The following is a 45,386-nucleotide window of genomic DNA, read 5'->3' as shown; positions in this document are numbered from 1 at the left end:
CGGTCAGGTCGACGGCCTCCCCCTGCTTCGAGAGGAGGTCCGCCATCGCCTGCCCCACGTAGGAGAGCCGGGCCGAATCCCGCCCCAGCGCGCTCCAGTCCACGTGGATGTCGTGCGGGCCGCCGGCCGGCTCGACGTCCGGCTCGGCGGCGGGGGCGGCACCGTTGCGCTCGGCGAGCCAGCTCGCGGTCTCCCGGGAGACGTTCAGCTCGTCCGCGATCTCCCCCCGCGAGAAGCCGCGCTCGGCGAGGGCCTGTGCGCTCTCGATGAGGTCGTCGACGTTCTTCATAGCGTATCGAACTCCACGGCGGTCTTGGATCTCGCGTCCGGGTCGAAGGCGGCCTCGAACCGGTCCAGCGGGGCGACCTCCGTAACGTAGTCCTCCAGGAAGCCGTCGGGGAACCGGCCGAGCCGGTCGATCGCCGCGCCGAAGTGGGACGGCCCGGAGTTGACGCTCCCGACGATGGCCTTGTTGTTCATCACGAGGTCCCGATGGAAGGCGCCGCCGTCGACCGTGAACTCCCAGTCCTCGGGGACGCCCAGCAGCGCCGCGACCCCGCCGGGGGCCAGCGGCGTGACGGCCTCGACGGCGTGTCTGGCGTGGCCCGTCGCCTCGTAGACGAGGTCGACCGGCTCGTGGACCTCGCCGACGGATCCGACCGGGGTCTCCCGGCTGTCGACGTAGGTCGCACCCAGCGACTCGATGAGGTCGACGCTCGGGTCCGACCGGTCACAGCGCCCCAGGCAGTAGACCTCCGTATCGGGGGCGAGCATCGCGACGGTCACCAGCCCGAGCGAGCCGTTGCCCAGCACCAGGGCCGTCCCCGGCTCCCAGGCGAAACTGGACCGCGAGGCGTGGGCCAGCTCCAGAGCCTTCTCCGAGACGCTGATGGGCTCGGCCAGGAAGCCCCACTCGGCCCGGGCCTCGGGGACGGACACCAGGTACTCCGCGGCGCTGGTGAAGTACTCGCTCATGAAGCCGTGGGCGCCGTCGATGCCGCGCTCGACGGTCGCCTCCGGCGGGGCCATGTCGGCCTCGCCGCGCTCGAAGTACTGGTTCGGGCCCGACGGCGGCGGCCGACGGACCGTCGGGGCCACCACGTCGCCGTGTTCGAGGCCCGTGGTGGTCGGGTCCACGACGACGCCGACCGCCTCGTGGCCCAGAATCAGGTAGTCGCCGCCCGCGGGTGCGCCGCCGTGGGCGCCCGCGATGACCTCGTGGTCGGTCCCGTCGACGCCGACGCGGAGCGTCCGGACCAGGGCCTCCCCGGGTTCGGGCTCGGGACGTGGCACGTCCAGTAGCCGCGGCGCGCCCGCCCCGGGTTCGATACCGATGGCCTTCATACGAGTCGTATCGTCCCCGCTCGAAAAGAATTTACCGATTACCGAGTAAACTTCTCCGGTCGGTGCGCTCCCCGAACGCCGGGGACGGGGTTCGTCGCCCGGCGGTCGTCCCATCGTTCGTCGCCGTGACGCGTGACACCTGTCCCGAACGGATTGACTCGGCCTCGAATGAATAACCAGCCTTTTGTTCGCGGACCGGGGAGGGAGGTGCATGACAGGGTCCGCACCGAGCCCGGGCGCGGCCGACCCGCTCGGGCTGTCCGGCGTCGTGCCACCGACGGTGACCGCCTTCGACGCGGCCGGCGACGTCGACCACGCGGCCACCGCCGCGCACGCCCGGTTCGTCGCCGAGGGGGGCGCGAGCGCCGTCTTCCCGCTGGGGACCAACGGCGAGGCCCCGCTACTGACCGCACCGGAGCGCCGCGCGGTCGTAGAGACGGTCGTCGATGCGGTCGACGTGCCCGTCATCGCGGGTGTCGGTGCGCCGAGCACGCGAGAGACGGTCGCACACGCCGAACACGCCGCCGCCACCGGCGCCGACGGGGTCGTCGTCGTCACGCCGTACTACTACCCCCTCGACGGGGACGGGGCGGTCGCGCACTACCGCGCGGTCGCCGACGCCGTCGACGTCCCGGTCTACGCCTACCACATCCCGGGCAAGACGGGCAACGAGCTCTCGCTGGCGACGCTGGACCGGCTGGCCGACATCGACGGGCTCGCCGGGGTGAAGGACTCCTCGAAGGACGTCCCCTGGCTCGCACAGGCGGCCGACGCGCACCCGGAACTGAGCTTCCTGGCCGGCTCGGACTCGCTGCTGGTGCCCGGGCTGGACGCCGGCTGTGCGGGGCTGGTCAGCGCCGTCGCGAACGCCTTCCCCGAACTCGTCGTCGACCTGTACGGGGCGTACGACGCGGGCGACCGCGAGCGGGCCCGCCGGCTCCAGTCCACGGTGTTCGACGTCCGGGGGGCGCTGAAGCGGGGACCCTACATGGCCGGCGTCAAGACCGCGCTCTCGCTGCGGGACCTCCCGTTCGACGTGGGTGGGCTACGGCCCCCGCTCCGGCCGATGGACGGGGACGACCGGGCGGCGCTGGCCGCGGACCTCGAGGCGCTCGACCTGCTGTGACGAGCGGGTACTCGGAACCGAATTAATAATCAACCCTTTTGTCGCCGCGGCCGGAGTGGCTGGCATGACCAGGAACTACGGGTCGCTGCGCGACCCGAACGCCGAGTACACCATGCGGGACCTCTCGGCGGAGTCGATGGGCGTCCGGGCCAAGCGCGGCGGCGGTCGCGACGTCGCCATCACGGACGTCCAGTGCACGATGGTCGACGGGAACTTCCCGTGGACCCTGGTGCGGGTGTACACCGACGCGGGCATCGTCGGCACGGGCGAGGCCTACTGGGGGGCGGGCGTGCCCGAGTTGATCGAGCGGATGCGCCCGTTCCTCGTCGGCGAGAACCCGCTCGACATCGACCGTCTCTACGAGCATCTGGTCCAGAAGACCTCCGGCGAGGGCTCCATCGAGGGCGTGACGGTGACGGCCATCTCAGGCATCGAGGTGGCGCTGCACGACCTCGCGGGGAAGATCCTGGAGCTACCGGCCTACCAGCTGCTGGGCGGGAAGTACCGGGACGAGACCCGCGTCTACTGTGACTGCCACACCGCGGCCGAGGCCGACCCCGCGGCGTGTGCCGACGAGGCCGAGCGCGTGGTCGCGGAGCTGGGCTACGACGCGCTGAAGTTCGACCTCGACGTGCCCTCCGGCCACGGGAAGGACCGCGCCAACCGCCACCTCCGCCCGGCGGAGATCCGGCACAAGGCCGAGGTCGTCGAGCGGGTGACCGAACGGGTCGGCGACCGCGCCGACGTCGCCTTCGACTGTCACTGGACGTTCTCGGCGAACTCCGCCGAGCGGCTGGCCGACGCGCTCAAGCCGTACGACGTCTGGTGGCTGGAGGACCCCGTCCCGCCGGAGAACCTCGACGTACAGAGGCGGGTGACGCGGTCGACGCTGACCCCCATCGCGGCCGGGGAGAACCGCTACCGCGTCTCCGAACACCGCCGGCTCGTCGAGGACGGCACGGTCGACATCGTGGCCCCGGACCTGCCGAAGGTGGGCGGGATGCGCGAGACCCGGAAGATCGCCGACCTCGCGCACCAGCACTACGTCCCGGTCGCGATGCACAACGTCGCCTCGCCGGTCGCGACGATGGCGAGCGCGCAGGTCGCGGCGACCATCCCCAACGCGCTGGCCGTCGAGTACCACTCCTACGAACTCGGCTGGTGGGGGGACCTCGTCGAGGAGCCCGTCATCGAGGAGGGGTCCATCCGGGTCCCGGAGGAGCCGGGGCTGGGCGTGACACTCGACATGGACGTCGTCGCCGACAACATGGTCGAGGGCGAGACGCTGTTCGACGAGGCATGAGCCGGCGCGGCGAGCCGGCACCCAGCCGGCCGACCCCCCACCGGCCGGCGGCGGCTTCATGCCGATGGCCCGCCTCGGCCCGGCCATGAGCGCCCTCGTCACGTTCGGGGAGACGATGCTTCGGCTGTCGCCGCCGCCCGGCCAGCGGCTCGCGCGGATGGGGTCGCTCTCCGTCCACGTCGGCGGGGCCGAGAGCAACGTCGCGGTCGCGGCGTCGGCGCTTGGCACCGACGCGGCGTGGCTCTCGGCGCTCCCCGACACCGACCTCGGCGAGCGGGTCGTGCACGCGCTCCAGGGGGAGGGTGTCGACCCGCTCGTGCACTGGACCGACGACGGCCGTGTCGGCACGTACTACTTCGAGCGGGGTAGCGACCCCCGCCGCCCGTCCGTGGTCTACGACCGCGGAGGCACCCCCATCCGCGAAGCGACGCCGGTGGACCTCTCGCTCGACGCGGTCCGGGGCGCTGACTGCGTCTTCACCTCCGGCATCACGCCGGCGCTCTCGGACCGGGCGGCGGCGACCGCGGCCGACCTCCTCGCGACCGCGCGCGAGGCCGGCGTCACGACCGCGTTCGACGTCAACTACCGGTCGAAGCTCTGGTCGCCGGCCGCGGCCCGCGAGACGCTGGTCGACCTGTTCCCGGCCGTCGACCGGCTGTTCGTCGCCGAGCGCGACGCCCGCGACGTGCTCGACTGCGAGGGGGACTCAGAGGCCATCGCCCGCGGTCTCGCCGACCGCCACGGTTTCGGGACGGTCGTCGTGACCCGGGGGGAACACGGTGCGCTCGCTGTCCATGAGGGGACCTGCCACGAGCGGGCGGCCTTCGAGACGGAGACGGTCGACCCCGTCGGCTCCGGCGACGCCTTCGTCGGCGGCTTCCTCGCCAGTCGGCTCGACGGCGCCGATGTCCCGACTGCGCTCGACCGCGGCACGGCGACCGCCGCGCTCGCCCGGACCACCGACGGCGATACCGTCCAGCTCGACGCCGCCGACGTCGACGCCCTGGTCGTCGAGGGCGAGGACGGCGACATCGGGCGTTGAGACGGGGCGGGCGGGCGCGACCACACGTCGTACACCGCCCGCTCACTCGGACGGCTCCTCGTCGGTCGTGCCACAGACGTTGCAGACCGATACCCCCTCCTCCTCGTCGTAGACGAACGACCCCTCGCCGCAGTTCGAGCACGCCACGTACCCGACGGAACTCCCGTACCGGGGTTCCACGCCGGTGTCGGCGTCCGGCTCGTCGCGCAACCACAGTCGGAGTCGGCTCGTGATCAGACTGAGGAGTCGTCGCATTACCCGTTCATGGCCGGCCAGGTCAAAGAATAGACCGTTCGGCGACGGTGGAGTCACTCCCGCTGGACCGCGAGCACCGGCGTGTTGCTGTCCTGGATCACCCGTTCGGTGACGCTACCGAACAGGAACCGGCCGGCCCCGCTCCTGGCGTGGGTGCTCATCACCGCGAGGTCGGCCCCGATGCGGGCCGCGTAGTCGGTGATGACCCGTGCCGGACTCCCGACCTCGACGGTTATCTCGACGTCGGCCGTGCCGTCGTTCGCCCCCTCGACCAGCTCCTCCGCGGCACCCGCCCGCTCGGCTCGCAACTGCTCGACCTTCTCGCTATCACGGTCGGCCAGGCCGAGTCCGCTGGACAGCTCGACGACCGAGAGCACGTGCACCGTGGCGTCGTACCGCCGTGCGTGGCTGAAGGCGTGTACGGCGGCGTCGGCGGCCGCCTCGCTCCCGTCCGTCGGCAGGAGAATGGTGTCGTACATTGTGTCGTGTGGCTACCGCACCGGAGTCAGACTGTGGTGGGCCCCGTACATCCGTCTACCGGTCACTGTCTGCGGGCGATCAGCACGGCGTCGGCGACGACATCGTGGCCGATCGGAACCAGCTGGATCGCGCCGCCGATGAGGAACACGTTCGCCAGCACCAGCGACGTGACGCCGAGGACGGAGACGGCGAGCAGCAGGAGCGTCGCCGCCCCGCTGAGCGCGTACACGATCCGCTCCTGCCTGCGGAGCTGTGGGCTCTCCCAGTTGTCGAACGCGGTCACGAGGTAGCCGAGCCCGATGACCAGGAACCACGGGTGCCAGTAGCCGTACACCGTCCAGCTCGGCGGCAGGACGCCCGCGACGGTGACGACGTTGATCAGCGTGGCTCCCAGGTTCAACACGCCCCAGACCACCCACACGCGGTTCCGACGTACGGTCGGCGCCGTGTACGCGACGCCGATGAACACGATGCCAGCGGTGAGGACGGTCCACAGCGCGACGATCGACAGCACCGGTCCGACGGGGGCCAGTGCCGGATAGTTGATGAACGCCCAGCTGAGCCCCCAGCCGATGACCCCCTCGAGGAAGCCGACGAGCAGGAGCCCGTCGCCCGGGAGCGGGGGCGTCATGAGCCGGCGGAAGTACGCGGTCAGGACGGCTCCGGAGTCCCGGAACCTGTCGATTCGTGCGCTGAGAGTACGTTCGGACATCCGTGGTATCGTGTGTGGACCGGTCGACGGCGAGCGTCGGCTACCGCGAACGATGCACTATACATGAGGAATCGCGGACGTATCAATCCATCCCCGCTGTTCGACCCCGCACACGGTCGCAGGCGCGCACCGGGGGCCGCCGGATACCCGCGACCGCCTACGTGTGCCGGTCGACGAGCCCGTCGGCGGCCCGCTCCCAGTCGGCGTCGTCGTCGAAGTAGCGTTCGGCGAGGGGGTCCTCGGGGAGGTCGCCCTGGGCGCGTTTCTCGGCGCCGTAGGAGGGCCGGTCGGGGGCGTGGGCGGTCTGTCGGGTGTCAGCGCGGCCGTCGAGCTCCGCCCGGATGCGGTCGAGCTTGGCGAGTTGGCGGTCCATCTGGGCCCGCCGGTTGCCGGGGTCCTCGGAGATATCCCCGGTCGGCTCGGACTCGTTGCCCGTCGCGAGGTAGCGCCTGCCGGCCTGCCCCGGGATGGGCCGCGGGTTGACGCCGCCCTCGGGGTCGCGGGCGAACCGCTGGAACGTCCCGGCGGCGTGGTCCCCACGGATGCGGGAGGGGTAGTGCCGATGGGTGAAGACGTGCAGTCCCGAGCGCATCAGTGCCTTCGTGAAGTTCTGGCTGGTCGAGTCGATCCCGTCACCGGAACCGCCGGCGATGCGCCAGGCGAGCGTGGTGTCTGTCATCGTGGAGTGGACCGTCCGGTCCCTCCCTATCGGCACTCCTGGCGTCGGCTGGAAGTTCGTTACGATAGTAATAATTACACACGCCGGTCGACGGACCGCTTTCGGCCTATTCGCGCCCCCGGACGTGGTCGCTGGTCCGGGTGTCGATACGGAGCTTGTCGGTCGTCCGAATCCAGCCGAGATACGCCTGCAGGCGGTCGGCGTCCCGGAGTGCCGCGACGGTGTCGAACGACTCGCGGAGCTCCTCGTTCGTGAACAGCGCGTGGACCTGGTCGTGGCAGGGGCGACAGAGCGTCGCCGTCGGACTGGTCTTTCGCTCCTCCGGGCGGAGATGGTGGGTCTGGATGGCCTGTGGGTCCCGGACCCCCTCGATGCGCCGGCGGCAGAGTTCGCAGATCGGCACAGGTCCCGTACGGGCGCGGTGAGTAAGAGTCGTGCGGCGACGCGGTCGCGTTCCCGACGACGGGCGGGGTCGGGAGACCGTGCCACACTGCGTGTTCGTGGCGCCCGCCTCCCGCGTGCGCGAGGCGCCTGTCCGACGACTATGGGAGTCGGAAGGACTTTCCCGCTCGCACACCCCGTTATCGTATGAGCGAGTACACGGTCAGCGGGCGCTTCCAGGCCCGCGACGGCTGGCAGGAGTTCACCACGAGCGTCGAGGCCCCCAACGAGGACGTGGCCCGCGAGCGGACCTACGCCAACATCGGCTCCCGACACGGGAAGAAGCGTACGCAGGTCGACCTCGGGGAGGTGACCGCCGAATGAGCCTCGGTGGTGGCGGCGGCGGCGGGATGGACCAGCTCCAGCAGCAACTCGAGGCCCTCGAACAGGAGAAGGAGGCCGTCGAGGCCGAGATCGAGGACGTGCAGGGCGATAAGACCGACATCGACGAGGCCATCGACGCCCTCGAGATGCTCGACACGGACGACACCGTGCAGGTGCCCCTGGGCGGCGGCGCGTACGTCCGCGCCGAGCTGGAGAGCATCGAGGAGATCGTCGTCTCCATCGGCGGCGGCTACGCCGCCGAGCGCGACCGCGACGGCGCCATCGACACGCTCGAATCGAAGAAGGACACGCTGGACACGCGCATCGAGGAACTGCGTTCGGAGGTCGCCGAGATCGAGTCCGAGACCGAGCAGCTGGAGCAGAAGGCCCAGCAGATGCAGCAGCAGCAGATGCAGCAGATGATGCAGCAACAACAGCAGATGGAGGGCGAGGGCGACGAGGAGTGACGCGATGTTCGATGGACTGAAGGACAAGCTCGGAACGTTCCGCGAGGACGCGGCCGAGGAGGCCGTCGAGGTCGAGGAATCCGACGAGGAGGCAGCCCACGAGGACGGCGACCCGGCCGAGGACGCGGCGACCACCGACACCACCCCCGAGTCCGACGAGTCGGTGGCCGCCGAGCCGACGACCGACACCGAGCCGGAGCCACAGCCCGACGCGGATGCCGAGGGCGAGGGTACCGAGCGCGAGAGCGACGTGCCCAACGCCCTCTCGCGCCGGACGGAGGAGGTGACCGCGGGCTCCGCGGAGGAGACGGGCGGGAGCGGGATGCTCGGCTCAGTGAAGCGCGCGGCGACCGGGAAGGCGCTCATCCAGCGCGAGGAGCTCCAGCGGCCGCTGGAGGAGCTGGAGCTGGCGCTCATCCAGGGCGACGTGGAGATGAGCGTCGCCGAGGCCATCACCGACCGCATCGAGGAGCAGCTGGTCGGCCAGACCCGCGCCCAGGTCCAGACCGGCGAGGTCGTCGTCCAGCGCGCTATCGGCGACGCGCTTCGGGACGTCATCAGCGTCGGCCAGTTCGACTTCGACCGGCGGGTCCAGACGGCCGAGAAGCCCGTCACCATCATCTTCACCGGCGTCAACGGCGTCGGCAAGACGACCACCATCGCCAAGCTCGCCCGCCGCTTCCAGACGCAGGGGCTCACGCCCGTCATCGCCAACGGCGACACCTACCGGGCGGGCGCGAACGAGCAGATCGAGGAGCACGCCGAGGCGCTGGACACCAAGATCATCACCCACGAGCAGGGCGGCGACCCGGCGGCGGTCATCTACGACGCCGTCGAGTACGCCGAGGCCAACGACGCCGACGTGGTGCTGGGCGACACCGCCGGCCGGCTCCACACCTCCAACGACCTGATGGCCCAGCTGGAGAAGATCGACCGCGTCGTCGACCCGGACATGACGGTGTTCGTCGACGAGGCGGTCGCCGGGCAGGACGCCACCCAGCGCGCCGAGCAGTTCAACGACGCCGCCGAGATCGACGGCGTCGTGCTGACGAAGGCCGATGCCGACTCCCAGGGCGGCGCCGCCGTCTCCATCGCCCACGTCACGGGCAAGCCCATCCTCTTCCTCGGGGTCGGCCAGGGCTACGACGACCTCGACCGGTTCGACCCGGACGAGATCGTCGACCGTATCGTCGACGAGTAGCGGGTTATCCCCCTGTATCGCGATTCCGTCGGATAGTATCGGAGTTCGTCCAGAACCCCTCGACTACTGGCTATACTGGCCCAACTATCGAGGAATTCCTTGGACGATTCGCTCGAGAACACCGACCCGGCTCGCGACCCCGCCGCCCGGCTACAGCCCGTGTTCCTCGCGGACCTCGTCCAGCGTCTCGCGGGCGCGGTCGTTCACCTCGCCGCCGGGTTCGACGGGGTCCCGGCCGTGCATCGTCTCGTGGACCATCGCCACGCTGTCGGCGAGCGCGTCCAGCCCGTAGCCGCCCTCCAGCACGAACGCTATGGCGGCGTCGAGGTCGTCGCAGAGATCGTCCAGCCGGCGGGCCATCGCGCCGTAGCCCTCCGTGGAGACGCGCATCCGGGAGATGGGGTCGTGCTCGTGGGCGTCGAACCCGGCGCTCACGATCAGCAGGTCGGGGTCGTGCCGTTCGAGTCCGGGCCGGAGGACGTCGTCGATGGCGGCCAGGTACTCGCGGTCGCCACAGCCGCCCTGGTACGGGATGTTGAGCGTCGTGCCCTGGCCCGCCCCGCGGCCGGGCTCGTCGACGTGGCCGGTGCCCGGGAACAGGCCGCGCTCGTGGATGGAGGAGTAGTGGACGTCGCCGCGCTCGTAGAACATCTTCTGGGTGCCGTTACCGTGATGGACGTCCCAGTCGAAGACCGCGACCCGGTCGACGTCGTCGCGCGCCAGCGCGTCGGCGGCGGCGACGCCGGCGTTGCCGAGGAAGCAGAAGCCCATCGCCTCGTCGGGTTCGGCGTGGTGACCCGGCGGCCGGCCGATGGCGAAGGGGGTGTCGCCCCCCTGGGCGCCGTCGAGCGCGGCGTTGGCGGCCCAGACGGAGAGCCCGGCGCTGGCGCGGGCGGCCTCCCAGGTCGCCTCGACGCCGACGGTGTCGGCGTCCCACGTCCCGCCGCCGTCGGCGCAGAAGGACTCGACCTCATCGAGGTAGGCGCTGTTGTGGACCCGTTCCATCGCCTCGCGGGTCGCGAGCTCGCCCGCCTCGTACTCGACCTCGTGGAGCCGGGAGAGGCGCCGCCGGATGGCCCGGAGCCGGTCCGACGACTCGGGATGCCGCGTGCCGGTTTCGTGCCGCAGACAAGCGTCCCGGTAGCCAAAGCGCATCAGAAGTAGTCCGCCAGCTCGAAGTAGACGGCTACGTCCTCGGCCTTGACGGTGCGACGGTCGGCGTGCCGGGCGAGGGTGGCGGCCGCGGCCGCCACCCGGTCGGCGAAGCGTTCGAGGATGGCCGCCAGGGCGACGCGGGCGTCCATCGATACCCGGTAGGAGTCGTCGATGTCGAGCCGGGCGATCCGGTCGACCGGCGCGACGGGGAGCTCCAGCCCCTCCGGGTCGGCGGTCGGGGGCACGTCCTCGGCGACCACGTCGTCGAAGTCCTCGGCCATCAGGGTCTTCCGGCCGTCCGCGGTGGCGCGCTCGGCGGCGTGCGTCGCCAGCGCGGCGCCGCGCTCCTGGATGCGCCGGGCCAGCTCCTCGGCCGCCTCCGCGCTCACGCGGAGGTCACCCGCGTTCCGACGGATGACCGTGTCCACGGGGGCGAACGGTAGCTCCACACTCATACCGCGTAACCGGTCCGTTCGCCACTTCAACCCGTCGGTCCGTGGGGTGTCGACGGGTCACGCGGGTGCCGACGCCACACGAGCCGCGGCCGGCCTCAGAAGTCGCTGAGCGCCGTCTGGTTCGCCCGGAGCGCCCGCGCCTCGTAGCCACGCCCCGTCAGGTGGTCCGCCAGCGCCGCCGCCGAGCCGTGCTGGGTGTACACCCGCTCCGGGTCGACGGCCTCGACCAGCCCCACCAGCTCCCCGAAGTCGCAGTGGTCCGACAGCGGGAACGCCGCGTCGAGGTCGTTGGCGAACCGGTAGGAGCGGTCGACGGCCCACCCGGAGAAGCCCGCCGTCGGGGCGTCGTACTCCTCGGCCAGCCGCTTGACGAAGTCGAGCCCGTTCAGCTGCGCCGGGAGCACGACCGCGTCGCCGGGCTCCAGCCCCGCCTCGGCGTCGTACGTCCCGGCCGGGAACGACACGTCGTAGTGGTCGGCGACGACCGTGTTCAGCCGCTGGACGGCGTCCGTGGTGAGGACCCGGTCGCGGTCCGACCGCCGGAGCAGCGCCTGGAGCTTCTGGGCCCGCCCCAGCGCGTAGCCGAACAGCAGCACCGGCCGGTCCAACCGCTCGGGGTCGTCCAGCCAGTCGAGGATGACCCGCTCCAGTTCGGCCTGCGGCGGGAACTCGTAGTCGGGCTCCCCGTAGGTCGCCTCGACGACGAGTACGTCCGCCTCCGGCGGCTCGAACCCGTCGAGGTAGCACCGGTCGCGCGTGGAGACGTCCCCCGTGTACAGCACCCGCTGCTCGCCGTCGTCGGCCAACAGCGCTGTGGAGCCGGCGACGTGACCCGACGGGAGCCGCTCGACGCGCGGGTGGTCGGTCGGCACCGGTCGGGGCTCCTCGCGCCGACGGGCCGCGGCCAGGCCCGCCGTGCACGACGAACAGACCAGTTCCCCGCCCGCCGGAAGCCGGTCATACAGGTGGTCCCCGTGGGCGTGGGTCAGCGCGTTCACGTCGCCCGCCGGCTCGGCGGCGTCGGCCACGACCGTCTCCCCGGTCGCGAGGTCGAAGACGACACCGTCCCGGAGCCGGACGTTCGGGTCGTGCGCGGTCACGAACCCCCGTACGGGCGGGCAGCGTATGTCGGTTTCCCGCGCCGGCGGCCGGGCGGCTCGTGCGAGTCCGGGCCGGGAGTGTTAACCACGGGCGTCGCGTCCGCCCCGACATGTTCCCCGTTCTCCAGTCGGAGCTGCCGTTCGCCCTCGTGGCTGGCGGCGGCGTGCTCGTCCTGCTGGTACTGTTCGCCGGCCGGGTCGTCCTCGGCGGCGACGTGAAGTACGACGACCCCGAGGCCCAGGCCGCCCACGAGGCCGCACAGGGTCGGGACGAGGGCGAGGCCGCCCCCATCGGCTCCGTCCACGACGCGGTCGTCACCGAGATCGACGACACCAGTCAGGGCCGCGAGGCCGTCGTGACGGTCGAGGGGCTCGTCGTCTTCGTCGACCGGGACGTCCCGGGGACGGTCGGGACGGGCGATACCATCCGGCTGAAGATCACCTCCCACAGCGAGAACGCCGCCCACGCGATGTTCGTCACGAGGCTGGACTGAGCTACTGCGCCTCGTACAGCCGTTCGACGCGGTCGACCGTGTCGGCGTCCGTCGGTCCGAGGTCCTCGCGCACCCCCAGGAAGCGGGGGAACCGGAGCGCGTACCCGGAGCCGTACTCCGGACTCGTCTGCAGCTCCTCGTACTCGACCTCCAGCACGAGTTCGGGCCGGACGGTCACGTCGCGGCCGTCACGGTCGACCACCAGGGCCTCCAGCCGGTCGGTCAGCTCGGACAGCTCGGCGTCCGTATAGCCCGTCGAGAGCCGGCCGACCTCACGGAAGGCGTCGGCGTCGGGGCCGTACGCCCCGAGGTAGAGGCGGCCCAGCAGCGAGGAGCGGCGGCCCTCGCTGTACTGTGCCCGCGTGACCACGAGGTCCAGCGGCTCCATCACCGGCTTGTGTTTCAGCATCCGGCCGACCCGGCGGCCGGGCTGGTAGCCGGCGTCGAGGTTTTTCAGCATGACGCCCTCGTGGCCCGCGTCGACGGCCTCGCGGTAGCACGCCCGAGCCGCGGCGACGTCGTCCGGGACAGTGGCGGCCGCCCGCTCCAGCCCGTCGACGGGGTCGAAGGCCGTCTCCAGGGCGTCCAGCCGGGCGTCCAGCGGCTCGTCCAGCAGCGTCCGACCGTCGACGTGGAGACAGTCGAAGCAGTGGAGCGTGGCGGGCAGTTCGGCGGCCAGCGCCTCGACGTCGTCCTCGCGCTTCACCCGGCGGGAGAGCTCCTGGAACACGGCGGGTTCGCCCGTCGCGGCGTCGTAGCCGACGAGTTCGCCGTCCAGCAGCGCCCGCTCGGCCCCGACGCCCGTCCGGAGCGCGTCGACGACCTCCGGGAACCCCTCCGTCACGTCCACGAGCCGGCGGGTGAACAGCCGGACGTCGTCGCCGTCGACGTGGGCCTGGACCCTGATGCCGTCGTACTTCGTCTCGACGAGGACGTGCCCGCGCCAGCCCGGCGCGTCGGCGTCGCCGGCCCCGTCACGGCGGGCGACGTCGGTCAGCCCGGCCTCCAGCCCCTCGGCCTTCCGGGCCAGCATCAGCTCGACGGGGCGGCCGAGCTCCAGGTCCAGGTCCCGCAGCCCCGCGATACCCTCGTCACGGGCGGTGCGGGCGACGACGCGGTAGTCGTTGGTGAGCTGTGCGGCGCGTTCGACGGCCTTGACCCCGGAGACGGTCGCCGCCGGCGTGCCCGGGGCGTCGTCGTCGCCCGCCTCGGGGTCGTCGGTCAGGAACGCCTCCGCGACGGCGTCCCGCACCGTCCCGTCGCCGACGCCGATGCGCATGTAGCCGAGCGCCGTCCGGACGAGATAGCGGGCCTCCGTCGGGTCGGCGTCCGCGACCAGTCCGGCCAGCGCCTCCACCTTCCGGTCGCGGCTGCCGTGCCCCTCGTAGCTCGCCAGCTCGCGGAGCGTCTCGCGGACGCCGATGACGGTCAGCGTCCCCGAGACGAGCGTCCGCTGTCGGTTGTTCTCGACGGCCCACTCGGCGGCGGCGCCGAGATCGCCGCGGTCGCGCCACTCGACCTCCAGCGCGTCGGGGTCGACCCCGGTCGCCCGGAGGACCGCGTCGGTCGTCAGCGAGGAGGAGACGCCGAGCTCCAGCCCCTCCCAGCGCGGCGCCACCTTGCCGCGGACCATCGTCACGACGGCCGGGAGGTGGTCCGCGTCGGCCGTGCGGAACAGGTCGGCCAGCGTCGCGACGAGCTCCACGTCCGCGTCCGCCGTCTCCAGCCGCCGGCAGTAGTCCGCCAGCGTCGCGTACTCCATCACCGACCCGTAGGGTCCGACGGCACTTACCCGGCCCGCCCGGGTCGCGGTCGGCAGGCTTTCGACGGGCCCGCCCCAAGCGGAGGTATGTTCACCGGCATCGTCGCGGAGACCGGCGAGATACTGTCGCGCGAGGAAACGGCCGACGGGCTCCGGCTGCGTGTCGGCGCCCCGTTCGCCGCGGAGCTCGAACACGGCGAGTCCATCGCCGTCTCCGGCGCCTGCCTCACGGTCGAGGCCCACGACGCGGAGTCGTTCGAGCTGTTCTGTTCGGAGGAGACGGTCGAGCGGACCTACCTCGGCTCGCTCGACGTGGGTGACGTGGTCAACCTAGAGCGGGCGCTGCCCGCGGACGGCCGCTTCGACGGCCACTTCGTCCAGGGTCACGTCGACGGGACCGCCCGCGTGACCGGGGTCGAGCAGATCGGGGACGACTGGACGTTCAGCTTCTCGCTCCCCCGGCCGCTGGCGAAGTACGTCGTCGAGAAGGGGTCAATCGCGGTGGACGGCATCTCGCTGACGGTCGCCGACCTGACCGAGCCGGGGACGGGCTACGAGGGCGGCGCCGAGGGTGCGTTCGACGTGGCCGTCATCCCGGCGACCTACGACATCACGAACCTCCACGACAAGGCGGTCGGCGACCCGGTCCACCTGGAGGTCGACGTGGTCGCGAAGTACGTCGAGTCGCTGACCGAGGGGTACCTCGGCGACTGACCCGCGATGCCCGGGCAGTCCGAGACCGACCCGGACGAGGGGCGTGCCTGGTACGAGCTCGGCAACCGCCAGGTGTTCGACGGACGGACCCTGTCGGACCTGTTCGTCAATCTCGTTCCGGTGGGCATCATCGCGGCGTTCGTCGTCCTGTTCAGCGCCCTCCCGCTGTACGGGGAGGGCGCCGAGCCGTTGCTCGGCTTCCACGCCGCCATCGTCGCTGGCGTGGCGCTGGTGAGCTACGTCGCCGCCCGCGCCATCGCCGGCGACGAGCGGCTGCTGGAGACCGACGGCGACCCGGCCCGCGGCGGCGTCCGGGGGGCTACCGACGAGACGACGGAGGCGGACGGGACCGACGCCGCCGACGCGGAGTGACGGCGGAGCCGCGTCGTTTTTGCCGTTCCGGCCCCCAGTAGCGGGTATGGACACCGGCGAGTTCGAGGTGAGCCGGACGACCGCGGCCCTCTACGTCCTCCCGTTCGTCGCGCTGGGGGTCGCGGACGTACTACTGCTCCTGTTCTGGGGACTGGACCCGCTGTGGGGGTTCATGATCCTCCCCCCGATCCTCGCCATCAGCATCCTGGGCTGGCTGGCGGTCCGCGGCGGGTTCGCCCGCGACCGCGTCGAGGACGACCCCGCCTCGGGCACCCGCCCGGCCGATGACCGCGACCCGGGGTACTAGTTCGCGCCCACGTCGTCGAACCCCTCGAGCCGGTAGGGGCGGGAGTCCGTGCAATCCTCGAGTTCGGCACAGGCGTCGCCGACCGCCCAGTTCCACTGCCGGTCAAGCGACTCGTAGGGCGCCTCGTGGACGCGGTCGATGAAGTCCTGGGCGTCGAAGCCGGCGTCCTCGTAATCGGTCCGCATGGTGTCGGCCTTCGCGGCGATCTCGCCGGCGACCTCGTCCGAGCAGTCCAGCTCCGTCTCCAGTCGGTGCGCCAGCGTGTCGATGAAGTCGGCCGTCATGACTCCGGGTTCCCGGCGACGGGTAATCACGTTTCTGCTCCGCCGCGACCGGTCGCTGCCGACGTCCGGCTCACACCCCGGCCCGGGCCGTCGCTGGTCGGGGAGACGTACGCGGTATCGCAGTTCCGTGCCGGAGGGAGGGACGCCGAGGAGGAGATTTGAACTCCTGTGTCCGTATGGACAGTTGCTCTCGAAGCAACCGCCTTGGCCAGGCTAGGCTACCTCGGCTCACCGTTGACTCCGGCGGTTTCGCTGTTAGGGGTTTCGGTTCCCGGGTTCGCTCCGGGCTCCTCGACGGGTACGTTGTGCTGCTGACAGGTGTCGGGGAGCGGTCCGCGAGGCGTCCGTCGACCACCCCACATCGGACGGGTACGAGCGGTGGTCCGGGTTCGGAGGCTTGACAAAAGGACTAAACGATTCATCCGGATAACATGCGACCACATGTCGGGCTCGGCCCCGGATACGACGTTGGTCGTCGGCGGTTCGGCCGCCGAGCGGGAGCGCTGGACCGGGATGCTGGCCGATGTCGACGGGGCTGTCGCCGACGGAGCGGCGGCGCTGGACCGGTTCGCGCCCGACATCGAGGCGCTGCTGGTCCACCGCGGACTCCCCGAGCGGACGGCCCCGGCGCTCGTGTCGGCGGCCCGCGAGCGGGGGTTCGCCTTCCGCGCGGCGCTGCTGACGCCGGAGGCGCCGACGGCCGATATCGTCGCGTTGGGGTTCGATGCCTGGCTACTGACGCCGGTCGACTCGGAGCTGCTGGCCCGGACGGCCGAGGGGCTGCTGGCCTGCCGGGACTACGACCGGGCCATCTCCGCCCTGTACGAGGTCGCGTCGGAGGGGGCGGACGGGGGGACCGACGCCGCACGGGAGCAGGTCGAGGCGGCCCGCGAGCGGGCCGACGCGGCGCTCCAGGCCATCGAGACCATCGACCGGCGGGCGCTCCTGGCGAACAACCACAGCGTGGTCGGTGGTGAGTGAGACCGATGCGACGGACCGTGCAAACGCTTTTATTCAGCGTGGACGAGGAACCTGCAATAATGGTGCCTGAGGACCGAACTGAACGCGCCGGCGAGTTCGCCGACGCACTGGGGCGGTTACGACGTGACGGCGGGGCCCTCCTGGTCGTCGGCGCGACGCCGGGCGAGACGCACCGTCGGGCGTGCGACCGGATGCTCGGCAGCAGCGAACAGCGTCGCGTCGTCTGCCGGACCGACCGCACCTGCACGGCCGGCCCTCGGGCGGACGGGACGGACGAGCGGGTCGTCGACCTGGCCGTCCCGTCGCGGTCGGCGGCCGCGGCGGACGCCACCGGGGAGCCCGCAGGCGAGGCGCCCGACGGCCCCGCCGCCGGAGCGACGTCCACCACGCCCCCGGCCGAGACGGTCCCGGCGTTCGGCGAGCGGGTCGCCAACGCCGTGGCCGCCGCGACCGCGGACGCGTCCGACCCCCGCGTCTGCGTGGACTCGCTGCTCCCGGTCGTCGATATGGCGGGCGCGGAGGCGGCGTCCCAGTGGTGCCACGCGGTCGCCAGTGACGTGCGGGCCGCGGGCGGGGTCTGTCACATCCATCTCCCCGTCCCCCGGGAGCACGACCTCGTCGGGCGGCTGGAGTCGCTGGTCGACGCGACTGTCGAACTCCGGCTGGCCGACGGGGCGCCCGAGCAACGCTGGTTCGTCCACGGTTCGGTCACCTCGGACTGGCTTCCACTACAGGAGTAGTACCGGCGCAGGTCGGCCCAGTTCGAACGGCCGCTCGGTGAACCGCGGTACCGCCGTCCGGCCGTGCCCGGTCAGCAGGACGCCGCCGACGGCTATCGCCCCGGCGACCGGGAGCTCCACAGCAGGAAGGCCTCGACGGGCTCCATGACCTGCGGGACCCGACGCCGGAGACCGGCCGGCGCGCGGCCGCCGGGCAGGAAGCGGCGGTCGAACGTCTCCGGAGCCATCCCCGGTTCGGCCGTCTCGACGGGGAAGCCGCCACCGTACTCGTAGCCGTGTGTCCCCGCCACCGGCCCCCGTGTGGCGTGGCGATGCGAACCCCGTACCCGGCCTCGGTGAGCCGATAGTGGCCACAGCCCGACTCCGCGTCCTCGAACCGTTCGGCCGTGACGACGAGTGCAGTTCGTGCCACCGTGTCCGTCCGCAGCACCCGGATGAGGGGTATCCGCTGGCGAACGCGTTCACGGGGTGATCGATATTGCGGGCCACGCCAACGGGGGCACTCGGGGTCGGATTCAAGTTCGAGCGGGCCCCCTGTTCGCCGTGGCAGTCTCGTTCGACCTGTTCGGCACACTGGTGCGGGCCGACCGGCCCGCGGACCCTGGGCGGGCGGTCGCCGCGGCGCTCCGCGAGCGCGGCGTGGCGGTCCCGGCAGACTGGGGAGAGGCGTTCCGGGAGCCCCACATCGACGCACCGGCGGGCGCGGAGGTGCCGCTCCCGGCGCACGTAGCCGCGGCGCTCGCGAGTCGGGGGGTGGAGGCCCCGGAGAACGCCGCCCGCCGGGCGGTGGTCGCGGCGTTCGACCCGGACGTGGAGCGGCGCGAGGGGGCCGAAACGGCCATCGCGGCGGCCCGGGAGCGGGGTCCCGTCGGCGTCTGCTCGAACACGAGCGCGCCCGAACTCGCCCGGCGGACGCTCATCCGGGCGGACCTCGCCGACGCCTTCGACGCGGTCGTGACGAGCGTGGGCTGTGGCTGGCGGAAGCCGGACGAGCGGGCGTTCGCGGCGCTCGCCCGCCGGCTCGACGTCGCGGTCGCCGACCTGGTCCACGTCGGCGACGACCCGGAGACGGACGGGGGTATCGAGGCCGTGGGCGGCCGGTTCGTCGACGTCACCGAGACGCCGCTCCCGGCGGTCCCGGCGTGGCTCGACGCGCACGGCGATGGGGCCGACGACCCCGACGGGGTGGGGCCGTGAGCCGCCGGACGGCGGTGGCGGTGCTGCTCGCGGCCCTGCTGGACCGGCTGGTCGAGGAGCCGCCGGACCCGCATCCCGTCGCACTGTTCGGTCGGCTGGTCGCGCCGTTCGACCGGGTGTGGTCGCGGCCACTGGCCGCGGGGGCGGCGGTCGCGGCGCTGCTGCCCGCGCTGGCGGCGACGGTCGTCGGCGGCCTCGTGGCGCTCGCGGACGGCCGGGACCGCCGGCTCGGCGTCCTCGCCGCGGCGCTGGCGCTGTTCACGGCGACCAGCCACCGGCTGCTCGTCGGGACGGCCGACGCGGTCGTGACGACGAGCGAGCGCGACCTCGAGGCCGCCCGCGATGGCCTCCTCGCACTGGCCGGGCGCGACGCGGCTGCCCTGTCCGCGGGCGAGGTGCGGAGCGCGGCCGTCGAGTCCGCCGCCGAGAACCTGGCCGACGGGCTGGTCGCGCCGCTGGCCGGCTTCTGCGTGGGGGCGCTCGTCTCGCTGCCCGCGGCCGCCGCGGGCGCCGCCTGGGTGAAGGCGGTGAACACGCTCGACTCGATGCTGGGCTACCCTGACAAGCGCCACGGCACCGCCAGCGCCCGGCTGGACGACGCCGTCGCCTGGCTGCCCGCCCGCGCCAGCGCCGGCCTGCTCGCGCTCGCCGCGGGCGACGTGGACGCGCCGCGGCGCGCTCGCGACTGGCTGGACGACGTCCCGTCGCCGAACTCCGGCTGGCCGATGGGGACCCTCGCGGCCGCGCTCCGGACCCGACTGGCCAAGCCGGGCGTCTACCGGCTCCCGGGCGGCGACCGCCTCCCGGACGCGACCACCGCGCGCCGTGGGGTCCGACTGGTCGCCCGCGCCGGCTGGCTGGCGTGGGTCGGCGCCGCCGGCCTGGCGCGGCTGGCGGAGCGCGTCGGAGGTGACCGCTGATGCCCCCGACCCCGCTCCGGCTCCGGCAGGCGGTCCGCGGGGCACTGGGCTTTCTCACGCGGCTCCCCGTCTCGCACGACGGCCGCGCGTGGGTCGCCTTCCAGGGGATGCCGCTCGCGTTCCCGGTCGCCGGCTACGTGGTCGGCACCCTCGTGGCGCTCCCGCTGCTCGTGTTCACTGCCGTCGGGGCGCCCGCGCCGGTCGCCGCGGCCGCGACGCTGGCCACGCTCTACCTCGTCACCGGGATCAACCATCTCGACGGGCTGGCCGACTGTGGCGACGCGGCCGCCGTCCACACCGTTGCGCGCCGGCGCGAGGTGCTGAAGGACACCACCACCGGCGTCGGGGCGCTGGCCGCCGTCGGCATCGGCCTGGCCGGCACTGCGCTGGGCCTGCTGGCCGTCGCCCGCGGGCCGCCTGCGGACCCGCTCCTCGGCGGGCCGCTGGCGGCGCCGCTCCGGGCCGCCGGCCTCGTCGTCGCCGCCGAGGTCGGCGCCAAACTCGGGATGGCGACCGTCGCCTGTCTGGGCAGCTCCATCACGGACGGTTTCGGCGCCGCGTTCACCGGCCGTGCGACGCCCACGCTGCTGGTCGGTCCCGCCGTCGTCTCGCTCCCGGCCGCCGCGCTGACCGGGCTCTCGCCGGCCGCCCCCGTGGCGCTGCTGTCGGCCCTGGCCACCGCGCTGGCGGTGGTGCGCTGGGCGCGGGCGCGACTGGGCGGCGTCAACGGTGACGTGTTCGGCGCGGCCAACGAGCTGGCGCGGCTGGTGGCGCTCAACGCCGGCGCCGTCGCATGGGTGCTGGCGTGAACGGAACGATACCCCCGGCCGGTGGCACTCCTGCATCCCCCCAGGGGACGACGAACGCGGGGCGTCGGTATCGCCGTTGTGAGCCCCTCGGCGAAGATAATGGCGTCATAGGCGAAGAACATCGGGAACTGTCCGCGGGAACCCGCGATAACACGCAGAACGACTAAGATACGAGGATGGACGCACTGATCATGTGCGGCGGTCGCGGCACCCGCCTCGACACGGAGGCGGAGAAACCCCTCCACGAGGTCGCCGGTCGCCCCATGCTGGACCGGGTTCGCGAGGCACTATCAACCGCCGAGACGGTCGACCGCGTTCACCTCGTCACGTCGCCACAGGCTCCCCGGACGGCGCGCCACGTCGCGGAGACGGCCCGGGATCACGAGTCCACCGTCGCGGCGCCGGGCGAGGGGTACGTCGCGGACCTCGGGCGGGCGCTGCACGCGGCCCGCGTGACGACGCCGGTCCTGACGGTCGCCGCGGACCTGCCGCTGCTGGCGGCCGACGCCGTCGACACGGTCGGGGCTCACTTCGCCGCGCTCGACCCGGAGCCGGGGGGCCCGCCCCCGTCGCTGACGGTCTGCGTCCCGACCGCACTGAAGCGGGTCCTCGGGGTGTCGGCCGACACCACCCGGGTCCACGAGGGGCGGGAGCTGGCGCCGACGGGGGTGAACGTCGTCGGCGCCGTGGCCGGGGAGTCGGACGAAACCGACACGGCCCCCGAGCACGACGAGCGACTGTACGTGACCTACGACGCCCGACTGGCGGTGAACGTGAATCGGCTCGCGGACGTGGCGGTCGCCGAGCGGCTGGCGGGGGGTGCCCGGTGAACCCCGACGGCGTCGACCGGACCGACCGCGTCCCGCACGGCTCCAGCGACGACCCCGACGTGCTGGATTTCAGCGCCAACATCAACCCCCGCACGCCGCCGGGGACGCGCGCCGTCTACGAGGGGGCGCTCGACGCGGCCCGGTCGTACCCGCCGCGCGGCTACCCGGAGTTCCGGGCGGCCGCGGCCGACTACGCCGACTGCGACCCCGAGCGGGTCGTCCCGACGGGCGGCGGGCTTCAGGCCATCCGCCTGACGATAGCCACCCACGTCGAGCCCGGCGACAGCGTCCTCGTCCCGGCGCCGAGCTTCGGCGAGTACGCCCGCGAGGTCCGGCTCCAGGGCGGCGACCCCGTCCTCGTCGCCCCCGAGGAGCTCGTCGACGCCGACCCGACGGGCCACACGCTCGCCGTCGCCTGCGTGCCGAACAACCCGACGGGCTACGCGCCCGACCCAGCGGCGCTCCGGGCGTTCGCTCGCCGCTGCCGGGACGCCGACACCCTCCTGCTGGCCGACGAGGCCTTCCTCGGGTTCACCGACCGCGAGTCGCTTGCGGGCCGGGCGGGCGTCGTCGCGGCGCGCTCGCTCACCAAGCTGTTCGGCCTCCCCGGCCTCCGGGCGGGGTTCGCGGTCGCCACGGGCCGGGCGCTGGACCGCCTCCGGACGGCCGTCCCGGCGTGGGCGATCGGGACGCCCGCCGCGGCCGTCGGCGCCCACGCGATGCGCGACGACGGGTTCGTCCGCGAGACCCGCGACCGCGTCACGGCCGAACGCGACCGCATGCACGAGCGGCTGACGACCCGTTTCGACGTCCGCGAGTCGGCGGCCCCGTTCCTCTGCTGCCGGCTGCGCGACGACGACCCCGACGGGAGCGTCGACGCGCTCGTCGCCCGGCTGGCGGCCGCGGATATCGCCGTCCGGGACGCGACCACCTTCCGCGGCCTGGACCGGCACGTCCGGGTCGCGGTCCGCCTGCCCGCGGCGAACGACCGGCTGCTGGAGGCGCTGGATGTCTGAGGCTGCCGCGGACGCCGGCGCGGACGTGACGGTGACCGTCCGTGAGGGCGTCTGCCGGGTCCGGACTCCGGTCGAATGGGGCTGGCTCGTCACCGGGCGCCGCGGCGGCGACCGCCGGGCGCGGGCGGCGTACAACGTCACCGTCCCGGAGGGGTTCGACCGGACCGACCTGGACGCGTACGCCCGCGAGCGACGGGCGGAGGCGGGGTTCGACGCCGCCGGACCGACGCTCCTGACGGGCGTGTCGATGCGCCACGCCCGGGTCGCCGCCCGCGGCCCGGTCACCGTCGTCGCGACCGGCGGGCTGTCGAACCCCGCGACGCTCCCCGTCGATGGCGACGCGCCCCCGGGCCGGGAGGCCGTCGGTTCAGACGGCGACGCGCCGCCGTTCGGGACGGTCAACCTGCTCGTCGCGACCGACCGGGCGCTCGCGCCGGGCACCCGCGCCGAGCTGCTGGCGACCGCCGTCGAGGCGAAGACCGCGACACTGCTCCCGACGACGGGGTTCACCGGGACGACGTCCGACGCCGTCGTGGTCGGCTGCGACCCTGCGGGTGCCCCCGCGACGTTCGCCGGCAGCGCCACTGTCGTCGGTGCCGCGACGCGGGCCTGTGTCCGGGACGCCCTGCTCGCCGCCCTGCGCTCGCGCTACGCGGACCGCGAGGGGGAGCTCCCGGCGGCCGTCCCCGACGCCGAGCACGGCGTCGTCACCGACGGCCCGACGCGGGTGTTCGAGCCGACGCGGGCGGGGTGAGCGCCAGCGAACTCGCGGGATTCAAGCCCCCGGGCGCCGAGGCCCGTCCGCATGACGACTCCGCTCCAGCGGCTCGGCGGGCCCGAGCGCCTGCGAGAGGCCGCTGTCCTGGTGCTCGCCTTCGTCGGCGCGACCGTCACCGTCGCCGCCCTGACCGGCAACCTCACCACGCTCACCGCCGGTAGCCTGTTCCCGGTGGGCGGCGCCGCGATGGCCGTCGTCGCGCTCATGACCGGCCTCACCGTCCGCCGTGCGCTCGGCCTCCGGGCTGACCCCGGCGGCCGTCCGGACACGGCCGGCGCGCTCGTGCTCTACCAGGCGGAGGGGTGCCCCCACTGCGCGGCCGTCCGCCGGTTCTGCACCCGTCACGGCATCAGCCTCACGCTGCACAACCCCCGGACCGCCGGTACCCCGTTCACCGACGGGACCGTCACCGACCGCGACCGTCACGCGGAGCTCGAGGCGTACGGGCAGGACCAGATCCCCCTGCTCGTGGACCGCGACCGCGGCGAGTCGACCTACGAGAGCACCGACATCCGGGCCTACCTGGAGCGCCACTACGCCTGAGCGGTCGTCCGGACGTGGTGACGGCGGGCCAGCGCCGTGCCGGCTCCCCCGGCGGCTGCCGTCCGGTGAATTGACGTGACGGCCCCACGGACCTCCCCGCGATGGATATCGACCTGCGTGCGACTGCCGTCGGATTCCTGGGGGCGCTGGTCGTCCTCGGGGTGCTCCTCTCCCTCGTGGGGGTCGGACGCGTCACGGACGCGCTGGGCCGCGCCGACGCGCGACTTCTGGTGGGCGTGGCCGTCGCCGCGCTGGCCTGGCTCACCGCCTGGGGGCTGTCGCTCCGGACGGTGCTCGGGGTGCTGGGGCTGACGCTGTCGGCCCCCGTCGCGGTGCTCGTGTTCGCCGCCGCGACCTTCGCCAACAACGTCACGCCGTTCGGGCAGGCCGGCGGCGAGCCCGTCGCCGCCCTGTTCGTCTCCCGGGTCGCGGACACGGAGTACGAGAACGGGCTCGCGGCCATCGCCAGCGTCGACTCGCTCAACTTCATCCCCTCGACCACGCTGGCGGGGCTCGGGCTGGCCTACTTCTCGACCGAGATCGCGTTCGGCCGACGGCTCCGGGTCGCCTCCGTCGCCGTCGGGCTGCTGGCGCTCGGCATCCCGGTCGCCGGCTACGTCGCCTGGCAGAACCGCTACGCGCTCGAGCGACGGGTCGTCGGCGCACTCACGCCGGTCGTCCGCGGTATCGACCGCCTCGTTCCCGGGCGGGACCCGCTCGACCCCGACACCATCGGGGCGAGCATCGAGGGGTTCTTCAGCGCCATCGAGCGGGTCGCGGGCGACCGGGAGCAGCTCGCGCTCGCGCTCGGCTTCTCGGCGCTCGGCTGGCTCTGCCAGGCGGTTTCGCTCTACCTCTCGCTGCTGGCCATCGGCTCGCCCGTCGGCTTCGGGGTGGTGCTGGTGGCGGTTCCCGTCGGCGCCATCGCGGGCATCACGCCCCTGCCGGGCGGGCTCGGCGGGGTGGAGGCGGTCCTCGTCGCGCTGCTGGTGGCCTTTGGCAGCCCGGCCGGGGCGGCCGCCGCCGCGGTCCTCGTCCACCGGATGGCGACATACGTCCTCCCCCTGCTCATCGGCGGCGGCACCGCGACCGCGCTGAGCGCCGACGGGCTGCTGACGCGCCGTGCCGGCTGAGGCGTCGGAACCGAGATAACGCCAGCGTTAAACCTCGGCACCGGGAAGAGAGTGGTAATGGCGACACTCTACGACGTCCCGACCGAGGACCTCATCGAGGCTCTCGCGGAGCGACTCGCCGAGGACGAGACGTTCGACGAGCCGGACTGGGCGGCCATCACGAAGACCGGCGTGGGCCGCGAGCTCCCGCCGGAGCAGGAGGACTTCTGGCCCCGACGCGTCGCGAGCGTCTTCCGGAAGGTGGCCGTCGACGGCCCCGTCGGCGTCCAGCGCCTCCGCACCGCCTACGGCGGCTCCAAGCAGGGCTCGACGCGTTACCGCGTCCGCCCGGAGGGGAAGACGGACGCCTCCGGCAAGATCGTCCGGACCGCCCTCCAGCAGCTGGAGGAAGCCGGGTACATCCACCAGGAGGGCAGCGCCGGCCGCGCCGTCACCGGCGAGGGCCGCGCCCTGCTCGACGAGGTTGCCACCGAGCTGCTTGAGTCGCTCGACCGGCCGGAGCTGGAACGGTACGCCTGAGTCGCCCGTCTTCTCCCCGCTCGCCGGCCCCGGAGCGACGCGTCCCGGGGGTCCGGTCGAACCCGACAGGATGAAATCGCGCCGGTCCAACGCGCGAACAGTGCGAGTCCTCGACGCATCAGCCTTCATCGGCGACTACCACACCGACGACGACACCGCGACCATCCCGTCCGTCCGCGAGGAACTCGAGGACGACGCCTCCGGCTACCGGTTCGACGCGCTGGAAGGCAGCGGGATGCGAATCCACGTCCCCGACGAGGAGACCGTCGAGCGGGTCGACCGGGCCGCCGGGACCACCGGCGACGCGACCGAGCTCTCCCGGACGGACACGCGGCTGCTGGCCGCGGCGCTGGAGCTCGACGCGACGCTCGTCACGGACGACTACGCCATGCAGAACACCGCCGACGCCCTCGAGATCGACGTCGAGACGATCTCCCAGGACGGCATCGACGAGCGGCGGAACTGGACCTACCAGTGCCAGGGCTGTGGCCGCGAGTACGACGACCACCGGGAGCGCTGCGGCGTCTGCGGTGCCGACCTCGCCCGCAAGAACCCCTCCTGAGTCAGCTCGACGCGGGGAGCGTGATCTCGAACCGGGCGCCGCCGCCCGGCGCGTCCCCGACCTCGATGCTGCCGCCGTAGACATCGGTCAGCCGGGAGACGAGGTAGAGCCCCAGCCCGTCGCCGCTGCTGGCGGGCCCCTTCTCGCCGAGTTCGAAGCAGCGCTCGCGGACCTCCTTCGGGATGCCCGTCCCGTCGTCGCTGACCGTGACGTCGACCGCGCCGTTACGCCGTCGCGCCACCACCCGGACGGTGAGGTCCTCCGGGTCGTTGTGCGCCACCGCGTTCGAGAGGAGGTTGCGGAACAGCTGATGGAGCAGCCCGTCCGCGACCACCCGGACGCCGTCCGGGATGTCCGTCTCGATGGCGGCCTCCGGGTGGCCGTCGCGGACGCCCGCCGCCTCCTGCTCGACGACCCGCGAGAGCGAGACGGGCCGGAGTTCCCGGTCCGAGCCGAGCGTCTCCAGCAAGGTCGAGGTGTCCTCCAGCAGCCGGAGGACGGCGTCACTCCGCCGCTCGATGACCGCCAGCGACGACTCGCCCTCCTCGCTTATCTCGTCAGCCAGGAACCCCGCGTGGCCGTTGATGGCCTGCATGTCGTTCCGGATGTCGTGCCGGAGGAGCCGCGTCAGCAGCTCCAGCGTCTCGCGCTGGTCCTCCGTCCGCTCGGCGAGGGTCTCGTTCCGGGCGGCCCGGCCGCGGTTGACGCCGATGAAGGCGCCGAACGCGCCCCCGATGCTCCCGAAGACGACGACGTTGCTCACCAGCTCCCGGGTGAGCGTGGCCGAGAGCACCGCATCGAGCTCCGACCAGACGGCGAGCCAGAAGAACAGCATGAACGCCGAGAAACACCAGAGGACGACCTCCCGGCGCTCCTCGGGGACCAGCTCGCTGCGCTCGATGTGGATGCCCGACGTGAGGATGACGCCCCCGAACAGGACGTGCATCACCAGCTCGTACAGCGCGGCGGGAACCGTCCCGGCCGCCGGCAGGAGCGACTGGGACCAGAAGACGGTGCCCGAGAGGACGAACACGAGCCCCAGCGCCGCGACGAGCACCGACCCGTCCGGCCGCACCCGACTCAGTGACTCGACGTCGGGTTCGGAGAGGGTGCTCATCGTGCGTCCCGGCCTCCGACCGATGGCCCCGCCCGGACGTCCCGGCCGGCCCCCACTCCGTCCCACCACGCGCCCACCGTCCCCGCCGTCACGCCACCGTGTCCGCGTCGCTCGCTGGCCCCGCAGCCCTCGAGCGCCACCGCTTTTTTACGTCCCACAGTAGCTCTGGGATACAAACCATACAGCATAAATCTTGCTGGAGTGTCAGACGGGGAGGCCCGGTCGAACCGGTGCCAGACCTCGACGAACGGGCACCGGAACCGAGGGGCGGGGCGGTCGGCGGCTCAGACGCCGCCGCTGACCTGGACGTACAGCATCGAGAACAGGATGGCGTTGTAGACGCCGTGGATGAGCGCCGGGACGACCAGGTTCGACGTCCGCTCGTAGACGTACCCGAGGATGCAGCCCAGCACGAAGGTGACGGCGATGTAGACGATGACGCCCGTCCCCGAGCCCGAGAGGGCGAACACGTGGGCGACGCCGAACAGGGCCGACGCGATAACGATGGCCGGGACCGGGGCGTAGGCCCGCCGGAGGACGCCCTGGATGGCCCCCCGGAAGAGCAGCTCCTCGCTCGGCCCGACGACGAGGATGGCCAGCGGGATGAGATAGAGCACGAGCTCCGGGTTCTGTCGCCCCTGCTCGACGATGCTGTTCTGTGCCGTGTCGAGGCCGAGCTGGGAGACGACGGCCGCGATGGCGGCGTAGCCGACGAACAGTGCGATGAGCCCGCCGACCGCCCAGCCGAGGTCACGCAGTGTCGGGAGCCGGTACCGCAGCAGGTCGAAGTCCCTCGTGAGGGCCATGTAGACGGCGACCGCGATGCCGAAGCCGAGCCCCTGGAGGACGATGGCGAGCCCGATGGCGAGCACCGGTCGCTCCTGCACGGGGATGCCGACGGCGGCGAGGACCTGAACGCCGAGCAACAGCACCACCAGCGCGGTGACGAAGCCGGCGACGGTGAGCCCGATGCCGGCGCCGACGCTCCGGAGGCGCGCCTCCGTGCTGGCGCCGCTCAGTCCGGTCAGTTCGTCCATGACTCCCGTTCAGCCCCGGGCCGAATACCTCTTTCTCACTCGTGTGGGCCGGCGGCGTCACCGCCGGCCCCGCTCGCTACTCGCCGCCGACGACACGGGTCGTCTTCTCGGCAACGGCCTCGGCCTCGGGGAACTCGCCGCCGCCGAGCAGGCCACGGGCCGCCCGCTTGCCCCACTCCACGGCGGGCTGGGCGAACGTCTCGACGCCCAGCAGCTCGCCCGCGAGAACGCAGGCCGCCTCCATCTCATACAGGAGCCGACCGATGCCGGGGCCGTCGACGCGGGGCAGCTCGACCCGGATGTTGGGCTGGTCCGCGGCGGCCAGCGACGCCTCCGTCGCCTCGAACTCGGCGTCCAGCAGCTCGCCGAGCGTCGCGTCGCCGAGGTACGACATCCCCTCGACGTCGGTGGCCGGAACGGCCATGTCGGCCCGCTCGCGCGGCCGGACCAGCGTGACCAGTTTGTCGTGACGGCCGCCCCGGTAGAGCTGGAGCTGCGAGTGCTGGTCGGTCGCCCCCAGCGCCCGAGCGGGGGTCTGTCCGAGCCCGTCCTTGCCGAGAGACTCGGCCCATAGCTGTGCGAACCACTCCGCGAACGGCTCCAGGGACTCGGCGTACGGCAGCATCGCCGTCACCGTCGCCCCCCGCTGCTCCAGCGCGTACGCGACGGCACCGTAGGCGTAGCCCGGGTAGTCGAACAGCGAGCCCCCAGCGAGTAGCGCCTCGCGACCCGCCGCGCCGCCCCGCACGACGCCCTCGATGTCGCCGCCAAGCACCGCCGCCGGGACGAGCCCGACCGCCGAAAGCGCCGAGAACCGCCCCGGCACGCCCTCGGGGACCGAAAGCGCGGGGAGGCCCTGCTCGGTCGCGGCCGTCCGCAGCGGCCCCTCGGCGCCGGTCGTGACGACGGTCCGCTCGGTCCAGTCGACGCCCGCCTCGTCCATCGCCTCGCGGACGACGAGGAAGTTCGCCAGCGTCTCCGCGGTCGTGCCCGACCGGGAGACGACGTTGACGGTGGTCCGGTCGAGCGGCAGCGCGTCGAGCAGCCGGCGCGTCTCCACCGGGTCGACGTTGTCGAGCGTGTGGTGCCGGTCGGCGAGGCCGAGCGCGGCCGAGACGGTGGCCGCGCCGAGCGCGGACCCGCCGATGCCGACGGTGAGGACGTGGTCGGCGTCGAGGTCGGCGACGGCGGCCTCGATGGCGCCGGGGTCGGTCCGCTCGGGCAGGCCCAGACTGGCGTAGCCGAACCCGTCGGCGGCCATCCCCGCCGTGATGGTCTCGTGGGCCCGCGCGACGCGGTCGTCGAGGCGGTCGAGCGCGCCCTCGCTGACGCCGGGTCGTGCCTCGGCGGCGAGCGCGTTCCCGAGGTCGACGGTGAGGTCGGTCATACGCGGTCGCTCGGCGGGCAGGGGGAAACGGGTTCGGGTTCGGCCGAGGGCGCCCGACACGCACGGCTTTTGCGCGTGGCGCCCCGACGGGTGCCCGTGCAGTCGCTCGAAGCCGACCTCGCCGCCGCCCGCGATCTCGACCCCGACGACCTGGCGGACGCCATCGAGACCATCGGGTTCGACTGCACCCGTTGTGGCGCCTGCTGCAAGGCCGAGACGTGCGAGAGCGCGGACGGGGAGCGCGACGCGGCGGACGGCGACGGCGAGCGCGAGCCGCACACGGCGACGGTGTTCCCGGACGAGGTCCGGGAGCTCCAGGCCGCGACCGCCGAGAACGACGCGTTCGACCGTGAGTACGACTGGCGCGACGTGGCCCGGCCGATGCCGTACGGCCTCCGGGAGGGCCCCGACGGCCCCGAAGGTGAGACGTTCGAGTGGGCGCTCGCGACCGATGCCTGTGGGGACTGCAGCTTCTACGAGGAGGCCCCCGACGGCACCGGCGCCTGCGGCGTCCACGGCTCGCGCCCCCTCATCTGCCGGACCTATCCGTTCAGCGTCGTGCTGGACGGCGACGACACCGGCCTCGCCCAGCCGATGGGCGCGGCGGTCGACCGCGAGGGCGCCGTCCGGGCCCACGAGTGCGAGGGCCTCGGCCGGGACATCTCCCGGGCCGACGCCGAGGCGCTGGCGGCCGCGCTGAAGGAGCGAGCGGTCAGGGAACTGGAGGAGGCCATCGCCGTCCGGGACGAGTACGAGCCGACCGACGCCGAGGGCGTGGTCGTCCACGACTCCGAGGGGGCCAAACGGCCCGACGGGCAGTTCGAGGGATGAGGCCGTCTCCCGACGACTACCGGTCGAACGTAGCGGAGATATCGGAGATACGTACGGTACTGGTAGGTTTGTGGGCTTATGCCCATCCCGCCCGCCGTTCGGACGGCCACGGATTCCCCACGGGCCCGACTATCCCGGTACAGCGACGTCAGTGGCGCCGGACCGACGGCGGTAAGTTCAAGACGCGTCCGCTGACAGTTCCCGACAGAACTCGCATGGAGATCTCCGACAAACTGCTCTGTCTGTTCAACGCGGATGTCGAGGCCGAGGCCGACCGGTTCGTCGTCGAGGTTCCCCGCCGCGAGGTCGACACGGGCGCCGTCGAGGCCGACGATACCTACCGGGTCGCACTCATCCGGACCGGCGACGAGGAGGATACCGAGGTCGAGACCGATACCGAGCCCTCGACCGCCCCCGACGAACCCCAGCCCCCCGTCGAGCGCGGGGAGATCCGCTACGTCGAGGTCGAGGACCTGGGCAAGCAGGGCGACGGTATCGCCCGCGTCGAGCGCGGCTACGTCATCATCGTCCCCGGCGCAGAGGTCGGCGAGCGCGTCAAGGTCGAGATCACCGAGGTCAAGTCGAACTTCGCGGTCGGGGAGATCCTGGAGTAGAGGAGCTTTTTTGACGGTTCGGGTGTCCTCGGCGGCCTTCGGCCGCCTGCGGGCACCACTCACCGCAAAAAACGTTCAGAAAAAACGCCGGCACTCGGGCGCTTCGCGCCCTCGTGCCGGTGGAAACCGCGCTCGCTTCGCTCGCGCGGTATGCACGATACCGTCCAACGTTCCGCGCTTTCCTGAAATAACATGAGATGCAGCGGCTGATCCGATCGTTATTCGAGACAAGCCGGAGGACCAGGAATTCGTCCTGCGTACGCGCGCCCCCGGCGCGCGTTTCGGTTCGAGGCGACCTCGTCGCCTCGTCATCCCGAAAATCGCCGATTTTCGGGGACACCGCTGGCGAGCGAAGCGAGCCAGCGACGTTTTTCTGAACGTTTTTTGCGGTGAGTGGGTACCGCAGCGGCGCGCGCAGCACGCCGCGAGGAACCCCGAGGCGTCAAAAAAGCTCTACTGGAACCCGATGCGCCCGCCACCCTGGCGGGGGCCGGGTTCGGCGCCGCTGCCCTGGAAGTCCTCCTCGATGCGCTCGTAGTAGTCGCGGATGTCCTCGTTGATCGTCGGGCGGACGGAGTCGAGCGCCTGGCGGAAGTGGCGCATCTCGACGAGTTCGGCGTCGTCGCTCTCCCGGAGCGCCTCGATGGCGGCCTCACGGGCGATGGACTCGATGTCCGAGCCGACGTAGCCCTCGGTCAGCTCGGCGAGCTCCCGGAGCGAGACGTCTGGCGAGAGCGGCGTCTCCTCCGTGTGGATGCGGAAGATCTGCTCGCGGCCCTCGACCTCGGGCTCGCCGATGTAGGTGAGCCGGTCGAACCGGCCCGAGCGGATGAGCGCGGGGTCGATCATGTCCGGACGGTTGGTGGCGCCGATGACCATGACGTCGCCCATCTCCTCCAGCCCGTCGAGTTCGGTCAGCAGCTGGTTGACGACGCGCTCGGAGACGTTCGAGCCGACGTCGCCGCCCCGGCCGGGGGCCAGCGAGTCCAGCTCGTCGAAGAAGATGACCGTCGGCGCGACCTGGCGGGCCTTCCGGAACGTCTGCCGGATGGCCTTCTCGGACTCGCCGACCCACTTCGAGAGGAGCTGCGGGCCCCGAACCGAGATGAAGTTGGCGTTGGTCTCGTTGGCGACGGCCTTGGCCATCAGCGTCTTGCCGGTGCCGGGCGGGCCGTAGAGGAGCACGCCGGTCGGGGGCTCGATACCCATGCGCTCGAACTTCCCGCGCTGGGTCATCGGCCACTCGATGGACTCCTGGACCTGGCCCTTGGCCTCGTTCAGGCCGCCCACGTCGTCCCAGCTGATCTTCGGGAGTTCGACGAGCACCTCCCGCATCGCCGACGGGGAGACCTCGTTCAGCGCGCCGCGGAAGTCGTCGCGCTTGATGATCATCCGGTCGATGAGGCTCGGCGGGATGTCCTCCTCGTCGAGGTCGATCTCGGGGAGGTAGCGCCGCAGGGCCTTCATCGCGGCCTCCTTGGTCAGGCTCTCGATGTCGGCGCCGACGAAGCCGTGGGTCTCGTCGGCCATGTGGTCCAGCGAGACGTCGTCCGACAGGGGCATCCCGCGGGTGTGGATCTGCAGGATCTCCTTGCGGCCGGTCTCGTCCGGGACGCCGATCTCGATCTCGCGGTCGAACCGGCCCGGGCGCCGGAGCGCGGGGTCGACGGAGTCGACGCGGTTCGTCGCCGCGATGACGATGACCTGGCCCCGCGATTCGAGGCCGTCCATCATCGTCAGCAGCTGGGCGACGACCCGCCGCTCGACCTCGCCGGTGACGTCCTCGCGCTTGGGCGCGATGGAGTCCAGCTCGTCGATGAAGATGATGGAGGGGGACTCCTCGGTGGCGTCCTCGAAGATCTCGCGCAGCTGCTGTTCGGACTCGCCGTAGTATTTCGAGATGATCTCCGGGCCGGCGATGGAGAAGAAGCTGGCGGAGGTCTCGTTGGCGACGGCCTTGGCCAGTAGCGTCTTCCCGGTGCCGGGCGGCCCGTGGAGCAACACCCCCTGTGGCGGCTCGATGCCGAGTTTCTTGAATATCTGGGGGTGTTTCATCGGGAGCTCCACCATCTCCCGGACGCGCTGGATCTCGTTGCTCAGCCCGCCGATGTCCTCGTAGGTGATGCCGCCGCCGGTCTTCTCGAAGCCGGAGATGGGCTCCTCGCGGAGTTCGACCTCCGTGTCCTCCGTGACGAGTACGACGCCCTCGGGGTCCGTCTCGACGGCGATGAGCGGGATGGCCTGTCCAGGGGACCGCATGAACGGATGATTGGTGCTGGACATCACCGGGACGATGTCGTGCTCGACCACCGGGCGCTTGAGGATCTGGCGCTTGACCATGCCGGCGGCGTCGGAGCCGAACTGGACGCTCGCCTCCTCCGGCGGCGCCAGCACGAGCCGGTCGGCCTTGGTCGCCTCGGCCTTGCGTATCTCGACGCGTTCGCCGATGCCGACGTCGGCGTTCTGCCGGGTGAACCCGTCGATGCGGACGGTGTCCGTGTTCCAGTCCTGCCGGTCGGCACGCCAGACCTTCGCGGCCGTGCGGTCGGACCCCTCGATCTCGATGATGTCGCCGGGGCTCAGCTTCAGATGCAACAGGGTGTCGGGATCCAGGCGGGCGATGCCGCGGCCCGAGTCGTTCGGGTACGCCTTCGCCACCTCCAGTTGAACCTCGTTCATGATAGTGGCTGTATACCACAACGCCGGACGGCCGCAGCGATATGTCTTGTGCTCACTCCCCCGGTCGTGGCGTTTATCCCGCCTCGCGCACGGACGGGCGCGAGCGGCCGGCGTCCTCAGCGGCCGCCGAACTGTTCGTCGATCTCCTCCGGCGAGAGCGCGCCGAGTGGCTCCTCCGCGGCCTCGTCCGCGGCTGCCTCCCCACCCGCGGCCTCGTCGGTGTCTCCGGTCTCGCGCGCGGCGGCCTCCATGCCCGCGAGCTGGACGTAGACACGGGCGGCGACGGCGGTGGCGAACGCCGTCACGACGGCGCCGAGAACGACTCCCAGCGACGCGCCGACCGCGCCGGGGAGCGGGGTCTCGGCGACCACACTCCCCGGGAGCGTCGGGAGCTGTCGGAGCAGCACCACGAGCAGCAGGACCGTCAGCACGCGGAGGCGGTGACCGGCGACGAGCCGCCAGGACCGCCGGAGCGCCGGCACCACGCCCGCCCCCTCGACGGCGACCACGGCCCGGACCAGGTAGAACGCGACCGCGAGGAAGACCCCGGGAAGGACGAGGGCGAACAGCCCGGCGAACACCGCGATGAGGGCCAGCGAGTTGGCGATATAGGAGACCAGCGCCCGGGCGCGCAGGTCCGCCAGGGCCCTGTCGGGGAGCGAGCGGGCGTCGCCGACGAAGACCCGGACCGCGACCACGTGGACCGTCTCGGCCAGCAGGGCGGTCACGAGGACCAGCCCGACCGCTGTGGTCGGTTCGAGCCCGACCGCCAGCGGTGACGGGTCGGCCGGCGGGAGGTCCGCGGCGGTCGCCGCGGAGTTGGCGAGGACGACCGCCCGGATTCGCGGCACCACGGCGGCGAACAGGCTGGTGGTGGCGACGGTACCGGCGAAGCCGACGAACAGGTACGCTGCCAGCAGCGCCGCGCCCACCGGCCGGACCAGTCGGCTGGCCGCGCCGCCCAGGGCGGCGCCAACGCGCAGTTCCTCGGACGTCGCCCCGCCCGGCGGACCGCCGGGTGGCCCGGGGGCGGTGTCGGTCGGGTGCTCCGTGGCGTCCGGACCGGCGTCGTCCGCCGGGTCGGTGCCGGGCGCGTCAGGGCCAGTCGTCACGCTCGTCCTCGTCGTCAGCCGTCGCCGCCTCGGCGTCGGCCTCGCCGAGCGTCCAGTCGGCGGCCTCGGCGGCCTGCTCGACGGGGAGGTACTCCCAGTCGACCTGCTCGGCGAGCGCGGCGTCGGCCTCGTTCGTCCCGACGAAGACGTGTCGGTCGGTGTCGAACTGGCGTCTGACGTTCTCCAGCGACTCCTCGCGGCCGCGGGGGCCGGAGAAGAAGTCCTGCCGGATGCGGTTCTTCCGGGTGAAGTTCGTCACCACGTAGGTCGGCTCCTCGGAGACCACACCGACGTACTTGCTCCACGTGCGCGCGTCCGAGAAGACAGCGTCCGGCTCGACCAGCCGCTTCAGGGCTGCCAACTCGAACGCCAGGGTCATATCGCTCGAACCGCCGCCTCCATCCATACCCGGTCGTCCCCGCGCGCCGGAGAAAACGCTTTGGAAAGGGCCGCAGCCCCCCGACGCCGGCCGCCGTCGCGGGCCGGACCCGACCGCCTCGGCGCCGACGCGGCCCCGTCGATGGACGTATCCGCCCGGATTTAACCGACAAGCCGGGGCCCTGCGAACGGTTGACGAGGGCGCCGTCGCGGGGTTTCGTCGTCACGTTCGGAAACATTTATATAGAACCGCTGACTGACTTCCAGACAGCTATGGCACAACAGCAGCGCATGGGCGGCCAGCCGATGTTCATCCTCGCCGAGGACTCCGAGCGGACCCGTGGCGAGGACGCACAGTCCTCGAACATCCAGGCCGGCAAGGCCATCGCGGAATCCGTACGCACGACACTCGGCCCGCGCGGCATGGACAAGATGCTCGTGAGCGACGACGGCGACGTCGTCATCACGAACGACGGGGCGACCATCCTCGAGGAGATGGACATCGAACACCCCGCCGCACAGATGATCGTCGAGGTCGCCGAGACCCAGGAGGAGGAGGTCGGTGACGGCACCACGACCGCCTCCGTGCTCGCGGGCCGGCTCCTCGCACAGGCTGAGGACCTCCTCGAGGACGACGTCCACCCGACGACCATCGTCGAGGGCTACCACGAGGCCAGTGCGCTCGCGCTGGAGGCCGTCGAGGAGATGACCCTGGACGAGGAGCTCGACGACGACCTGCTCCGGAAGGTCACGGAGTCCTCGATGACCGGCAAGGGCACCGGTGACGTCGACGCCGAGGCGCTGGCCGAGACGGTCGTCGGCGCGGTCCGCGCGGTCGAGGACGGGGACGGCGTCAGCCGCGACAACGTCACCGTCCGGACCCAGACCGGCGCCTCCTCGTCGGCGACGGAGCTCGTCGAGGGCGTCATCGCCGAGGAGGAGCCGCTCCACGAGGACATGCCCCGCTCGTTCACGGACGCGACGGTCGCCGTCCTCGACCTGGACCTGGAGATCAGCGAGGCCAACATCGACGCCGAGTACGACATCACCGACGTCGACCAGCTGAACGAGGCCATCGAGGCCGAGCAGGCCGAGCTCCGGGGCTACGCCGGGACGGTCAGCGAGGCCGGCATCGACGTCGCCTTCGTCACCGGTGACGTCGAGGACACCGTCGCCTCCTACCTCGCCGAGCTCGGCGTCCTCGCCTTCGACTCGCTCTCCGACGACGACGCCGGCTCCATCGCCCGCGCGACGGGCGCCCGGACGCTGGGCTCCATCGACGACCTCGACGAGGACGACTTCGGCGCCGCCGAGGCCGTCCGCGTCGAGCGGTTCGCCGACGAGGACCTCGTCTTCGTCGAGGGTGGCCGAGCAGCCGAGGCCGTCACCGTCCTCGCCCGCGGCGGGACCGAGCACGTCGCCGACGAGCTGGAGCGCGCGCTCAACGACGCGCTTGACGTGGCGACCGCCGCGCTCGACGCCGGCGGCGTGGTCCCCGGCGCCGGCGCCTCCGAGATCGCCATCGCCGACCACATCCGCTCGGGGTCGGCCGGCATCGAGGGTCGGCGCCAGCTCGCCGTCGAGGCGTTCGCCGACGCGGTCGACATCGTCCCGCGCACGCTCGCGGAGAACACCGGACTCGACCCCATCGACGCGCTGGTGGAGCTCCGCTCGCTCCACGACGAGACCGGCGTCGCCGGCATCATCTCCGAGGGCCAGACCGGCCACATCGACGACCCCGTCGAGTACGGTATCCTCGACCCCGCCGCCGTCAAGCGTGAGGCCGTCGAGTCCGCCACCGAGGCCGCGACGATGATCGTCCGCATCGACGACGTCATCTCGAGCTAACGGGGCTCGGTTCGACACTCCGGATCTTTCGACAGTATCGCGCCGACAGTGACATCCGTGCGGATATTCGCCGTACTGCGGATGGGCTTCCGGAGTACCGGCGCAATCGGGGATATATCCAGGAAACGGCCCCGTGGCCCGACCGCCAGCGACTACTCCGCGCCCGCCGCCGGGTCGACGACGGGCTGGCACCCTTCGAACGGATCGCGCCACTCGCCGCCGACCGGGTTCCGCACGGTCACCTCGCCCTCGGTGGGGTCCAGTCCCGCCACCGGTGTTCGACTGTGGTCGTATCCGGACATCGACGGGGACGCGGATACCGAGGTCGCCTGGCGGCGGGCGTCCGGAGCCGGCCCTCCGCCCCCCACGGCCCCCGTGCGAGAGACGACGACAGGTTCAATCACGCGCGTCGCCGAGGGGTGGGTGATGCCCATCGAACTGGTCGGGGAGCACACGACAGCCCGAATCATGGTCGAGGACGAGTCGCTCGTCGGCGAGGGACTGCTCGAACAGGTCCGGGAGTTCGTCGACCACCCGGCGTTCACCGAGCCCGTCCGGGTGATGCCGGACGGCCACTGGGGGATGGGTGCCCCTGTCGGGTTCACCATGCCGCTGCCCGAGCAGGTCGTCCCGAACGTCATCGGGGTCGACATCGGCTGCTTCACGGGGGATACCGAGGTTCCGCTCGCCGATGGCGAGGACCACCGATTGGACGAACTCGCGGACCGGAATGACAGCTTCGTTGTGTTCTCATGCAAACCGGATGGCGAAATAGTGTGTGCCGAGGCCACAGCCCACCAGACCCGGAAGGATGCACCGTTATTAGAGGTCGAACTCGATAACGGGGAGCCAATCAGGTGTACTCCCGACCACGAGTTCATGCTTCGCGATGGGACCTATCGTGAGGCGCGTAAGCTCTCATCCGGTGACTCGCTCATGCCGCTGTATCAGTATGAGACCGACGACGGCTACACTATGGTGAACCAGAACAAGGATGGGCAATCCTCACAGCGAGTTCACTGGATAGTCGCTCGCTCCGGACTCATGGGTGAGATCCCTTCGTTCGGTGACGAGCGCACAGTGATTCACCACGAGAATTTCGAGAAGTCAGATAACCGCCCGGAGAACCTGCGGTTCCTAAGTGATTCCGACCACGCTAGACTGCACAGGGAACTCGCTTCCGGAGAACACTGGCAATCGGAGGAGTTCGAACGGAAGCGGATTCAAGCCATCAAACAGCGGGCACAGACGGAGGAAGCTCAGAAGCGGATGGCAGAGGTCGGCCGAGAGAACATCGTCTCCTACATGGAGGAGAACCCCGACGAGTGGTATGAGAAGGTCAGCGACAACGGCCAGCACGGCAAGGAGCACCTCATCGAGCGGAACAAATCCGAGGAGGCACGCGAGAAGGCCAGAGAGCGAGCCAATCAGCGGTACGAATGTGAGTTCTGCAGTGAGTCGGTGAAATCCTATATCGGCCTCCACAATCACAAGTCGAACGAACATCCCGAGGAGTACGACGCTGCCAGCGAGCCGGACCAGTTCGAGTGTGGGTTCTGCGGACGTATAATCAAGGGAAGGGTAGGGACGTTCCAGCACCAGCGACACACCCACTCTGACCAGTATACCGAAGATAAAGAGCATTTCACCCGTGTTGCTGGCGAAAATCACGAGGTTACAGCCGTTCGTCAGATCGACCACCGCGAGGACGTGTACTGTCTCAACGTCCCACAGTATCACAACTTCGCACTGAGTGCCGGCGTATTCGTCCACAACTGCGGCATGGCGGTCGCGAACCTGGGTCCGGAGCTCCCGCTGGCCGACGCCGAGCGCGAGCGCCGGGTCCGCGAGGCCGTCCCGATGGGGCGGTCGGTGCACGACCACGACGACGCGGTCCACCTGATAGAGGCGTTCCCGTTCGACCGGGCGAACGAGCGGCTCGCGGCCTTCGACGCGGCCCACCGCGAGCGGTTCGGCGAGCCCGTCGACCCTCGGTTCGACTTCGACGGCTACGACGGCGACTACTTCAAGCGGCTCTGTGAGCGCGTCCTCGCCGACCAGCGCCAGGGGTTGAGCTACGTCATCCAGTCGGCCGGCACGCTGGGCGGCGGTAATCACTTCATCGAGTTCTGCCGCGGGCGCGAGTCGGGCGACCGCTATCTGGTCGTCCACAGCGGGTCGCGCTACCTCGGCAAGGCCGTCGCCGAGTTCTGGCAGGGCCGCGCCACGGAGTACCGGAACGCCGACCGCATCCGGGAGCGGCTCCGGCCGGACGATGCGCGCTTCCTGAAGTTCGACCCCGAGGCCGTGAGCGACGCCGACCTGTTCCGCTGGGTCACCGGCGGGATGGGCGAGTCACACATCCACAAGGACCGCGTCCGCGAGGAGTGCGAGGGGACGACCATCGAGCGCACCTTCGACCGGCTGGGGGACCTCCGGCCGCCGACCGGCGACGAGGGGCGCAACACCGCGTTGGACCCGCTGGTCGGGCGCGAGGCCCACGGCTACTACGTCGACATGCTGTTCGCCCAGCAGTACGCCCGCTGGAACCGCGAGCTGATGATCGGGGCGGTCTGTGACGCGCTCGGCGTCGACCCGGTCGAGACCTGGCAGTCCGTCCACAACTACATCGACTTCCGCGACCTCACCGTCCGGAAGGGGGCCACCCCCGCCCGTGAGGACCAGCGCCTGCTCGTCCCGTTCAACATGGCCGAGGGGGCCGTCATCGCCCGCGGAACGGGCAACGAGGCGTGGCTCTCGACGGCCCCCCATGGTGCCGGCCGACGGATGGGGCGGCGCGACGCCCACGAGCGGCTCTCCATGGCCGAGTTCGAGGCCGCGATGGACGGCGTCTACTCCGAGTCCGTCGTCGACGACACGCTTGACGAGGCGCCGGGGGCGTACAAGCCCGCCGCGGCCATCGAGCGGGCGCTGGCCCCGACCGCCGACGTGGTCGAGCGGCTGGACCCCGTCCACAACCTGAAAGCGCTCGAGTAGCGCCGAGGCGGGCGCTCCGGCCGAAGACGGAAACGGCCACCGCTAAGTGTGCCGGCTCCGAGCCGCGGACATGGCCGACACGAAGACGGTCCTCATCACGGGCTGTTCCTCCGGTATCGGGCGGGCGACCGCCTACGCCTTCCTCGAGGACGACTGGCGGGTGTACGCCACCGCACGCGACACGGCGGACATCGAGCGGCTGGGCGAGGCGGGCTGTGATATCAACACGCTGGACGTGACCGACCCGGACGACATCGAGCGCGTCGTCGACCGCATCGTCGAGCGGGACGGCCGCGTCGACTGCCTCGTCAACAACGCCGGCTACGGCCAGCACGGCCCCATAGAGGACGTGCCCGACGACCTGCTGCAGCGGCAGTTCGACGTCAACCTGTTCGGCCCCCACCGGCTGGTCCGGGGGGTGCTCCCGCACATGCGCGAACGCGAGGACGGGACCATCGTCAACGTCTCCTCGGTCGCGGGCCGGCTGGCCTCGCCCGGGATGGGCGCCTACTCCGCCTCCAAGTTCGCGATGGAGGGGTACAGCGACGCTCTCCGCAACGAGGTCGCCCCCCACGGGGTCGACGTGAGCGTCGTCCAGCCCGGGCCGGTACAGACCGAGTTCCGCGAGCGGGTCGGCGAGGAGCTGGAGCAGTACGACCGGACGGACGCCTACGCCGATATCTACGCGTTCCAGGAGGACGCCTCGCTGTTCGGCGCCGACTCGCCGGTCGCCGTGTCCCCGACGGAGGTCGCCCGGGTCATCCTGGCGGCCGGCGTCTCGCCGGACCCGGAGCCACGCTACGTCGTCGGCGGGTTCGCGGACCTGCTGGTCAAACTCCGCTTTCTCCCCGACCGACTCCGTGACCGGGCCTTCGACGTCATCCGGAAGTTCACGTAGCGGGCGCTCGGTTCGCCGGGACCGTCCGGAACACTCCACCCCTCCTCCAAGCCGGGCTGACCGCGAACCGCTACGGTGTCACTACCGTGCCAGCGGCATGCCGTAGCTCGTCTCTCGCTCCATCACGGCCTCCCAGGTGAGTTCGCAGTCGCAGGACACCTGCTCGAAGACCGAGGGGTCCTGCCGGAGGTCGAAGTCCTTGATGGCGGTCTGGACGTCGTCGTCGCAGTCGCCGCAGTTGTGGGCGCCGCGGTCGGAGCCGTGGCCGACCGGGTCCGAGACGACGATGGCGTCGGTGTCCGTCGTCGATTCGAGGACATCCGCGACCGACCAGAGCCAGGGCGCCCGGTAGCCCCCGTCGTGGAAGAGGTCCTCGACCATCGTGTAGCGCTGGACGTTACAGGGGTTCATCGAGACGGTGTGACAGCCCTCGACGGCGGCACAACGCCGGACGGACGACTTCATGTCCGCGACGGCCTCGGGTTCCGAGAGGAAGGGCGGCTTCATGAGGAGGTACGCCTTCACGCCGGCGTCGGCCGCGCGGGCCTCGGCACAGGCGGCCTCGAAGTCGGCGAAATCGAAGTACTTGTTGACGCAGTCATGTCGCACCCGGTCGGTCGCGGTCTCCAGGCCGACGGCGACGTCCGTCGCGAGTCCCTGGCCCGTGAAGTCCGCGAGCTTGTCGGCGTCGACGAAATCGGGTAGCGACTCGACGACGATACGCTCGCGGTCGCCGAACGTCTCGCCGATGGCGGCGCGGGTCTCGGCGGGCACCTCCCGCTCGTCGAGGAACGAGCCCGAGGTGTAGATCTTGACCAGGGGCGCGGGGTCGTCCGCGTCGTCGGCCTCGTGGTCGAGGCACTTCTCGACCTGGGTCATCAGGTCCTCGTGGCTCACGCTGCCGCCCTCGACGGACTCGGCGACGTAGCCACACATCGTGCAGCCGCCGGCGCGGGCCCACCGGCAGCCGCCCGTGTTGAGGATGATGGTCAGCGACCGGCGGGTCCCGTCGGGCGTGTTGTCCTCGTCGAGCCAGACCCGGGTCGGCTCGCGGGGGTCGTAGGTCTCGTCGCGACGCGACCGGATCTCGCGCATCGCCGCGTTGTGCGCGTCCATCCCCCGGCCGGACTCGTACACCTCCGGGCTCGGCTCCTCCGTGCTCATACGGACGGTTGCTGATGCGGGCGGAAAGCGGTGTCGGGTCGGCGTCGGTGTGGCCCGCCCGGAAGAGCCCCATGGCGTATGTCAACGAACGATGCGAGGCGGGGGCGGCCGTGCGTGCTACCCTCGGGCGCCACATCCCGGGTGTCACCCGAGGCGGTCCGGGGGCCGTCACCGACATCGATGTGACCGGGACGACGCTCCCGGGCCGTGAGTCGCTCCACCCCGGCGTGGACCCCCACCGTCGTCGGCCGACTGGAGCGGTCCGCGGCCGCGCTTGATCCCGTCGTCGACGCCGTCGCCACCCGGCTTCTCGACCGCCCGGAGGCGACGCTCGTCGCCGAGCCGAGATCCCCCGGACCCGCCAGGTGGGCCGTGAAGGCGGTCGTGGCGGCGAATCACGACACCCGGTCCCGGAGCGTCGCACCCACGGTCCAGGCGCCAGCGCCGATAGCCGCCCCGACCGCGTTGGCCACGGCATCCAGCAGGTCGAACGTGCGGTACGGCAGCGGCCCCTGGAGTCCCTCCATCACCACCCCGTATACGGCGGCCACACCGATAGCCAGGCCGACGACCCGGCGACGCGTCGGACCGGACGGGGGCACCGGCCCGGCCGGCGTCCCGTCACCTCGCGGCGTCGCGAGGCCGAGCGCCACCGCGGCCGCCAGCGTCGCGTACGCGGCGCCGTGGAGCAGTTTGTCGGCCGACACCCCGAGTACCGGCGGCGCCGGCGGCCCGCCGCTCGGCTCGCTTACGCTGGCGACGAGCACGGCGGCCGCCACGGCCACCGGTACCAGCCGCCGCCCCCAGCGGACGGGGCGTGATGCCGTGGACACGTCCGGACGGGTGCGAGCGGGCCGGAAACCCGTGACGGTTCCCGACGGGCGACCACGCCGACGCCGTGACGCACGATACCGCCGGCGGCTAGCGCCGCGGGACCGTCACCGGCCGGTGACTGGTCGTGCGAACTGACCACCCGACTGATATAAATACTCGCCGGCAATCGACGGCGGGCCGACCGGCCGATGTAACCACGAACGGTTTCGCTCCGATGGCAATTTCTAACACGGTGCGGCCCTATACTAATCATACTGGTTCACCATGACAGACCTCGGCGGATTCCAAGACCGTGTCGCACGCGTCGACCTCTCCAGTGATTCGGTCGGCTACGAGAGCGTCGACGATGAGGACGCACGCAAGTACATCGGGGCGCGCGGCCTCGGCGTGAAGTACGTCTTCGACCAGGGACCCGAGGTGGACCCGCTGGGCGAGGACAACCTGCTCGCGTTCATGAACGGCCCGCTCACGGGGACGCAGGTGACGATGTCCGGCCGCATCGCCATCTGCACGAAGTCCCCGCTGACGGGGACGGTGACGGACAGCCACCACGGCGGCTGGTCCGGCGCCCGGCTCAAGTGGGCCGGCTTCGACGGCCTCCTCTTCGAGGGGCGGGCCGACGAGCCCGTCTACGCCCTCGTCGAGGACGGCGAGGTCACGCTCCACGACGCCTCCGACCTCTGGGGCCGCGGCGTCCACGACACGATGGACGCGCTGGAGGAGCGCCACGATGGAGCCTACGGCAGGAACCTCTCCTGCATGGCCATCGGCCAGGCCGGGGAGAACGAGGTCAAGTACTCCGCCATCATCAACGAGGACGACCGTGCCTCCGGCCGCGGTGGCACGGGCTGCGTGATGGGGAACAAGAAGCTGAAGGCGATCGTGGTCAAGTCCTCGACGAAGATGCAGCAGCCGGCGGACCCGGAGACGTTCAAGCAGGGCCACCAGCAGGCGATGGAGCTCATCCAGGAGTCCGACGTGACCGCGCCCAACGAGGGCGGGCTCTCGCTGTACGGGACGAACGTCCTGATGAACGCGACCGAGGAGATGTCCGGGCTCCCGGCGAACAACGGAAAGTACACCTCGACGGCCGACGCGCAGGCAGACGGCTGGGGCGATGAGGAGTTCGACTCCGAGCGCGTCTCCGGCGAGAACGTCCGCGAGAACATCCTCGTCGACGAACCGACCTGTCACTCCTGCCCGGTCGCCTGCAAGAAGGAGGTCGAGGTCGACGTGATGCACAAGGGCGAGGAGCTGAACGTCCGCACCGAATCGTACGAGTACGAGTCGGCGTGGGCGCTCGGCCCGAACGCCGGCCACACGGAGCGCGACGAGATCGCGCTCATGCTGCAGAAGTGCAACGACCACGGGATGGACACCATCGACGCGGGCAACACGCTCGCGATGGCGATGGAGATGACCGAGGAGGGGAAGTTTGACGGTCTCGGCGACGGTATCGACTGGGGCGACACCGAGGCGATGGTCGAGATGCTCGACGCGATCGCCACCCGCGAGACCGAGCTCGCGGACCACCTCGCGGACGGCCCCGACCACCTCGCCGAGGCGTTCGACGCCCACGAGAACTCCCTGGCGGTCAAGGGGCAGTCGATGGCCGCCTACGACCCGCGCTGCATGAAGGGGATGGGCATCGGCTACGCGACCTCGAACCGCGGCGCCTGCCACCTGCGGGGCTACACGCCCGCGGCGGAGATCCTCGGCATCCCGGAGAAGGTCGATCCGTACGCCTGGGAGGGCAAGGGCGAGCTGTGCGCCACCTTCCAGGACCTGCACGCCATCTCCGACTCCTTCGACATCTGCAAGTTCAACGCGTTCGCGGAGGGCGTCGAGGAGTACGTGCTCCAGTACAACGGGATGACCGGCCTGGACGTCGGTGAGGAGGAGCTGGTCGAGGCGGGCGAGCGCATCTACACCCTCGAACGGTACTACAACAACCTCGCGGGCTTCGACGGCAGCGACGACACGCTGCCCGAGCGGTTCCTGCCGGACAGGCCCGGTACCATGCCGGGGCAGGGTGCCTCGGAGGGCGAGGTCTGCGAGCTGGAGCCGATGCTCGAGGAGTACTACGAGGTGCGCGGCTGGGTCGACGGCGTCGTCCCGGACGAGAAGCTCGAGGAGCTGGACATCGAGGTCGGCCCCGGCACGGGCGTCTCCAGCGGGAGCGGCGCGGCCGCGCCGAGCGACGACTAACTGGAGCTTTTCTCCGCTCGCGGCAAGAAACGTTCAGAAAAAATGCCGGCGCTTCACTCGGACGTGCTGGCCTGACGGCCAGCAGGACCCTCGTTCAGCGCCGGTGAGGGTGATAGCCCGAACCTCGCTGGAGCCTGCTCCAGCGGTGGTGAAACCGCGCCTGCGGCGCGGTATGCAGGACGAGCGTGGATCCCTCTCGACCCGAATCTCGAGATCACTCCAGCAGCGGCTCGCCCG

The 45,386-nt window shown here is 71.6% G+C and carries 48 protein-coding genes, 1 tRNA gene and 5 pseudogenes (1 of these 54 cut by a window edge); 29 read left to right on the top strand and 25 right to left on the bottom strand.

The window, feature by feature from the left end; genetic code table 11:
* Together DP107_RS16195 and DP107_RS16190 are read right to left on the bottom strand one after the other, a co-directional pair.
* Window positions 1-289: pseudogene (locus tag DP107_RS16195) on the bottom strand (orotate phosphoribosyltransferase-like protein); the annotation flags it as partial.
* Window positions 286-1,344: a glucose 1-dehydrogenase gene (locus tag DP107_RS16190; RefSeq protein WP_144263174.1), complete on the bottom strand. Its 1,059-nt coding sequence runs from the start codon at window positions 1,342-1,344 to the stop codon at window positions 286-288. The gene DP107_RS16190 and the pseudogene DP107_RS16195, both read right to left, overlap by 4 nt.
* Before the next feature lie 211 nt (window positions 1,345-1,555).
* Here DP107_RS16190 and DP107_RS16185 point away from each other — a divergent pair, with 211 nt between their 5' ends.
* The 3 genes from DP107_RS16185 (at window position 1,556) to kdgK1 (ending at window position 4,815) form a co-directional block, all read left to right on the top strand.
* Window positions 1,556-2,470, top strand: a complete 915-nt coding sequence (locus DP107_RS16185) for a dihydrodipicolinate synthase family protein (RefSeq protein WP_144263173.1) — start codon at window positions 1,556-1,558, stop codon at window positions 2,468-2,470.
* 64 nt (window positions 2,471-2,534) lie between these two features.
* Complete coding sequence (locus DP107_RS16180; RefSeq protein ID WP_144263172.1) at window positions 2,535-3,773, top strand: mandelate racemase/muconate lactonizing enzyme family protein; 1,239 nt, start codon at window positions 2,535-2,537, stop codon at window positions 3,771-3,773.
* 85 nt (window positions 3,774-3,858) lie between these two features.
* A complete protein-coding gene (gene kdgK1 / locus DP107_RS16175) occupies window positions 3,859-4,815 on the top strand; it encodes a bifunctional 2-dehydro-3-deoxygluconokinase/2-dehydro-3-deoxygalactonokinase (RefSeq protein WP_144263171.1) in 957 nt (318 codons plus the stop codon).
* Window positions 4,816-4,857: 42 nt separating this feature from the next.
* Here kdgK1 and DP107_RS16170 read toward each other — a convergent pair whose 3' ends face one another.
* The 6 genes and pseudogenes from DP107_RS16170 to DP107_RS16150 all read right to left on the bottom strand — a co-directional run bounded on the left by DP107_RS16170 (window position 4,858) and on the right by DP107_RS16150 (window position 7,344).
* Window positions 4,858-5,070 (bottom strand): hypothetical protein, encoded by a 213-nt coding sequence (locus DP107_RS16170; protein WP_144263170.1) that lies wholly within the window; start codon window positions 5,068-5,070, stop codon window positions 4,858-4,860.
* Between the two features lie 53 nt (window positions 5,071-5,123).
* The gene (locus DP107_RS16165) at window positions 5,124-5,549 is read right to left on the bottom strand and encodes a universal stress protein (protein ID WP_144263169.1); all 426 of its coding nucleotides are present in this window, start codon (window positions 5,547-5,549) and stop codon (window positions 5,124-5,126) included.
* A gap of 62 nt (window positions 5,550-5,611) precedes the next feature.
* A complete protein-coding gene (locus DP107_RS16160) occupies window positions 5,612-6,262 on the bottom strand; it encodes a hypothetical protein (protein ID WP_144263168.1) in 651 nt (216 codons plus the stop codon).
* A gap of 157 nt (window positions 6,263-6,419) precedes the next feature.
* Window positions 6,420-6,551 (bottom strand): annotated as a pseudogene (locus DP107_RS20250) (thiamine pyrophosphate-dependent enzyme); the annotation flags it as partial.
* A 240-nt stretch (window positions 6,552-6,791) separates the two neighbouring features.
* A pseudogene (locus DP107_RS20245) lies at window positions 6,792-6,941 on the bottom strand (2-oxoacid:acceptor oxidoreductase family protein); the annotation flags it as partial.
* A 106-nt stretch (window positions 6,942-7,047) separates the two neighbouring features.
* Window positions 7,048-7,344, bottom strand: coding sequence for a hypothetical protein (locus tag DP107_RS16150; RefSeq protein ID WP_185977353.1), 297 nt, complete (start codon window positions 7,342-7,344; stop codon window positions 7,048-7,050).
* Window positions 7,345-7,529: 185 nt separating this feature from the next.
* On the opposite strand from DP107_RS16150, the gene rpl18a reads away from it, so the two are divergent.
* The 3 genes from rpl18a to ftsY are packed head-to-tail and all read left to right on the top strand — an operon-like array spanning window position 7,530 to window position 9,374.
* Window positions 7,530-7,706: a 50S ribosomal protein L18Ae gene (rpl18a, locus tag DP107_RS16145; protein WP_144263166.1), complete on the top strand. Its 177-nt coding sequence runs from the start codon at window positions 7,530-7,532 to the stop codon at window positions 7,704-7,706.
* Window positions 7,703-8,173 carry a prefoldin subunit alpha gene (pfdA, locus tag DP107_RS16140; RefSeq protein ID WP_144263165.1) on the top strand — a complete coding sequence of 157 codons (471 nt, stop codon included), beginning with the start codon at window positions 7,703-7,705 and terminating at the stop codon, window positions 8,171-8,173. The genes rpl18a and pfdA overlap by 4 nt, the downstream gene beginning before the upstream one ends.
* Before the next feature lie 4 nt (window positions 8,174-8,177).
* Window positions 8,178-9,374 carry a signal recognition particle-docking protein FtsY gene (gene ftsY, locus DP107_RS16135; RefSeq protein ID WP_144263164.1) on the top strand — a complete coding sequence of 399 codons (1,197 nt, stop codon included), beginning with the start codon at window positions 8,178-8,180 and terminating at the stop codon, window positions 9,372-9,374.
* Window positions 9,375-9,524: 150 nt separating this feature from the next.
* On the opposite strand, the gene DP107_RS16130 is transcribed toward ftsY, so the two are convergent.
* From DP107_RS16130 to DP107_RS16120, 3 genes are all read right to left on the bottom strand, one after another.
* Window positions 9,525-10,529, bottom strand: a complete 1,005-nt coding sequence (locus DP107_RS16130) for a histone deacetylase family protein (protein ID WP_144263163.1) — start codon at window positions 10,527-10,529, stop codon at window positions 9,525-9,527.
* On the bottom strand, window positions 10,529-10,984 hold the full coding sequence (locus DP107_RS16125) for a histone family protein (RefSeq protein WP_144263162.1): 456 nt from the start codon (window positions 10,982-10,984) through the stop codon (window positions 10,529-10,531). Before DP107_RS16125 ends, DP107_RS16130 begins: the two co-directional genes overlap by 1 nt.
* A 95-nt stretch (window positions 10,985-11,079) precedes the next feature.
* Complete coding sequence (locus DP107_RS16120) at window positions 11,080-12,084, bottom strand: mRNA 3'-end processing factor (protein ID WP_144263161.1); 1,005 nt, start codon at window positions 12,082-12,084, stop codon at window positions 11,080-11,082.
* 110 nt (window positions 12,085-12,194) lie between these two features.
* Here DP107_RS16120 and DP107_RS16115 point away from each other — a divergent pair, with 110 nt between their 5' ends.
* Entirely contained in the window at window positions 12,195-12,578 is a 384-nt protein-coding gene (locus DP107_RS16115; protein WP_144263160.1) for a hypothetical protein, read from the top strand.
* A gap of 1 nt (window position 12,579) precedes the next feature.
* On the opposite strand, the gene DP107_RS16110 is transcribed toward DP107_RS16115, so the two are convergent.
* Window positions 12,580-14,340 (bottom strand): ATP-dependent DNA ligase, encoded by a 1,761-nt coding sequence (locus tag DP107_RS16110; RefSeq protein WP_144263159.1) that lies wholly within the window; start codon window positions 14,338-14,340, stop codon window positions 12,580-12,582.
* Between the two features lie 87 nt (window positions 14,341-14,427).
* On the opposite strand from DP107_RS16110, the gene DP107_RS16105 reads away from it, so the two are divergent.
* Genes DP107_RS16105 through DP107_RS16095 form a run of 3 tightly spaced genes read left to right on the top strand, consistent with a single transcriptional unit; the run spans window position 14,428 to window position 15,733 of the window.
* Window positions 14,428-15,054 (top strand): riboflavin synthase, encoded by a 627-nt coding sequence (locus DP107_RS16105; protein ID WP_144263158.1) that lies wholly within the window; start codon window positions 14,428-14,430, stop codon window positions 15,052-15,054.
* A 6-nt stretch (window positions 15,055-15,060) separates the two neighbouring features.
* Window positions 15,061-15,426: a DUF6684 family protein gene (locus DP107_RS16100; RefSeq protein WP_144263157.1), complete on the top strand. Its 366-nt coding sequence runs from the start codon at window positions 15,061-15,063 to the stop codon at window positions 15,424-15,426.
* Window positions 15,427-15,472: 46 nt separating this feature from the next.
* Window positions 15,473-15,733: a hypothetical protein gene (locus DP107_RS16095; protein ID WP_144263156.1), complete on the top strand. Its 261-nt coding sequence runs from the start codon at window positions 15,473-15,475 to the stop codon at window positions 15,731-15,733.
* On the opposite strand, the gene DP107_RS16090 is transcribed toward DP107_RS16095, so the two are convergent.
* Together DP107_RS16090 and DP107_RS16085 are read right to left on the bottom strand one after the other, a co-directional pair.
* Window positions 15,730-16,017, bottom strand: coding sequence for a hypothetical protein (locus tag DP107_RS16090; RefSeq protein ID WP_144263155.1), 288 nt, complete (start codon window positions 16,015-16,017; stop codon window positions 15,730-15,732). The two genes, DP107_RS16095 and DP107_RS16090, sit on opposite strands and share 4 nt — an antisense overlap.
* A 143-nt stretch (window positions 16,018-16,160) precedes the next feature.
* Window positions 16,161-16,245: transfer RNA gene (locus tag DP107_RS16085), tRNA-Ser, on the bottom strand.
* Between the two features lie 213 nt (window positions 16,246-16,458).
* Here DP107_RS16085 and DP107_RS16080 point away from each other — a divergent pair.
* Window positions 16,459-16,998 carry a hypothetical protein gene (locus DP107_RS16080; RefSeq protein WP_144263154.1) on the top strand — a complete coding sequence of 180 codons (540 nt, stop codon included), beginning with the start codon at window positions 16,459-16,461 and terminating at the stop codon, window positions 16,996-16,998.
* Between the two features lie 59 nt (window positions 16,999-17,057).
* The gene (locus tag DP107_RS16075) at window positions 17,058-17,738 is read left to right on the top strand and encodes a DUF7504 family protein (protein WP_144263153.1); all 681 of its coding nucleotides are present in this window, start codon (window positions 17,058-17,060) and stop codon (window positions 17,736-17,738) included.
* 92 nt (window positions 17,739-17,830) lie between these two features.
* Here DP107_RS16075 and DP107_RS16070 read toward each other — a convergent pair whose 3' ends face one another.
* Window positions 17,831-18,028, bottom strand: coding sequence for a hypothetical protein (locus tag DP107_RS16070; protein WP_144263152.1), 198 nt, complete (start codon window positions 18,026-18,028; stop codon window positions 17,831-17,833).
* Window positions 18,029-18,281: 253 nt separating this feature from the next.
* On the opposite strand from DP107_RS16070, the gene DP107_RS16065 reads away from it, so the two are divergent.
* The 10 genes from DP107_RS16065 to DP107_RS16020 all read left to right on the top strand — a co-directional run bounded on the left by DP107_RS16065 (window position 18,282) and on the right by DP107_RS16020 (window position 26,045).
* Window positions 18,282-18,935 carry an HAD family hydrolase gene (locus tag DP107_RS16065; RefSeq protein ID WP_144263151.1) on the top strand — a complete coding sequence of 218 codons (654 nt, stop codon included), beginning with the start codon at window positions 18,282-18,284 and terminating at the stop codon, window positions 18,933-18,935.
* Window positions 18,932-19,855, top strand: a complete 924-nt coding sequence (locus tag DP107_RS16060; protein ID WP_238330908.1) for a CobD/CbiB family cobalamin biosynthesis protein — start codon at window positions 18,932-18,934, stop codon at window positions 19,853-19,855. The genes DP107_RS16065 and DP107_RS16060 overlap by 4 nt, the downstream gene beginning before the upstream one ends.
* Entirely contained in the window at window positions 19,855-20,664 is an 810-nt protein-coding gene (locus DP107_RS16055) for an adenosylcobinamide-GDP ribazoletransferase (RefSeq protein WP_144263150.1), read from the top strand. Before DP107_RS16060 ends, DP107_RS16055 begins: the two co-directional genes overlap by 1 nt.
* A gap of 176 nt (window positions 20,665-20,840) precedes the next feature.
* On the top strand, window positions 20,841-21,494 hold the full coding sequence (locus DP107_RS16050) for an NTP transferase domain-containing protein (RefSeq protein WP_144263149.1): 654 nt from the start codon (window positions 20,841-20,843) through the stop codon (window positions 21,492-21,494).
* A complete protein-coding gene (locus tag DP107_RS16045) occupies window positions 21,491-22,510 on the top strand; it encodes an aminotransferase class I/II-fold pyridoxal phosphate-dependent enzyme (protein WP_144263148.1) in 1,020 nt (339 codons plus the stop codon). Before DP107_RS16050 ends, DP107_RS16045 begins: the two co-directional genes overlap by 4 nt.
* On the top strand, window positions 22,503-23,264 hold the full coding sequence (locus DP107_RS16040; protein ID WP_144263147.1) for an adenosylcobinamide amidohydrolase: 762 nt from the start codon (window positions 22,503-22,505) through the stop codon (window positions 23,262-23,264). Before DP107_RS16045 ends, DP107_RS16040 begins: the two co-directional genes overlap by 8 nt.
* Window positions 23,265-23,315: 51 nt before the next feature.
* The gene (locus tag DP107_RS16035) at window positions 23,316-23,831 is read left to right on the top strand and encodes a glutathione S-transferase N-terminal domain-containing protein (RefSeq protein ID WP_238330907.1); all 516 of its coding nucleotides are present in this window, start codon (window positions 23,316-23,318) and stop codon (window positions 23,829-23,831) included.
* A gap of 101 nt (window positions 23,832-23,932) precedes the next feature.
* Complete coding sequence (locus DP107_RS16030; RefSeq protein WP_144263146.1) at window positions 23,933-24,964, top strand: lysylphosphatidylglycerol synthase transmembrane domain-containing protein; 1,032 nt, start codon at window positions 23,933-23,935, stop codon at window positions 24,962-24,964.
* 57 nt (window positions 24,965-25,021) lie between these two features.
* Entirely contained in the window at window positions 25,022-25,483 is a 462-nt protein-coding gene (locus DP107_RS16025; protein WP_144263145.1) for a 30S ribosomal protein S19e, read from the top strand.
* A 100-nt stretch (window positions 25,484-25,583) separates the two neighbouring features.
* Window positions 25,584-26,045 carry an NOB1 family endonuclease gene (locus tag DP107_RS16020; RefSeq protein WP_144263144.1) on the top strand — a complete coding sequence of 154 codons (462 nt, stop codon included), beginning with the start codon at window positions 25,584-25,586 and terminating at the stop codon, window positions 26,043-26,045.
* Window position 26,046: 1 nt separating this feature from the next.
* On the opposite strand, the gene DP107_RS16015 is transcribed toward DP107_RS16020, so the two are convergent.
* The 3 genes from DP107_RS16015 to DP107_RS16005 form a co-directional block, all read right to left on the bottom strand.
* Complete coding sequence (locus tag DP107_RS16015; RefSeq protein ID WP_144263143.1) at window positions 26,047-27,162, bottom strand: sensor histidine kinase; 1,116 nt, start codon at window positions 27,160-27,162, stop codon at window positions 26,047-26,049.
* A gap of 284 nt (window positions 27,163-27,446) precedes the next feature.
* The gene (locus tag DP107_RS16010) at window positions 27,447-28,199 is read right to left on the bottom strand and encodes a CPBP family intramembrane glutamic endopeptidase (protein ID WP_144263142.1); all 753 of its coding nucleotides are present in this window, start codon (window positions 28,197-28,199) and stop codon (window positions 27,447-27,449) included.
* A 76-nt stretch (window positions 28,200-28,275) separates the two neighbouring features.
* On the bottom strand, window positions 28,276-29,586 hold the full coding sequence (locus DP107_RS16005) for a glucose-6-phosphate isomerase (RefSeq protein WP_144263141.1): 1,311 nt from the start codon (window positions 29,584-29,586) through the stop codon (window positions 28,276-28,278).
* Between the two features lie 96 nt (window positions 29,587-29,682).
* Between DP107_RS16005 and DP107_RS16000 the strand changes: the two genes are divergently transcribed.
* Together DP107_RS16000 and DP107_RS15995 are read left to right on the top strand one after the other, a co-directional pair.
* Window positions 29,683-30,417, top strand: a complete 735-nt coding sequence (locus DP107_RS16000) for a YkgJ family cysteine cluster protein (RefSeq protein ID WP_144263140.1) — start codon at window positions 29,683-29,685, stop codon at window positions 30,415-30,417.
* 215 nt (window positions 30,418-30,632) lie between these two features.
* Window positions 30,633-31,031: a TRAM domain-containing protein gene (locus DP107_RS15995; protein ID WP_144263139.1), complete on the top strand. Its 399-nt coding sequence runs from the start codon at window positions 30,633-30,635 to the stop codon at window positions 31,029-31,031.
* Window positions 31,032-31,484: 453 nt separating this feature from the next.
* Here the strand turns inward: DP107_RS15995 and DP107_RS15990 are convergent, their stop codons facing one another.
* The 3 genes from DP107_RS15990 to DP107_RS15980 all read right to left on the bottom strand — a co-directional run bounded on the left by DP107_RS15990 (window position 31,485) and on the right by DP107_RS15980 (window position 35,228).
* Window positions 31,485-33,710 (bottom strand): CDC48 family AAA ATPase, encoded by a 2,226-nt coding sequence (locus DP107_RS15990; RefSeq protein ID WP_144263138.1) that lies wholly within the window; start codon window positions 33,708-33,710, stop codon window positions 31,485-31,487.
* 116 nt (window positions 33,711-33,826) lie between these two features.
* Window positions 33,827-34,822 (bottom strand): hypothetical protein, encoded by a 996-nt coding sequence (locus DP107_RS15985; RefSeq protein ID WP_144263137.1) that lies wholly within the window; start codon window positions 34,820-34,822, stop codon window positions 33,827-33,829.
* Window positions 34,806-35,228: a DUF7124 domain-containing protein gene (locus tag DP107_RS15980; protein ID WP_144263136.1), complete on the bottom strand. Its 423-nt coding sequence runs from the start codon at window positions 35,226-35,228 to the stop codon at window positions 34,806-34,808. Before DP107_RS15980 ends, DP107_RS15985 begins: the two co-directional genes overlap by 17 nt.
* A 263-nt stretch (window positions 35,229-35,491) precedes the next feature.
* Between DP107_RS15980 and thsA the strand changes: the two genes are divergently transcribed.
* A complete protein-coding gene (thsA, locus tag DP107_RS15975) occupies window positions 35,492-37,048 on the top strand; it encodes a thermosome subunit alpha (RefSeq protein WP_185977355.1) in 1,557 nt (518 codons plus the stop codon).
* 152 nt (window positions 37,049-37,200) lie between these two features.
* On the opposite strand, the gene DP107_RS20240 is transcribed toward thsA, so the two are convergent.
* Complete coding sequence (locus DP107_RS20240; RefSeq protein ID WP_185977352.1) at window positions 37,201-37,350, bottom strand: hypothetical protein; 150 nt, start codon at window positions 37,348-37,350, stop codon at window positions 37,201-37,203.
* Window positions 37,351-37,474: 124 nt separating this feature from the next.
* Here DP107_RS20240 and DP107_RS21285 point away from each other — a divergent pair.
* The 3 genes and pseudogenes from DP107_RS21285 to DP107_RS15965 form a co-directional block, all read left to right on the top strand.
* Window positions 37,475-38,818: pseudogene (locus DP107_RS21285) on the top strand (RtcB family protein); the annotation flags it as partial.
* Between the two features lie 6 nt (window positions 38,819-38,824).
* A pseudogene (locus tag DP107_RS21280) lies at window positions 38,825-40,045 on the top strand (RtcB family protein); the annotation flags it as partial.
* 70 nt (window positions 40,046-40,115) lie between these two features.
* Window positions 40,116-40,943 carry an SDR family oxidoreductase gene (locus DP107_RS15965; RefSeq protein WP_144263134.1) on the top strand — a complete coding sequence of 276 codons (828 nt, stop codon included), beginning with the start codon at window positions 40,116-40,118 and terminating at the stop codon, window positions 40,941-40,943.
* Between the two features lie 81 nt (window positions 40,944-41,024).
* Here DP107_RS15965 and DP107_RS15960 read toward each other — a convergent pair whose 3' ends face one another.
* Window positions 41,025-42,107 carry an archaeosine biosynthesis radical SAM protein RaSEA gene (locus tag DP107_RS15960; protein ID WP_144263133.1) on the bottom strand — a complete coding sequence of 361 codons (1,083 nt, stop codon included), beginning with the start codon at window positions 42,105-42,107 and terminating at the stop codon, window positions 41,025-41,027.
* Window positions 42,108-42,502: 395 nt separating this feature from the next.
* Complete coding sequence (locus DP107_RS15955; protein WP_144263132.1) at window positions 42,503-42,940, bottom strand: VanZ family protein; 438 nt, start codon at window positions 42,938-42,940, stop codon at window positions 42,503-42,505.
* Between the two features lie 265 nt (window positions 42,941-43,205).
* Here DP107_RS15955 and DP107_RS15950 point away from each other — a divergent pair, with 265 nt between their 5' ends.
* Entirely contained in the window at window positions 43,206-45,149 is a 1,944-nt protein-coding gene (locus DP107_RS15950; RefSeq protein WP_144263131.1) for an aldehyde ferredoxin oxidoreductase family protein, read from the top strand.
* Between the two features lie 214 nt (window positions 45,150-45,363).
* Here the strand turns inward: DP107_RS15950 and gpmI are convergent, their stop codons facing one another.
* Window positions 45,364-45,386, bottom strand: the 3' portion of a protein-coding gene (gpmI, locus tag DP107_RS15945; RefSeq protein WP_144263130.1) for a 2,3-bisphosphoglycerate-independent phosphoglycerate mutase. The gene runs 1,498 nt beyond the window's last position; 23 of the gene's 1,521 nt are visible here — the last part of the coding sequence; the start codon falls outside the window, past its right edge; its stop codon occupies window positions 45,364-45,366.

This window comes from Haloglomus irregulare, from assembly GCF_007421925.1.
Taxonomy (GTDB): domain Archaea; phylum Halobacteriota; class Halobacteria; order Halobacteriales; family Haloarculaceae; genus Haloglomus; species Haloglomus irregulare.
The sequence above is the reverse complement of the archived record's forward strand: the minus strand, read 5'-3'. Positions and strand labels throughout refer to the sequence as shown.

Bases quoted from the DNA above. Each gene is read 5' to 3' on its own strand.
- DP107_RS15950 (WP_144263131.1), top strand. From the start codon at position 43,206: ATGACAGACCTCGGCGGATTCCAAGACCGTGTCGCACGCGTCGACCTC.
- DP107_RS16105 (WP_144263158.1), top strand. From the start codon at position 14,428: ATGTTCACCGGCATCGTCGCGGAGACCGGCGAGATACTGTCGCGCGAG.
- DP107_RS16005 (WP_144263141.1), bottom strand. From the start codon at position 29,586: ATGACCGACCTCACCGTCGACCTCGGGAACGCGCTCGCCGCCGAGGCA.
- DP107_RS16015 (WP_144263143.1), bottom strand. From the start codon at position 27,162: ATGAGCACCCTCTCCGAACCCGACGTCGAGTCACTGAGTCGGGTGCGG.
- DP107_RS16130 (WP_144263163.1), bottom strand. From the start codon at position 10,529: ATGCGCTTTGGCTACCGGGACGCTTGTCTGCGGCACGAAACCGGCACG.
- DP107_RS16180 (WP_144263172.1), top strand. From the start codon at position 2,535: ATGACCAGGAACTACGGGTCGCTGCGCGACCCGAACGCCGAGTACACC.
- DP107_RS16030 (WP_144263146.1), top strand. From the start codon at position 23,933: ATGGATATCGACCTGCGTGCGACTGCCGTCGGATTCCTGGGGGCGCTG.
- DP107_RS16185 (WP_144263173.1), top strand. From the start codon at position 1,556: ATGACAGGGTCCGCACCGAGCCCGGGCGCGGCCGACCCGCTCGGGCTG.
- DP107_RS16050 (WP_144263149.1), top strand. From the start codon at position 20,841: ATGGACGCACTGATCATGTGCGGCGGTCGCGGCACCCGCCTCGACACG.
- DP107_RS16125 (WP_144263162.1), bottom strand. From the start codon at position 10,984: ATGAGTGTGGAGCTACCGTTCGCCCCCGTGGACACGGTCATCCGTCGG.
- DP107_RS15995 (WP_144263139.1), top strand. From the start codon at position 30,633: ATGGAGATCTCCGACAAACTGCTCTGTCTGTTCAACGCGGATGTCGAG.
- DP107_RS16100 (WP_144263157.1), top strand. From the start codon at position 15,061: ATGCCCGGGCAGTCCGAGACCGACCCGGACGAGGGGCGTGCCTGGTAC.
- DP107_RS16095 (WP_144263156.1), top strand. From the start codon at position 15,473: ATGGACACCGGCGAGTTCGAGGTGAGCCGGACGACCGCGGCCCTCTAC.
- DP107_RS16115 (WP_144263160.1), top strand. From the start codon at position 12,195: ATGTTCCCCGTTCTCCAGTCGGAGCTGCCGTTCGCCCTCGTGGCTGGC.
- kdgK1 (WP_144263171.1), top strand. From the start codon at position 3,859: ATGAGCGCCCTCGTCACGTTCGGGGAGACGATGCTTCGGCTGTCGCCG.
- DP107_RS16165 (WP_144263169.1), bottom strand. From the start codon at position 5,549: ATGTACGACACCATTCTCCTGCCGACGGACGGGAGCGAGGCGGCCGCC.
- DP107_RS16075 (WP_144263153.1), top strand. From the start codon at position 17,058: ATGGTGCCTGAGGACCGAACTGAACGCGCCGGCGAGTTCGCCGACGCA.
- DP107_RS16035 (WP_238330907.1), top strand. From the start codon at position 23,316: ATGACGACTCCGCTCCAGCGGCTCGGCGGGCCCGAGCGCCTGCGAGAG.
- DP107_RS15960 (WP_144263133.1), bottom strand. From the start codon at position 42,107: ATGAGCACGGAGGAGCCGAGCCCGGAGGTGTACGAGTCCGGCCGGGGG.
- DP107_RS16055 (WP_144263150.1), top strand. From the start codon at position 19,855: ATGCCCCCGACCCCGCTCCGGCTCCGGCAGGCGGTCCGCGGGGCACTG.
- DP107_RS16010 (WP_144263142.1), bottom strand. From the start codon at position 28,199: ATGGACGAACTGACCGGACTGAGCGGCGCCAGCACGGAGGCGCGCCTC.
- DP107_RS15990 (WP_144263138.1), bottom strand. From the start codon at position 33,710: ATGAACGAGGTTCAACTGGAGGTGGCGAAGGCGTACCCGAACGACTCG.
- DP107_RS16025 (WP_144263145.1), top strand. From the start codon at position 25,022: ATGGCGACACTCTACGACGTCCCGACCGAGGACCTCATCGAGGCTCTC.
- DP107_RS16160 (WP_144263168.1), bottom strand. From the start codon at position 6,262: ATGTCCGAACGTACTCTCAGCGCACGAATCGACAGGTTCCGGGACTCC.
- thsA (WP_185977355.1), top strand. From the start codon at position 35,492: ATGGGCGGCCAGCCGATGTTCATCCTCGCCGAGGACTCCGAGCGGACC.
- DP107_RS15980 (WP_144263136.1), bottom strand. From the start codon at position 35,228: ATGGATGGAGGCGGCGGTTCGAGCGATATGACCCTGGCGTTCGAGTTG.
- DP107_RS16110 (WP_144263159.1), bottom strand. From the start codon at position 14,340: ATGGAGTACGCGACGCTGGCGGACTACTGCCGGCGGCTGGAGACGGCG.
- DP107_RS16090 (WP_144263155.1), bottom strand. From the start codon at position 16,017: ATGACGGCCGACTTCATCGACACGCTGGCGCACCGACTGGAGACGGAG.
- pfdA (WP_144263165.1), top strand. From the start codon at position 7,703: ATGAGCCTCGGTGGTGGCGGCGGCGGCGGGATGGACCAGCTCCAGCAG.
- DP107_RS16080 (WP_144263154.1), top strand. From the start codon at position 16,459: ATGTCGGGCTCGGCCCCGGATACGACGTTGGTCGTCGGCGGTTCGGCC.
- ftsY (WP_144263164.1), top strand. From the start codon at position 8,178: ATGTTCGATGGACTGAAGGACAAGCTCGGAACGTTCCGCGAGGACGCG.
- DP107_RS16190 (WP_144263174.1), bottom strand. From the start codon at position 1,344: ATGAAGGCCATCGGTATCGAACCCGGGGCGGGCGCGCCGCGGCTACTG.
- rpl18a (WP_144263166.1), top strand. From the start codon at position 7,530: ATGAGCGAGTACACGGTCAGCGGGCGCTTCCAGGCCCGCGACGGCTGG.
- DP107_RS16170 (WP_144263170.1), bottom strand. From the start codon at position 5,070: ATGCGACGACTCCTCAGTCTGATCACGAGCCGACTCCGACTGTGGTTG.
- DP107_RS16040 (WP_144263147.1), top strand. From the start codon at position 22,503: ATGTCTGAGGCTGCCGCGGACGCCGGCGCGGACGTGACGGTGACCGTC.
- DP107_RS20240 (WP_185977352.1), bottom strand. From the start codon at position 37,350: ATGTCCGGATACGACCACAGTCGAACACCGGTGGCGGGACTGGACCCC.
- DP107_RS15965 (WP_144263134.1), top strand. From the start codon at position 40,116: ATGGCCGACACGAAGACGGTCCTCATCACGGGCTGTTCCTCCGGTATC.